Source organism: Flavobacterium ardleyense, assembly GCF_042686085.1.
GTDB lineage: Bacteria > Bacteroidota > Bacteroidia > Flavobacteriales > Flavobacteriaceae > Flavobacterium > Flavobacterium ardleyense.
Genome location: NZ_JBHUOL010000022.1, coordinates 1 through 57671, shown reverse-complemented (window position 1 = coordinate 57671; position 57671 = coordinate 1). Strand labels below are relative to the sequence as shown.

Annotated in this window: 54 protein-coding genes (1 of these 54 running past the window's edge); 26 read left to right on the top strand and 28 right to left on the bottom strand. The window is 32.2% G+C overall.

The genetic code is table 11. The features are described 5' to 3' along the window. The 5 genes from ACFSX9_RS14110 to murI all read left to right on the top strand — a co-directional run. Nucleotides 1–661: the 3' portion of an isoprenyl transferase gene (locus ACFSX9_RS14110; RefSeq protein ID WP_379808806.1), read on the top strand. Its footprint begins 83 nt before the window's first position; the window shows 661 of its 744 coding nt (coding positions 84–744); its start codon lies beyond the left edge, outside the window; its stop codon occupies nucleotides 659–661. Next, nucleotides 591–3323 (top strand): outer membrane protein assembly factor BamA, encoded by a 2733-nt coding sequence (gene bamA / locus ACFSX9_RS14105; protein ID WP_379808804.1) that lies wholly within the window; start codon nucleotides 591–593, stop codon nucleotides 3321–3323. The genes ACFSX9_RS14110 and bamA overlap by 71 nt, the downstream gene beginning before the upstream one ends. 115 nt (nucleotides 3324–3438) lie before the next feature. Then, nucleotides 3439–4431 carry an OmpH family outer membrane protein gene (locus ACFSX9_RS14100; protein WP_379808802.1) on the top strand — a complete coding sequence of 331 codons (993 nt, stop codon included), beginning with the start codon at nucleotides 3439–3441 and terminating at the stop codon, nucleotides 4429–4431. 25 nt (nucleotides 4432–4456) lie between these two features. Next, nucleotides 4457–4960 carry an OmpH family outer membrane protein gene (locus ACFSX9_RS14095; protein WP_379808800.1) on the top strand — a complete coding sequence of 168 codons (504 nt, stop codon included), beginning with the start codon at nucleotides 4457–4459 and terminating at the stop codon, nucleotides 4958–4960. Between the two features lie 75 nt (nucleotides 4961–5035). After that, a complete protein-coding gene (murI, locus tag ACFSX9_RS14090; RefSeq protein WP_379808798.1) occupies nucleotides 5036–5815 on the top strand; it encodes a glutamate racemase in 780 nt (259 codons plus the stop codon). Nucleotides 5816–5819: 4 nt separating this feature from the next. Here the strand turns inward: murI and ACFSX9_RS14085 are convergent, their stop codons facing one another. Continuing rightward, the gene (locus tag ACFSX9_RS14085) at nucleotides 5820–6335 is read right to left on the bottom strand and encodes a gamma carbonic anhydrase family protein (protein WP_379808796.1); all 516 of its coding nucleotides are present in this window, start codon (nucleotides 6333–6335) and stop codon (nucleotides 5820–5822) included. Nucleotides 6336–6394: 59 nt separating this feature from the next. Beyond that, a complete protein-coding gene (locus tag ACFSX9_RS14080; protein WP_379808794.1) occupies nucleotides 6395–7384 on the bottom strand; it encodes a PorP/SprF family type IX secretion system membrane protein in 990 nt (329 codons plus the stop codon). Between the two features lie 352 nt (nucleotides 7385–7736). On the opposite strand from ACFSX9_RS14080, the gene ACFSX9_RS14075 reads away from it, so the two are divergent. Next, nucleotides 7737–8636 (top strand): NifU family protein, encoded by a 900-nt coding sequence (locus ACFSX9_RS14075; RefSeq protein WP_379808792.1) that lies wholly within the window; start codon nucleotides 7737–7739, stop codon nucleotides 8634–8636. Between the two features lie 307 nt (nucleotides 8637–8943). Here ACFSX9_RS14075 and ACFSX9_RS14070 read toward each other — a convergent pair whose 3' ends face one another. From ACFSX9_RS14070 to ACFSX9_RS13975, 20 genes are all read right to left on the bottom strand, one after another. Next, nucleotides 8944–9375, bottom strand: a complete 432-nt coding sequence (locus ACFSX9_RS14070) for a hypothetical protein (protein ID WP_379808790.1) — start codon at nucleotides 9373–9375, stop codon at nucleotides 8944–8946. Nucleotides 9376–9901: 526 nt separating this feature from the next. Then, nucleotides 9902–10042, bottom strand: coding sequence for a hypothetical protein (locus ACFSX9_RS14065; RefSeq protein WP_379808788.1), 141 nt, complete (start codon nucleotides 10040–10042; stop codon nucleotides 9902–9904). Between the two features lie 989 nt (nucleotides 10043–11031). Next, nucleotides 11032–11541: a hypothetical protein gene (locus ACFSX9_RS14060; protein ID WP_379808786.1), complete on the bottom strand. Its 510-nt coding sequence runs from the start codon at nucleotides 11539–11541 to the stop codon at nucleotides 11032–11034. Between the two features lie 238 nt (nucleotides 11542–11779). Next, nucleotides 11780–12202, bottom strand: coding sequence for a hypothetical protein (locus tag ACFSX9_RS14055; protein WP_379808784.1), 423 nt, complete (start codon nucleotides 12200–12202; stop codon nucleotides 11780–11782). A 279-nt stretch (nucleotides 12203–12481) separates the two neighbouring features. Further along, nucleotides 12482–13225, bottom strand: a complete 744-nt coding sequence (locus ACFSX9_RS14050; RefSeq protein ID WP_379808782.1) for a hypothetical protein — start codon at nucleotides 13223–13225, stop codon at nucleotides 12482–12484. Further along, the gene (locus tag ACFSX9_RS14045) at nucleotides 13194–14423 is read right to left on the bottom strand and encodes a hypothetical protein (RefSeq protein ID WP_379808780.1); all 1230 of its coding nucleotides are present in this window, start codon (nucleotides 14421–14423) and stop codon (nucleotides 13194–13196) included. Before ACFSX9_RS14045 ends, ACFSX9_RS14050 begins: the two co-directional genes overlap by 32 nt. A 4-nt stretch (nucleotides 14424–14427) precedes the next feature. Beyond that, the gene (locus ACFSX9_RS14040; protein WP_379808778.1) at nucleotides 14428–15102 is read right to left on the bottom strand and encodes a DUF4280 domain-containing protein; all 675 of its coding nucleotides are present in this window, start codon (nucleotides 15100–15102) and stop codon (nucleotides 14428–14430) included. Nucleotides 15103–15119: 17 nt separating this feature from the next. After that, on the bottom strand, nucleotides 15120–15899 hold the full coding sequence (locus tag ACFSX9_RS14035; protein ID WP_379808776.1) for a hypothetical protein: 780 nt from the start codon (nucleotides 15897–15899) through the stop codon (nucleotides 15120–15122). Continuing rightward, the gene (locus ACFSX9_RS14030) at nucleotides 15896–17845 is read right to left on the bottom strand and encodes a phospholipase effector Tle1 domain-containing protein (RefSeq protein WP_379808774.1); all 1950 of its coding nucleotides are present in this window, start codon (nucleotides 17843–17845) and stop codon (nucleotides 15896–15898) included. Before ACFSX9_RS14030 ends, ACFSX9_RS14035 begins: the two co-directional genes overlap by 4 nt. A gap of 15 nt (nucleotides 17846–17860) precedes the next feature. Beyond that, a complete protein-coding gene (locus ACFSX9_RS14025) occupies nucleotides 17861–18982 on the bottom strand; it encodes a DUF2931 family protein (protein ID WP_379808772.1) in 1122 nt (373 codons plus the stop codon). A 188-nt stretch (nucleotides 18983–19170) separates the two neighbouring features. Further along, nucleotides 19171–20994, bottom strand: coding sequence for a type VI secretion system Vgr family protein (locus ACFSX9_RS14020; protein ID WP_379808770.1), 1824 nt, complete (start codon nucleotides 20992–20994; stop codon nucleotides 19171–19173). 894 nt (nucleotides 20995–21888) lie between these two features. After that, complete coding sequence (locus ACFSX9_RS14015) at nucleotides 21889–22602, bottom strand: tetratricopeptide repeat protein (protein ID WP_379808769.1); 714 nt, start codon at nucleotides 22600–22602, stop codon at nucleotides 21889–21891. A gap of 98 nt (nucleotides 22603–22700) precedes the next feature. Then, the gene (locus ACFSX9_RS14010) at nucleotides 22701–22904 is read right to left on the bottom strand and encodes a hypothetical protein (RefSeq protein ID WP_379808767.1); all 204 of its coding nucleotides are present in this window, start codon (nucleotides 22902–22904) and stop codon (nucleotides 22701–22703) included. Between the two features lie 399 nt (nucleotides 22905–23303). Beyond that, nucleotides 23304–23876 (bottom strand): hypothetical protein, encoded by a 573-nt coding sequence (locus tag ACFSX9_RS14005; RefSeq protein ID WP_379808765.1) that lies wholly within the window; start codon nucleotides 23874–23876, stop codon nucleotides 23304–23306. Between the two features lies 1 nt (nucleotide 23877). Then, nucleotides 23878–24816: a polymorphic toxin type 23 domain-containing protein gene (locus ACFSX9_RS14000; protein ID WP_379808763.1), complete on the bottom strand. Its 939-nt coding sequence runs from the start codon at nucleotides 24814–24816 to the stop codon at nucleotides 23878–23880. A gap of 10 nt (nucleotides 24817–24826) precedes the next feature. Then, nucleotides 24827–25222 (bottom strand): type VI secretion system tube protein TssD, encoded by a 396-nt coding sequence (gene tssD, locus ACFSX9_RS13995; protein WP_379808761.1) that lies wholly within the window; start codon nucleotides 25220–25222, stop codon nucleotides 24827–24829. Between the two features lie 84 nt (nucleotides 25223–25306). Next, entirely contained in the window at nucleotides 25307–25693 is a 387-nt protein-coding gene (gene tssD, locus ACFSX9_RS13990; protein ID WP_379808759.1) for a type VI secretion system tube protein TssD, read from the bottom strand. Between the two features lie 66 nt (nucleotides 25694–25759). After that, a complete protein-coding gene (locus ACFSX9_RS13985; RefSeq protein WP_379808757.1) occupies nucleotides 25760–27118 on the bottom strand; it encodes a DUF5458 family protein in 1359 nt (452 codons plus the stop codon). Between the two features lie 9 nt (nucleotides 27119–27127). Then, nucleotides 27128–27592 carry a type VI secretion system contractile sheath small subunit gene (locus tag ACFSX9_RS13980; protein WP_379808755.1) on the bottom strand — a complete coding sequence of 155 codons (465 nt, stop codon included), beginning with the start codon at nucleotides 27590–27592 and terminating at the stop codon, nucleotides 27128–27130. A 42-nt stretch (nucleotides 27593–27634) separates the two neighbouring features. Continuing rightward, nucleotides 27635–28597 carry a PKD domain-containing protein gene (locus tag ACFSX9_RS13975; RefSeq protein WP_379808753.1) on the bottom strand — a complete coding sequence of 321 codons (963 nt, stop codon included), beginning with the start codon at nucleotides 28595–28597 and terminating at the stop codon, nucleotides 27635–27637. Between the two features lie 155 nt (nucleotides 28598–28752). Here ACFSX9_RS13975 and ACFSX9_RS13970 point away from each other — a divergent pair, with 155 nt between their 5' ends. From ACFSX9_RS13970 to porT, 9 genes are all read left to right on the top strand, one after another. Further along, nucleotides 28753–29499: an electron transfer flavoprotein subunit beta/FixA family protein gene (locus tag ACFSX9_RS13970; protein ID WP_379808751.1), complete on the top strand. Its 747-nt coding sequence runs from the start codon at nucleotides 28753–28755 to the stop codon at nucleotides 29497–29499. An 80-nt stretch (nucleotides 29500–29579) separates the two neighbouring features. Continuing rightward, nucleotides 29580–30548 (top strand): electron transfer flavoprotein subunit alpha/FixB family protein, encoded by a 969-nt coding sequence (locus ACFSX9_RS13965; RefSeq protein ID WP_379808749.1) that lies wholly within the window; start codon nucleotides 29580–29582, stop codon nucleotides 30546–30548. Between the two features lie 244 nt (nucleotides 30549–30792). Next, a complete protein-coding gene (locus ACFSX9_RS13960) occupies nucleotides 30793–31425 on the top strand; it encodes a bifunctional nuclease family protein (RefSeq protein ID WP_379808747.1) in 633 nt (210 codons plus the stop codon). Between the two features lie 19 nt (nucleotides 31426–31444). After that, nucleotides 31445–33100 (top strand): NupC/NupG family nucleoside CNT transporter, encoded by a 1656-nt coding sequence (locus ACFSX9_RS13955; protein WP_379808745.1) that lies wholly within the window; start codon nucleotides 31445–31447, stop codon nucleotides 33098–33100. Between the two features lie 28 nt (nucleotides 33101–33128). Then, the gene (locus tag ACFSX9_RS13950) at nucleotides 33129–33305 is read left to right on the top strand and encodes a hypothetical protein (protein ID WP_379808743.1); all 177 of its coding nucleotides are present in this window, start codon (nucleotides 33129–33131) and stop codon (nucleotides 33303–33305) included. A 47-nt stretch (nucleotides 33306–33352) separates the two neighbouring features. Further along, entirely contained in the window at nucleotides 33353–34177 is an 825-nt protein-coding gene (locus ACFSX9_RS13945) for a thymidylate synthase (protein WP_379808741.1), read from the top strand. Nucleotides 34178–34188: 11 nt separating this feature from the next. Further along, entirely contained in the window at nucleotides 34189–34674 is a 486-nt protein-coding gene (locus ACFSX9_RS13940) for a dihydrofolate reductase (protein ID WP_379808739.1), read from the top strand. A gap of 53 nt (nucleotides 34675–34727) precedes the next feature. Next, nucleotides 34728–35459: a bifunctional demethylmenaquinone methyltransferase/2-methoxy-6-polyprenyl-1,4-benzoquinol methylase UbiE gene (gene ubiE / locus ACFSX9_RS13935; RefSeq protein WP_379808737.1), complete on the top strand. Its 732-nt coding sequence runs from the start codon at nucleotides 34728–34730 to the stop codon at nucleotides 35457–35459. Nucleotide 35460: 1 nt separating this feature from the next. Next, the gene (gene porT / locus ACFSX9_RS13930; RefSeq protein WP_379808735.1) at nucleotides 35461–36153 is read left to right on the top strand and encodes a type IX secretion/gliding motility protein PorT/SprT; all 693 of its coding nucleotides are present in this window, start codon (nucleotides 35461–35463) and stop codon (nucleotides 36151–36153) included. Here porT and ACFSX9_RS13925 read toward each other — a convergent pair. Beyond that, on the bottom strand, nucleotides 36150–36878 hold the full coding sequence (locus ACFSX9_RS13925) for a TrmH family RNA methyltransferase (protein ID WP_379808733.1): 729 nt from the start codon (nucleotides 36876–36878) through the stop codon (nucleotides 36150–36152). The genes porT and ACFSX9_RS13925 overlap by 4 nt on opposite strands. Nucleotides 36879–36915: 37 nt before the next feature. Here ACFSX9_RS13925 and tamL point away from each other — a divergent pair, with 37 nt between their 5' ends. The 3 genes from tamL to accD all read left to right on the top strand — a co-directional run bounded on the left by tamL (nucleotide 36916) and on the right by accD (nucleotide 41550). Further along, a complete protein-coding gene (tamL, locus tag ACFSX9_RS13920) occupies nucleotides 36916–39477 on the top strand; it encodes a translocation and assembly module lipoprotein TamL (protein ID WP_379808731.1) in 2562 nt (853 codons plus the stop codon). A 48-nt stretch (nucleotides 39478–39525) separates the two neighbouring features. Continuing rightward, entirely contained in the window at nucleotides 39526–40593 is a 1068-nt protein-coding gene (fbaA, locus tag ACFSX9_RS13915) for a class II fructose-bisphosphate aldolase (RefSeq protein ID WP_379808729.1), read from the top strand. 102 nt (nucleotides 40594–40695) lie between these two features. Then, nucleotides 40696–41550 (top strand): acetyl-CoA carboxylase, carboxyltransferase subunit beta, encoded by an 855-nt coding sequence (gene accD, locus ACFSX9_RS13910; protein WP_379808727.1) that lies wholly within the window; start codon nucleotides 40696–40698, stop codon nucleotides 41548–41550. 40 nt (nucleotides 41551–41590) lie between these two features. On the opposite strand, the gene ACFSX9_RS13905 is transcribed toward accD, so the two are convergent. The 4 genes from ACFSX9_RS13905 to ACFSX9_RS13890 form a co-directional block, all read right to left on the bottom strand. Then, on the bottom strand, nucleotides 41591–43789 hold the full coding sequence (locus ACFSX9_RS13905) for a TonB-dependent receptor plug domain-containing protein (RefSeq protein ID WP_379808725.1): 2199 nt from the start codon (nucleotides 43787–43789) through the stop codon (nucleotides 41591–41593). Between the two features lie 57 nt (nucleotides 43790–43846). Beyond that, nucleotides 43847–45097, bottom strand: coding sequence for an ABC transporter permease (locus ACFSX9_RS13900; protein ID WP_379808723.1), 1251 nt, complete (start codon nucleotides 45095–45097; stop codon nucleotides 43847–43849). Between the two features lie 312 nt (nucleotides 45098–45409). Continuing rightward, on the bottom strand, nucleotides 45410–46453 hold the full coding sequence (locus ACFSX9_RS13895; protein ID WP_379808721.1) for a Vgb family protein: 1044 nt from the start codon (nucleotides 46451–46453) through the stop codon (nucleotides 45410–45412). 289 nt (nucleotides 46454–46742) lie between these two features. Continuing rightward, nucleotides 46743–48101 (bottom strand): aldehyde dehydrogenase, encoded by a 1359-nt coding sequence (locus ACFSX9_RS13890; protein ID WP_379808719.1) that lies wholly within the window; start codon nucleotides 48099–48101, stop codon nucleotides 46743–46745. 176 nt (nucleotides 48102–48277) lie between these two features. Between ACFSX9_RS13890 and ACFSX9_RS13885 the strand changes: the two genes are divergently transcribed. The 7 genes from ACFSX9_RS13885 to rodA all read left to right on the top strand — a co-directional run bounded on the left by ACFSX9_RS13885 (nucleotide 48278) and on the right by rodA (nucleotide 56111). Next, nucleotides 48278–48709: a hypothetical protein gene (locus ACFSX9_RS13885; protein ID WP_379808717.1), complete on the top strand. Its 432-nt coding sequence runs from the start codon at nucleotides 48278–48280 to the stop codon at nucleotides 48707–48709. A gap of 168 nt (nucleotides 48710–48877) precedes the next feature. Then, nucleotides 48878–50410 carry a bifunctional phosphoribosylaminoimidazolecarboxamide formyltransferase/IMP cyclohydrolase gene (purH, locus tag ACFSX9_RS13880; protein ID WP_379808715.1) on the top strand — a complete coding sequence of 511 codons (1533 nt, stop codon included), beginning with the start codon at nucleotides 48878–48880 and terminating at the stop codon, nucleotides 50408–50410. 142 nt (nucleotides 50411–50552) lie between these two features. Further along, nucleotides 50553–51581: a rod shape-determining protein gene (locus ACFSX9_RS13875; RefSeq protein ID WP_379808713.1), complete on the top strand. Its 1029-nt coding sequence runs from the start codon at nucleotides 50553–50555 to the stop codon at nucleotides 51579–51581. Between the two features lie 10 nt (nucleotides 51582–51591). Continuing rightward, a complete protein-coding gene (gene mreC / locus ACFSX9_RS13870; RefSeq protein ID WP_379808711.1) occupies nucleotides 51592–52422 on the top strand; it encodes a rod shape-determining protein MreC in 831 nt (276 codons plus the stop codon). Further along, nucleotides 52423–52926, top strand: coding sequence for a rod shape-determining protein MreD (locus ACFSX9_RS13865; protein ID WP_379808709.1), 504 nt, complete (start codon nucleotides 52423–52425; stop codon nucleotides 52924–52926). It begins immediately after the preceding gene. After that, complete coding sequence (locus ACFSX9_RS13860; RefSeq protein WP_379808707.1) at nucleotides 52923–54848, top strand: penicillin-binding transpeptidase domain-containing protein; 1926 nt, start codon at nucleotides 52923–52925, stop codon at nucleotides 54846–54848. Before ACFSX9_RS13865 ends, ACFSX9_RS13860 begins: the two co-directional genes overlap by 4 nt. Before the next feature lie 6 nt (nucleotides 54849–54854). Beyond that, nucleotides 54855–56111, top strand: coding sequence for a rod shape-determining protein RodA (gene rodA, locus ACFSX9_RS13855; RefSeq protein WP_379808705.1), 1257 nt, complete (start codon nucleotides 54855–54857; stop codon nucleotides 56109–56111). A gap of 1 nt (nucleotide 56112) precedes the next feature. Here rodA and ACFSX9_RS13850 read toward each other — a convergent pair whose 3' ends face one another. Next, nucleotides 56113–56904 carry a DNA/RNA non-specific endonuclease gene (locus ACFSX9_RS13850; protein WP_379808703.1) on the bottom strand — a complete coding sequence of 264 codons (792 nt, stop codon included), beginning with the start codon at nucleotides 56902–56904 and terminating at the stop codon, nucleotides 56113–56115. Nucleotides 56905–56957: 53 nt separating this feature from the next. Between ACFSX9_RS13850 and ACFSX9_RS13845 the strand changes: the two genes are divergently transcribed. After that, nucleotides 56958–57557 carry a hypothetical protein gene (locus tag ACFSX9_RS13845; protein ID WP_379808701.1) on the top strand — a complete coding sequence of 200 codons (600 nt, stop codon included), beginning with the start codon at nucleotides 56958–56960 and terminating at the stop codon, nucleotides 57555–57557. Nucleotides 57558–57671: the final 114 nt, after the last annotated feature.

Here is a 57671-nt window from a genome sequence, read left to right as displayed (position 1 = left end):
ACAAAAAGGATTGCTTCGCGCTTTTGGACACGAGAGCGGGACCAAATCTCTGCGAGCTACTGTGGAAAGTTGCGCTAAATTAGGAATTAAGAATTTAACCTTATATGCTTTTTCTACCGAAAACTGGAACCGCCCAAAAATAGAAGTTGACTTGCTAATGAAGTTGTTAATTTCCTCTTTAAAGAAAGAAATTAAGACATTACAAGAAAACAACATCAAGCTAAACGCGATTGGAAATTTAACAAATTTACCAAGCAGTGTTCAGAAAGAATTAAAGGAAGTTATTCAGAAAACTGCCGAAAACACTAGAATGACACTTACCCTTGCCCTGAGCTATGGCGCTAGAGAGGAGCTTATTCAAGCTGTTAAAAAAATTACCAATAAAGTTAAAAATAATATAATTTCTGAAGAGGCTATTGACGAATCAATTATTAATCAGCATCTTTACACACACAATTTACCCGATGTAGATTTAGTAATACGAACTAGTGGCGAACATAGAATAAGTAATTTCCTTTTATGGCAAATTGCTTATGCCGAGTTTTACTTTACAGATGTGCTTTGGCCGGATTTTTCAGAAGACCATTTATATGAAGCAATTATCAGTTATCAGAAGAGAGAACGCCGATTTGGAAAAACAAGCGAACAAATTATACCTTAACAAAATGTTTAAAAAAGGATTACAAGTACTTACTATTTTTATTGTATTAAATAGCACGGCAATTTTTGCACAAGATGAAACTACATTAGAAAGTGGAAAAGAATACATTCTGGCTGAAATTGATGTTGTAGGTAAAATCAGTTATAATGCGCAAACTGTAACTACGTTTACTGGTCTAGAAAAAGGACAAACCATTATGGTTCCCGGTGAAGATATAAGTATAGCTATTAAAAAACTATGGAAATTAGGCTTGTTTTCTGATGTTAATTTTTACGTTAACAAGATTGTTGGAGACAGCATTTACTTAGAACTAGAATTGAACGAATTACCAAAACTTGGTGATGTGAAGATTCAGGGTGTGAAAAAAGGAAAAGCGGAAGAGCTTATCAAAGAAAATGACCTCAAAAAAGGTAAAATCGTTAATGAAAACTTATTAACGACTACAAAAAACTATATTGAAAATAAGTATAAGAAAGACGGTTACTACAATTCTAAAGTAGCTATTAGCACTACGCAAGACTCTACTTTTGCAGATGTGAAAATGGTGGTTAACATTGATAGAGGCGAAAAAGTAAAAGTAAAAAGTATTGATTTTGAAGGTAACTCTTTGCTTTCTGATGCTAAACTTAGAAAAGCTTTCAAAAACACAAAACAGAAAAACCCAATAAGAATACTAAAAAGATCTAAATATATTAAAGAAAAATATAAAGAAGATTTAACTAGTGTAATTACTAAATACAAGGAGAAAGGATTTAGAGATGCTAGAATTGTTTCTGATTCTGTTTCTTATGATAAAAACAGCAATACAATTGCTATTAAAGTAAACATTGAAGAAGGAAGAAAATACTACTTTGGAGACATTCGTTATTTAGGTAACACAATTTATACAGATCGTCAATTAAATTCTCTATTGTCTATCAAAAAAGGAGATGTTTACAACGGAACACTTTTACAGCAAAGAATTGCGGATGTATCTAAACCTGATGGAGAAGATATTACCAACTTATACCAAAATAATGGTTACTTGTTTTCTACAATTAACCCAGTTGAAGTGCGCACAGTAAATGACACTATCGACTTTGAAATTAGAATTACAGAAGGACCAATCGCTTATTTCAATAAAATTACCGTTGTAGGAAATGATAAGACAAACGATCATGTAATTTATAGAGAATTAAGAACAAAACCAGGTCAAAAATATAGTAAAGAAGATTTAATTCGCTCTATTCGTGAAATTGGTCAATTGGGATTCTTTGATCCAGAAGCTATTAAACCAGATTTTAAAAATGTAGATCCTCAAGCAGGAACTGTAGACATTGAATATAACGTAGTGGAAAAAGGATCTAGTCAAATTGAGTTACAAGGAGGTTATGGTGGTGGAGGTTTCATCGGAACTTTAGGACTATCATTCAACAACTTCTCTGCGAGAAAAATGTTCCAGAAATCTGCATACAAACCACTTCCAATGGGAGATGGTCAAAAAATGTCATTGCGTTTACAAGGAAGTTCATATTTCCAAACTTACAGTTTATCATTTTCTGAGCCATGGTTTGGTGGTAAAAAACCAGTAAGTTTCTCTACTTCATTATCCCACAGTAAGCAATTCTTGTACAACTATGCTACTAGAGATGTTACAAGAAGTCAAAGTTTTAACATTACTTCATTATCTGTAGGTATTGCTAGAAGATTAACTGTGCCAGACGATTTCTTCGTTTTATCACAAGCGGTTTCTTTTCAATATTACGATTTGAACAACTACAATACAGGTTTATTTACTTTTGGAAATGGTGCTTCAAGAAACTTAGCATACACAGTAGGATTGTCTAGAAACAGTAAAGGTATTAACCCAATTTTCCCTACATACGGTTCAGAGTTTAGTGTTACTGGAAAATTCACTTTACCTTATTCATTATTAAACGGTATCGATTATATTGCTTTAAAAAATGACAAAGGATATAAATTAAAATATGATTCTGGTGCAAGATTAAACACACAACCTAATTCAAGTGGACAAATTCCATTAAATGGCGATTATATAAAAGAAACATCTGAAGGTTCAGGTATTTACGAAACAGTTGGAAACAACTGGGAACAAGCATCTTTAGACAGAGCAAAATATGACCAAAAACGATTTAATTGGTTAGAGTATTACAAAATTAAATTTAAGGCAGATTGGTACACTAGACTTTATGAAAAACTAGTTTTACGTACTTCTGGAGAATTTGGATTTATGGGTGCTTATAATTCAGATCGAGGTTTAGTTCCTTTTGAGCGTTTTTATTTAGGTGGAGACGGATTAGCTAACTTCTCTTTAGACGGAAGAGAAACGATACAATTAAGAGGATATCCAAACAACTCTTTATCATCTATTGATGGTGGAACGGTTTATAACAAATTCTCATTAGAATTAAGATATCCAATTACATTGAACCAACAAGCTTCTATCTATGCATTAACTTTTGCAGAAGCTGGAGCAGCGTTTAATGACTTTAAAGATTATAATCCATTCACATTACAACGTTCTGCTGGAGTTGGACTACGTGTATTTATGCCTGCATTTGGATTGTTAGGTATTGATTTCGCTCATGGATTTGATGCAATACCAGGTGAAACAGCTAAAAGTGGATGGCAAACTCACTTTATCATTGGACAACAATTTTAAAAATAGTTAGTCGTTTTTTGTTAAATTCGTGAAAATATTTTGATATTTGTTACGTTTGTAGAGTATCAGTAATAACATATTAGGTCTTTACTCCTAACAACAAAATTAAAAGTACATGAAAAAATTATTTTTACTTATATCGTTCCTTTCAATCGCTGCGCAAGCGCAAACTGCTAGAGGGGTAAAAATTGGTTACATTGACATGGAATATATCTTGGAAAAAGTTCCGGATTATGCAGATGCCATGAATCAATTAGAACAAAAAGCACAAAAATGGAAACAAGAAATTGAAACGAAGCGAGCTGCAATAACGATATTAAAAGATAATTTAAAGTCAGAACGTGTTCTTTTGACAAGAGAGTTGGTTGAAGAACGTGATGAAGAAATTGCTTATTTAGAAAAGGAACTTTTAGAGCATCAGGAAAAAAGGTTTGGTCCCAGAGGAGATTTAATAATTCAAAAAACGGTTTTAGTAAAACCTATCCAAGATCAAATTTTTACAATAGTACAAGATGTCGCAGAACAAAGAAAATACGATTTTATTTTTGATAGATCTTCTGACTTAACCATGCTTTTTGCAGACAGAAAACACGATATCAGTAAATTTGTAGTTGGCAAACTTACTTCCTCTCAAAAAAGGGAAGAGATGAGCAAGAAACAACTAAAAGCATTAGATGCTAAAGAAGCTCTTGAAGAATCATTAGAAGACAATCCGGCAGTAGAAGAACGTCAACGCATTTTAGATGAAAAGAAAGCAGCTAGAGACAAAGCAATTGAAGAACGTCAAAAAGCTATAGAAGATCGAAAAACAGAAGCAGCTGCTAAACGCAAGAAATTACTAGAAGAAAGAGATGCTAAGAAAAATGGCACAGTAATTGAAAAGGATAATAAAGAAGACGACAAAAATAACGTTGCAACACCTAAAGTTAGTACTGACAGTGGTGAGAAAAAAGCTACACCAGAAGAAATTAGACAAAAAGCGATTGATGATAGAAATCAAAAATTAGCCGATCGTAAAAAAGCTATTGACGCCCAAAAGAAAAAAATAGCTGAAGATAGAGAGGCAGCTGCAAAAGCAAAAGAACAAAAAACAGAAAAACAAGATTAAATAACCCAAAATTAAAATTTAGAAAATGAAACAATTAAAATCCTTAGTAATCGCAGTTATCCTTTTAGTTGGAATGCAAGTAACAGCACAGTCTAAAGTTGCTCATATAGACTTACAAGCTTTGATGACGACGATGCCAGAAATGAAAACTGCACAAGATCAGATGAAGAAAATACAAGAGTCATATGATAAAGATTTTAAAGGTATGGCGGCTGAATATCAAACAAAATTGCAAAAGTACGAAGCTGAATCTACAACTGCAGGAGATGTTTTAAACGAAACTCGTTCTAAAGAAATGCAAGATATGGGTGGTCGTATTCAAAAATTCCAACAAGATGCACAAAAAGAATTAGGTCAAAAAGAAATGGATCTTTTAAAACCTATCATGGAAAAAGCACAATCAGCTATCAAAAAAGTAGCTAAAGCAAAAGGAATTACTTACGTTTTAGATGCAACTGTTGGTAGTGGTGTAATTGTAGCTGATGGTGAAGACTTATTAGTAGCAGTTAAAAAAGAATTAGGTTTCTAATTAATTAGAGATAAAAACGTAAAACTGCTCAATCTATAGTAAGATTGAGCAGTTTTTTTTTATTTTTGTTTTTAAATGAAAAACATAAATCCCATAGGCTTATTTGATTCTGGAATTGGCGGTACCTCTATTTGGAAAGAAGTTCACGCTTTATTGCCAAATGAAAACACAATTTATCTTGCCGATAGCAAAAATGCGCCTTACGGCTTTAAATCTAAAGAAGAGATTATTGAACTAAGTTGCAAAAACACAGAATTTTTACTTAATAAAAACTGCAAGGTGATTATTGTAGCATGCAACACGGCTACTACAAATGCCATAAAAGAATTGAGAGCAAAATACGACATTCCTTTTATAGGAATTGAACCTGCTATAAAACCTGCTGCACTTCACAGCAAAACACAAAGCATTGGTATTTTAGCTACAAAAGGGACACTTAGTAGCGAATTATTCCACAAAAGTGTCGCCAAGCATCCCGAAGTGGAAATAATTGAGCAAATAGGCTATGGCTTGGTTCAGTTAATAGAAAATGGCCAAATTGACACACCAGAAATAATGGAACTGTTAGAAAGATATCTAAAGCCAATGGTTGAAAAGAATATAGATTATTTAGTTTTAGGTTGTAGCCACTACCCCTATCTTATTCCAAAAATAAAAAAGATCATTCCCAACCATATTAAAATAATTGATTCAGGGGAAGCGGTTGCTAAACAAACGCGTCGTATTCTTAAGGAAAAAGAAATATTAAATGAGTCAGAAGGAAATAGCACACAACTGTTTTATACCAATAGCGATGCTGGCGTTTTAAAAACGATTCTAGCAAAGCAAGAAACTGTTCTTTACGAAGATTTTTAAAAGATTACTCTTCTTTATACCAACTCGAATACATTACATAGTTGTTCGAAATGCGTCCTATTTCTCCAGCAAAATCACTTTGATCAATGTCTTTCACTTTTTTTGCAGGAATTCCCGCATAAATACATCCCGACTCAACAGTGGTATTTTGGGTAACCACAGAACCTGCAGCTATTATTGAATTACTTTCGATTACGCAATTATCCATTACAATAGCACCCATTCCAATTAAAACATTGTCTTTTATAACACAACCATGCACGATTGCATTGTGCCCAATAGAAACATTATTACCTATCACTGTGGGGTGTTTTAAATACGTACAATGAACGACAGCACCATCTTGGATGTTTACTTTGTTACCGATCGAAATTGAATTCACGTCTCCACGGATTACAGCATTGAACCAGACACTACAATTGGCGCCGAAAGTAACATCTCCAATAATAGTGGCATTTTCAGCAACATAACAATCTTCAGGAATTTGCGGATATTTCCCTTTTACTTCTTTTATTAACATAGTACTTAAAAAAATGTCCCGATGAATCGGGACAGTATATTGATAATTAATTTTTAATATTAGTTTACTGCTGGACAATTACAATCCCACAGTTTGTCTTTACAGAAAATATTAATACCTAATGTAATTTGGTGAAAGCCACCATTATCAAACTTAATATCTCCCATTACATGAGAATAGGTATACGCAAACATGTATTTATCGTAGTTCAAACCAATAATTGGTGAGATCCATTGCAAATTTTGTTTAGCACCAGGATAATCAGCACTGTCAAAACTTCTTCTGTATGATACAGCTCCCCACAATCTACCAAAGTCCATTTTTTTATAAACTTTCATATTTAAATCGATCGCTGACTCTTTAGTTTCTGGTGTATTTTGATACATAATAGACGGCTCAAACAACAATCTTTCTTCATTTCCAAAAACAGCTCCAACACTCCATAAGTATTTTTGTAAGTTATCAGATTCAAAACCTGCAGAATATAGTTCTCTTCTTTGACTTGCCAAAAAGTTTTTAACTGTAACGTGAGTGAAATAATCCATATAGTGATACGAAATTCCTAAATCAATATTAAAATACGAATCTTTTTGAATGACACCTGGAACAATTACTGGATCGAAACCTGTAAAATCAGAACCATCTAATGTGCTTTGCACAAATGCAGTACTTAATCCAAAAGATAATTGATTCAAATCAATAGTTGTTCTTGAAAATCTCAAGTGGTGCGCATACGTTAACTTTGCACCTCTTTGCGAATGATAACCATTTTTATCATTAAAAAGAATCATCCCTACTCCTGATTTTCCGTCTTCATCAATTGATGTGTTGAAACTAACAGTTTGCAAAGCAGGAGCGTCATCTTGACCAAACCATTGTTGACGACCAGTAATTCTAATCTTACCACAATTTGCAGCACCAGCCATGGAAGGATGTATTAAGTAATAATTATCTGATAAATAATCAGAATAAACAGCAACACCTTCTTGAGCGTAAGTAAATTGTGCTACTAAAAATGCTAAAATAAAATAACTCTTTTTAAAATTCATCGTAGGGTATCGTTTTATAAAAATGCGATTTAAAATTCTTTTTGGTCGTTCTTGTTTTATTATAAAATATGTAAAAAGGCGCTAAAATCACTTCCTTAAACATACGTAATCGGTCAAAGATATAAATTTTTCATTCTATTTGCATCTTTATTTAATTTTTCTACTATAGTTTTAACAAAATAAAAATATAATATTAACTATTTACTTTATTTATTTGCTTATATAACAAAAGCTTCAATAATAATCACAGCTATTACTGCTCATTTCTTAACGTATAGTTAAATTTCGTTTAAAAAAACAAATATAAACATTTGAAAATATATTGTTTCTATCTTTGTAAAAAATATACAAAATGAAAGTAATTTCTACAAAAATAACGAATAACCCTTCGATAGTTAAATTTGAGTTAGATGAATTTATTATAAAAACAGCTAATTACGAATTTAAGAATATTGATGAGACAAAGGAATCGCCTTTAGCAAAACAACTATTCTTCCTACCGTTTGTGAAAACAGTTTACATTTCTGGTAATTTCATTGCCATTGAAAAATTTTCAATTGTGGAATGGGAAGACGTTCAAGAAGATGTTGCGACTCAAATTAACGAATTTATAGCAGGTGGTGGTGAAATTTTAAACGTTGACCCTTCTAAAAACAAAAAGCAACCAATTACAATTTATGCTGAGACGACACCAAATCCGTCAGTTTTAAAATTTGTAAGTAATAAGCTACTAACAAAAACGGCGCTTGAGTGTAAAAACATTGACGAAACAGCCGCTGCTCCCATTGCGCGTGCACTTTTCAAATTTCCATTTGTTAAAGAAATTTTTATTGACGAAAACTATATTTCGATTACGAAATTTGCCGTTACAGAGTGGGATGAAATTACTTTAGAATTAAGAACATTCATTAAAGAATATCTTGAAAACGGAAATGTTGCAATTGATGAAACGGTAATTGTTAAAACCGAAAGCCATCAAAAACAACAAGAAGGATATTTTGACAAATTAGATACAACTTCACAACAGATCATCAACATTATCGAAGAATATGTAAAACCAGCGGTACAAAGTGACGGTGGAAACATTGTATTCGAATCGTTTGACGCAACTGAAAAAAGAGTAAAAGTAATTTTACAAGGTGCGTGTAGTGGTTGTCCTTCTTCAACTTTTACATTGAAAAATGGAATTGAAAACATGTTAAAAGATATGTTAAAAGATAACGACATTATAGTGGAAGCCATAAACGGATAATTTCTAATAGTACAAAGTAGTATTATCATTTTACTAGTGGTGAATTTAAAAGCAATGAGATTTAAGAACTCATTGCTTTTTTTTTAAAACAGACCACCGCTAGAAAGTGCACAGAAAAATTCGTTTCTACCGAAGTAAAAATGATCTCTATCCATTCTTAAATAATTAAGAGTTAATATTCGAATAATATCGACATCATCAGTAGATTATTTCTAGGATGCTAATATTACTAATGTTCCAAACCAGCATTAGGTTGTTGTAATTGATTCTCTACGATATAATTTGAATTGGTATCTTTTTTTGAATTTTAATTTATGAGTTTCGTGATATCATCTTCAATATAAGGTGTGTATTGTCCTTTAAAAACACGAATTTCATTCCTAAAAATTGTAATGTTTTTAGTTAAAGTTGACAGTACCATTTCTTGAATAATTTGATTTTTATGATAATAAAAAATTTTAATATTAAAGTAAGAAAGCAATGCTCTTTGCTTTTTATATGATTTCTTCTTTTTGAACTTTATTTTTAAAAATTCCATTTCCTTACTAATAATTTTTTTAGAGCCAATAAGTTTTATACTTTGATCGGTAGTATCATTAATTGCAGATGTTTCTTTGTCATGAAACGAATAGGTTTTTATTACAATACTATCTAAAGTACCACAATAAATCTTTTTGATTTGTCCATTAACTAAACATATATCTGCAAATAACATAAATATAACTATGGATTTTTTCATTGTTTTAACTACTATAAATTAGGGTTAATATTTTAACTGTATCATCATATATTCCGTAATTTGATTCAACTAATTCTATTTCTGAGTGCTTTCTATATAAAGTTACATGTGCCATAGTTGAAGGTGCAATTCTAAAGCTTGGGTTTATTTCAGAATATGTTGCTGGTAAAGAAGCTTGAACTTTAATTCCATAATTAGTTGCTAAAACTCCAGCATAAATATTTAAGTAGTTGTAGATTAATATTTTTTTTTATCTGTAAAAAGTACAATTCTATTATATCTTTTACATTATGACTAGTAAATAATACATTGTTAACTACTGGTGTTAAATCACACGAAGTGTCTCCTTCAGGGTGAAACCAAAAAGTATTTGCTTTAAAATAAACTACATTTTCTCTCTTCATATAAAAAAATTTTCCATTAAAACAATATGGGTCGGGTTTGCAACCATAATCTTTTCAAGTATCTGTTTGAAACCGTTTTTTAGTTTTTAAAACACTTCCACATTGCATAAAATGAAAATTTTTTAGTTTTTGTCCGTATATGTTTTATTAGAGTTATCATTTAAATCAATTACTAACACTACTTCTAATTGTAGTCCTTCATTTTCATCAAAAACATAAGCATAGTTTTTACATCCAATACTTAACAAGCTTATAAAAAACATTAAGGTTATTCTTTTTTCTTTATATTTCAATATTAGTTAACCACATCAAGCTTAAATCATCATCCTCAGATGCAACAATTATATTATAGTCATGTTGTGATTGTGATGGATCATCTTTGAAATAATGCATTAAATTAATTCCTATATTGCTTTTTTGTTTTTTACGGCTCTGATTCCCGTTACGGTTTTGCAGTATAGATGAAGAATCATCATGTGTAAAAGAATACCACTTACCAACATATTTTCTTAAAATTGTATGTCCAAATTTATGTGCGGATGTTTATTTAAAATCTTCATCTACTTTATCAATTATAGCATCAAAATATCTCCATTTTCGACTAAATATATAACCGTTTGAAACATCACAAAAACCAAGATTATAATAAATTTTTTCTTGAAAACACCTGGATTTACTGCTCTTCCCCATGAACAATTGGTATTGAATATTAATTAAAGTTCATTCATTGAATTTTAATTAATGTTTATTTCTTTTATATGTAAATTAAATATTTCGTTATTAATTTTTTACATTATGTGAACTATTTCTACTCCAATGCTTTTCTATTCTTTCAATTGCTGGTTTTTCTAAATCTTGCAAGCTTCTTGCTGGCGTTCTCCTCACTTAGCGTTATCGTATAGTTTTGAGATGCTTCTCTCTTTATTAATTATCCCTTTAGAAGGACAGAATATTGCATCCTTTTTCCTTCTTTTTTAATTTCTAAATAATTTTGCTACAATTGGAAATTTAAAAAACAAAGTTCTCCTTTAGACACATCAAAGCCTTGAGTTATCAGGTTTCTTTCCATAGTAGTTTTTTGCCGAAAATATAATATGATTTTTTGTTCTTATCCCACGTCAACAATACCCTTTAAGTTTGTCATAACATGAAAAATCATTACTATTTCCATCCAGTTTATCATAATAAAGATAGTTAATTTGATCTTTATTTTTGATATTATATTGTCAATAATCAAGATGATGTGTGTTTTTTACTCCTTCTTTAAAGCTTTATGTAACCTAATTCTATTTTTATAATTAACGTCATTAGAATTTGAGAAAAATAATTCATAGTAAACTTGTTCAAACAGGGAATATTCTTCGTCTTTATACTGAAGTTCATTTTTAAACTCTTTAAAAAGAATTTTTCTTATATCAATATTTTTCGAAGAAGCGTAAGGCAAAATTAATAAACTAATATCTGCAACTTTATAATTATAACTATCCGATATTCTTAGATTAGTTGGTGTAGTATCTAATAATTTTTCAACAAGATCTGGGACTATCGAATCTTTATGTTTTATTATTTTTTGAAATACATCGTTGCCCTTTGGTAAATAATTCTCTTCTGGTAATCTTGCAAAAGCTAAACTATCTAAAATAGGGAATTTATTATTGGTTTTATGATGACATTCTTTTTTTGAAGCAATAGGAGATATAAACTCTTTGCTTTGAGATGAAATTTTAAATATAACGATATTGTCTAGCTTTTCTTCTTTCAAAACAATAACGTCATTAAACTGTTGACCCGATGTAGTTTGATTGAGCACAAAAATAAAAAAGATGATTAAGCGGGTCTTCATATTCTTTCAAACTAATATTAATAAGTTGTATCAACTTTCTGTTTTAATTATAATACTTCAATTATCCAGTAGAATCAATTCTATTTCCATGAAGGACCTAATTGTTGCATCTTTAAATTGATTTAATTTTTACAATTTTATAAAATGTAAGCTGAACTTATAAATCATTTCTGAAAAATTTATATTTTAAACTAATTGGTGGTGTTTTTTCGCATTGAAATACAATTTCGATTTTGTATACATTTTTATTTAACGAAATACGATTATTCGCTCTGGTTGCAATTGTTATTGCAATTTCTTCTAAACTATCTTTATATTTTTCACAATCAATATCTTTTAGGAATAAATCATAACTAATCGTGTCTTGAGCTTCTGCTATATTATATCTTGGAGCTCTTTCAATTTCTTTAATATTTAACTCTTGTCTTATTTCATTAAACAGATTAATTTCATTTCTATCTATTTCCTCTTGAGTTGGTGCCGTCAGCGACAGAACAATTAAAAACCCAAATTTGTAAAACAACCAACTGATTAACAATATAATCGAGATAAATAATGTTGCTTGTTTTGTTTTAGACATATGACTATTAATTTGTTAATCCCAAATATAGAGCAACATCTTCATAAATACTTATAAATTTTGTATTACGAATTAATTTTTTTGTGTCTACGAGTTTAGCACAGCATCTAAATATTAATGACATTATCAATAAACTCTTTCCTAGGACTACTTCCCTTTTAAATTATAAAAAAATAAAGCAATATAGCACTATAAATTATGACATAAAATTTTTATAAATATTACGCATCTCATCGTATTTTAAAAGGATTATGGCGTTATGAAAAATTAAATTCAAACTCAATTCAAAAGTATACTTTTAAAGATACTTGAAATATGTGGCTCAATTTCCTCCCATTTAAAATTTGCTTCAAATCGTTCATAGCCGCTGTTTCTGTAATTTTCTTCATCGTAAATAATAAAAGTTATTCCCGAAATTTTATCTTCAGAGTCAACATTTATTACAAAACTTGATAAACTTTTGTCAGATACTATAATGGATTGTCCTTGTGATTTTAATTTTTCTTTAATTAATTTTTTAACTTTTTCCGTATTTAAAAAATATTTTTCATCTATTTTTTTTCCATTGGTTCTATCAAATGCGAGATAATTAACAGATTCGAATGGAGATCCATACGATTGCAATTGAATGGAAAGATTAAGAAATTTATTGTTTTGATATAAAACGGTATAGTGTTCGAAACCATAATTGTAATGAATCAGCTCGTCATTTTTAATTAAATATTGCAATGTGTCTTTTTTAGCTCGTAGTCTTTGTTCTGAAGACTCATAAATTGGTTTATTGAAAATTTCATTTGCATTGTGAATTTGATTTTGAATTGCTATTGATTGACGATTTTTTAATGGAAATTTCACTTCTTCTACTATAAATTTTTCTGATTTATATGCTACAGAATCTTTTATAATAATTACTGTCTGACTACAAGCGGTCAATGAAGTAAATAAAACAAACGTAAATACTAATTTTAAAAAGTCATTGTTTGTCATTATCTTACGTTTTGGGAGTTGGATTCTCTTTTTCATAGTCTTCTAAAATTTTTTTAGCTCTCGCATCTTTTTTCAGCACTTGTTTTTCTAAATAAGCTTTAGCTTCAATCTTTTGCACATCGGTGCCATTTTGAAGCATAAGATCAAAATGTCTAATAATATTAAAAACCTCTTCAGCTTTTGCACGATTATAATTATTTTTCCTGTTTGTCTTTCCTGCTACAGTATCATACTGATTGATACATTTGATGACCATATCAATGTCATCATCTTGGGCATGGTCTTTGGCAAATTTTTTATTTTTTTTCGTTCCGTCGTTCCAAAAATATAGTGCAGACTGTGTTGCATACATTTCATTATCAGAAAGTAATAAATATTTTCCTTTCAATGCTTTACCAGGTAATTCTTCTGTAAAATTAATAGCTCCAGATGTGTCGCCAGTGAATGTAGTTTTATTTCTATAATCAGTAAATGAAACATAATTACCACGACCAGTTAATTGCTTTAAACCTCTACCTTTAAACTTCCAACCGTCCCTTGTTAATTCATCGCCGTTACCAAGGCCTCGTTTATCTCCTGTATATGGAGCATATGCTCTTGAGAGTAGGGGAACACCAAAATAAGTATGTGGTTTTAAATAAATTTCATAATCTTTCGATTTATCTTCTTTTAGAACTGTTTTAATCAATTTAGAGATTTTCTTTTTTTTATCTTTTGGATCTGTTTCACCTGTATATTTGCCGTACAGCTGTTTATCTACAATTGATGGCTTTTCCTCTAACAATATGGTGCTTAATTGATCATTAGTTTTTGTAATTTCAACTCCTTTTGCATCCAAAATTGAAAATATTGAGGTCAAATTATCTTTAAGTGAGTCAACTATTGTCTTATTTATTACAATTGGTGATGAACTAAATACTCCAGGTGGGTTTGAATAATCTTCGTATTCAGCAAAAGTTTTGAAATTAGCACTTTCAACGCCAATTTGAGATATAAAATGAGCTTTTCTTAAGCAGGTATCCAATGCGAAATCTTTTCGATAACTATTTAAATAAGGTAATACTAAATTAATATTTTTTGTTTGTGTACTAGAAAGAACTTTTATACCTATTGTATTTTTAATTAAATCTAAGGTGAATTCTTCTTCACAGTGAGTACATTTATACTGTTCAGTATTAACAGATAATTCTTGTCCCTTAAATCCATTTCTCCCACTTATCTCTAATGTTGCCATAAAATTATAATGTATGAGGTTTTTTCAATTCTGCAGTTCCATCCGCTTTTACTATTCCAGCTACTGTAATTAAAGTTTTACCCTCTTTTACTTCTCCTCCATCTTTTTCTGTTATGTCAAGAAAAACGAAATCTCCCTCTTTATAATTTTTTGTTTGTACTAAAATATTAACATTGTCACCTAAGCTTGCGTCTTGTATTTCTTTTTTAGTATCATTATCGATCCAAGTTGCACTTATTATTTCTTTTGGACTATTTACAATTTCCTCAATAGTACTAGGAATATTAATTTGACCCGGGTCAGTTATTTTTATTTCTGAACCACCATAATTACACATGATAGTGCTTTGTTTCAACAATGGTTTTTGATCTTGAATCAGAACAGTTCCTGTGTCTTTCCACTGGCCTAATTGCATTACCGCTGCACATGGAACGGCAATATTGGGGCTTTTTATACACGTTCCCATGAAAATCAGACTGCTACTATCTTTTTCCATTACTGTGGCAGTTTTTTTTCCTTGTGTAGTAGGCGTGTCAAAATTTACTTTTAGCATCCCAATAGGAACAGTACATAATTTGCATTCTAAAATGGCTCCGTCAATTACGACTAATAATTTATCATCTGCTTTTTCTTCTTCCTGACGTGCTTCGCGCTTATCATTATTGTCTGGTTTTGCCATGCGTTTATCTGTATTAATTACCCTCGTAGAAGGACATTATATTGTATTCTCTTTTCTTCATTTTGAACTTCTAAGTACGCTTCCTCTAGTTGAAAATCCACATAAGAAAGTTCTCCCTTATACACATCAAAACCATTTTCAATAGGTTTTCTTTCAGTATTGGTTTTTCCGAAGATGGTATAATATATTTTGTCTTTTTGTTCCGGATAAATACTTTCTTCTATTTTTGAATTTTTGAAATCTACTATACTTTGAGTTCTAATTACGGGCATTTCCCATAAATTATATTTCCCAAAAAAACCTGTAAAATAAAGTCCGTACATCTTATAATCAGAAAGATACAAAATTAGTTCCTCTTCATTTCTTAACAAATCACTTATTGTCTCGAAAGCATCGGCAACAGCATACCCTTTGTTATGAATAAGGAGTTCGTTTTTCGTTTTTTCCCAACGATCGCTCATTTCTTTCATATTGTAAACATAAAGTATTTGCCCTTTGTAATTTACACCTACTTCAATTTCATCGAACGCGTAACTCATCTGTTTTGTTAAAAACTCGTTAGGCTCAGTGGTTTTGCTTTCAATATACATTTTGGAGAGAAATAATTGAAAATTTGCTATAATTTCAGTTCTCTCATAAAGTGTTACTTCCACATTTCTAATGTAACTTATCTTTTTTACTCTTTTAGAATTGGAGAAATCTTCCACTATCGTTTCAAACCTGTAATGATATGTTTTATCGAGTACTGGTTCTAAGGTGAAATATTTCAGTCCGTTTACTAAATTAATATGTATCAAAATTCTTTTCTTTTTCTATTTGTATTAGGTTGCATTCCAAACCAATCCCTGTTAGACGACCAATGTAAATATTCATTTCTTAATCTTCTTAGCATTTGTTGATCAGCATAAACAACTACTTCATCAAGCGCTACTGTTTCAAAAGTTTCTTCCTCGATTAAAGTTCCAGAAAAATTATTTGCACCATCTTTTTCCGATTTTCTATTTAACTCATTTTCTAAACTTTCTTGCTTTTCTCTTTCATTCTTTCTTTTTTTTAATTCGTGATCGCTGGTAAAATCCCACTCTTCGTTGTGCTCACCTTTAGCATAAGGACTCATATGATTTTTTACGTTTTGCAAGAAACCTTCCACTGAAAACCAAGATTTTATAGAATCAGTAAAATAAGCTTCCATCGCTGTTTCTCGTGCATATTCTTCCATAAAGTGTAGTGAAATATAACTGTACTCTTTTTTCACTTCTTTGCGGGTTCCTGTCAATTTTTTGAAGCTTGTAAAAGGAGGAACCCAGCCTATTTGCCATTTAATCTCTAATTCAAGATCATTGAACCAGGATTCATCGCATAAATCTTGCTTTAAAGCTTTTAAACCTCTTTTTTTGATTAGCAAAGCACCAGGAATTACATAATCCCAAAACTTAGTTTTGTAACCACTATCGCTTAAACTCGTGCCAATTTCATCAACCTTTTCCTCTCCAGTTAAATAAGCACCACCTATATCGCAATGCACTCCGGGGAAATTTCGTTCCACCGTTTTAATCTTGCCTTGCTCATTTACAATATTTGCACCAGGAACACGGGTTAATGAAAAATTTTTTCGGTGCTCATTTTTCGCAGTGAAGTGCACTAATTTCTGATACGCGCCGAGTTTATTTAACTTTAATGGTTCGACGTTGCTGTCGAAATTTGTAGAGATGGCCTCATTTGCTATTTTACCGAAAGCTCCATCATCTTTCAGATTACCATTCACATCATATTGTCCTAAACCTCCTTTTTCATAATAGGAAGAAACAGTATCGTAAATACCTATGAAACGAACCACAATTTGAATATCATTTAAATCCTCGAAAGTTAAATCTGTATTTAAAAGCAAACTATAGCCCAAATGGCCCATTTGTGGTAATTTGTCATCAACTAGAAAACTTTCATCAACTTCTAATTCATCTGCGTCAACCTTCGCTTTACGAGATTTTCTCTGAGGCATGTCGTCATTAGTAGAGGAATCAAAAGTATGATAGCCATCTGGTATTTTAAAATCCTTGGCTTTTTCATAGCCTTGTTTTAATTGAACCTCATGCACAAAATTGCGGGCTGAAGCAGCACCACGACTGAACCCAAATACATCGAAAGTAATTTTTTTTAATGATTTTTCATTATCCTTTTTAATCTCCTTTTTAATTAAGTCAGCAACTTGTTCACATCCATTTCGTACTCTAGCTCTAATACCCGTTAAACCCGCTCCGAAAGCAAAACCATCTTGACTATCTCTACTTTCTTTGTCAGTTCCCATTCCTTCTACATAAACAGCATAATTAGGCTCGCAGTACTTCCACATTCTAGCAACGTTTGTGTAATCGTTACCAAAGCTGTTGTCAGTTCCCATTCTGTCCATAAAAGTTCTATGCGATGCCACAAGATATTTATCTTTTTGAGAGAAACTATCTAATTCCTTTTGTTCTTCAGGTGTTCTATATCTATTTGCTAAGAGTTTTTCTATTCTACCTTTGTTTTTTACTTTTTTATACGAATCCTTTTCTATTTTCGCAATTTCATCATCGCTTAATTCATAATCAATGATACCAGAATCAGAAGTTCGAGCGAATTTATTTCTTAAGTCAGTATTGTCCTTATTATTCAACGTACCGTCAATAAACACACCAAAAACAAGTTCTAAATTTTTGCTTTCCGTTTTGTATTCTCCCGTATTGTAAACAAAAGTTGTACTCATAGTGTTGGTGTTAATTTATTCTACTTTAAATTCTTTTGTTAGCTTACTTGATTCGAAAACCTCGATTGTACTTTTTATAAGTGCTATCTCGTTTTGTTTACCTTTTAAAGAAACGACTATAAAAGAATTTGTCTTGTTTGTCTTTAACAATAATTCCAAATTTCCACCTGATTCTTCCTTTGATAATTTATTAAAAGCGTCAAAAATTTCGCTCTCATTTAATATAACATTACATCCGTAACCTTGACCGTTTTTATCCCAATATCCAAAATTGATTCTTTGCGGAATAGCACGTGCAGCAAACTTATTATCGTAAAACTCCTCGTATAGCAAGGTTTCATTCTCTCCATTATATTTCTCAATTCTAACCCTGTCATTCATTTTACCCTCATCCGGGATACTAAAGATTGGTCGCCAAGAATGTTTTTCGCGATAAATATCCCATAATCCAAAAGGAATGGGTTTATTTTTATTCAATTTTTGAACCTCTGGCGGAACAATTCTTGGATTATCCATTACATGTTTTCGCATGGCGGGATCAAAAAACAATTTCTCATGACTATCTAGCTTCGCAATTTCTTCAGGTGAAACAATCGTTTTTTCACCTTGATATCTTCCTATTTCTACTTTTTTATCTCCACCTGAAGCCCATAAAACAACTACACCCCCAGGCGCAAAACCAACCATGATTTTATTGTAGGTATCCATTTTTCGACCTCTCTTTCGATTGCTATCTATAAAACCTTCATTAAAAAGTTTTAAGGTTTTTTCATAATCTACATCACAATTTATTTCATACATGCAATCTTCTGCATAAGATAACCAAATACAGTTAATTCGTTTAGGTAATGATTTTATACCATTAGACATACCATTTCCTTCAGCTCCCCAACCTCCAAAACCAGACGCAGTAGCTAAGCCTGAAAGACCAACGAATCCAGAAGACAACTCTAATCCTCCTCTATATACCGATACTGGATATCCAAGTGGTGCATTTAGTCCTTCTGACCACTGGAAAGTTGTTTTTATATGTTGTGTTGTTTGCATGTTTTTTGATTCTATTGGTGGTTTTTCTATATGCTTGTTTTGACAAGCACCTAATTGTGTTACTAATATAATAAATAATAAGTATTTCATTTATTGCTTTTTAGGATATAAATAGAGTGTTTTATAATTTGATTTAAAATAATATTTTTAAAATTTTTGAGTAAAATTGCTATTATGATTTTTAAGTACTGAATATAAAACCAATAATTTCATGATTGTTTTTAACTTATTTTTCATTCTAATTCATTAACTTTTCCATCTGTCAAAATACTAAAAACTTATCCCTTATTTACTTTTGCATCAATAGCACCAAGAATTTTGGCCACTCCTGCACTTTTAAATAAAATATCACCTTGTTCCGCTTTATGCGTTGTTGTTGCAGTTGTTTCTGATAAATCCCCAATTATTTTAACCGTTTTATTCTCGTCTATATTTTGATTATAATTTTTTGCAGACAATTTGTGTAAATCTGAAACAGCTAACATATTGTTTGCCCCAACGGAAGTATCATTATTGTTCTGAATTGTAGTTGTCATATTATTACCAACACTTATATCTAAGTTTTCACCAACATTGATGGTCATGTTTTTTGGCGCATTCACACTAATATTACCTTTCCCATCCATCATCCAAGTATTTCCACTTGGGTCTTCAATGAAAACACTCCCTTCGGCATCGTTCATGATGATTTTTGTGCCACTTCTACTTTGGATCACTTTGTTGTCATTTCCTGAAGTTGCATAGCTCGAACTCTCACTTCCATTATACATTGTTCCTAAAACGAATGGTTTCTCTGCATTTCCGGCTTCAAAAGCTACTAATACTTCCTCTCCTATTTCTGGAATAAAATACATTCCTTTTCCAGCGCCTGCATGTGGATTTGTCATACGAATCCATGGCGTATTTTCTTCTTGCCAAGCAAATTTGACTTGAACTCTTCCTAATCCTGCCGGATCATTATTGTCTGTAATCACAGCGGTTTGTGTATCTGCGGTCGGATGACTGTGTACATTTCCGTAAGGAGGCGCTAAAACATCTTGTGGAACCGCCTGAAAACTATTATGATAAGATCCCGATTCGTCACAAACATGCGTAATATCTGTAATTATATAACTTCCGAAGTTTTGCTCTTGTAAACCATCGATTAAATTTCCAGTTAACGAAAAAGCAGGTTCCTGAATGGAAACAACATCTCCAATTCGCAATCCCGTTTCATCACTATCTCCTTTAGCAGTAACTAAATCCGAAGCCCTTGAATGCAATTGCGTCGTAACTCTATCTACTAAATGAGTTCTTGCACTTCCTTCTTCAATGGCGTGCGTATAAAGCATTGTTGCCGTTTCTGGAAACAATTTATTAGAACGTTCAAAGGCTACTTTTGCATAACCTTCGGGCTGGTAATTTATTTCTGAGGTATTGGCTTTCTGCGTTTCAGCACTACTTGATTCATAACCAATATACTCTAATCCAAGTGGTTTAGTTCGCATTTCAATATTAAAACTATGCAAAGAGCGACCATATTCTAAAGTAAAATTCTTTGAAGTGGGTTGGCCAAAAATTAATTCTTCACCATTATAATAGAACCATTGCCCTCTCTTTTGGGCTAACCGTGCTAAAAAGCCAAAATCGCTTTCGCGATATTGCACCGTGTAATGCATTGGACTATCATTAGTTACTTTGACAGTAGGTTGTAATTCCTTTTGGCCGAAATTTGAAGTAATTTTCTTAACAATATCACCTAACGACTGGTCTGAAAAAGATAACGTTTTCGGCATTCCCTCCATAACAATTGTGGGACTGTAACCATTAATTATAATTCCTCCGGCAGCACCCGAAGTACGAATCATTTGCGCTTCCGTAACTATTCCGTTAAATATTAAAGGTGCAGTTGTACTAAGGCTTGAAGCCGAAATCTCAACTTTAATAGGCTCTCCAATATAACTTTGTGCTTTATCGATCGCTTGATTTACAAATTCTTTCGGCAAAGGTTGCAATACAGAAAACGTATGGTGCGTATGCACTTTTTGATTGATAACCAATTTTGAAAAGCGCGTAAGTGTCTCGCCCCCAATAGTAATGCTGATTTTGGTACTTATTGCCATAAAAAAGAAATTTTAATGTTATTCGCAAATAAAAATTTGCAATGGTCTAGTAAATCTAATGAAAATTAACCGTTTTTAAATGATAATTTACTCTATATGTGAAAAAATAAAATAAAATTAAGCTTAATACCTTTTAATAAAATATTCAAAAAGAAAGCAGTACGTAAGAATCCATTTTAAATTTCATACTAAAATTAGCGCAATCAAAGTCTCTTACTTTTTTATTGTAATCTGCTTTAATCATTTTAATAAATATTGTATTAATTTAAAGTATCATTATTTAGTTTACCGCTTAAATCCTAAATTAAATAACAATCTTGGTCTTCATCACATCTACTAGAAATGTGATACCGATAGTCATTCTAATAAAGTAAAATAATATAGAAAAAATATATACAAAAGAGCCTATAAAATATGTAAAGAGAATATGAGCTTGTAAGAAATACTTTTACGCCATAGAATTAAATATTTATATCACTAAAAATTAATCAATTCCATTTGATAATTTTAATGCTAAAACTAACTACTCCGACAATCATTTTTATTTTTTTTTAAACTTACCTTAATATTTGACTTGTGGCTATCAAAGGGTCGTTTAGAATATTAAAAACCGCAGCGACTTTTACACTTAATGTGTTTATTCTATTAAACCCTTTTTAAATCTTTTAAGACCTAATATATTTTTACAACTTGAGTTGAAATTCTTTAAGCAAAAAAAACACAATCTAAATATTGCATTTTCAAAAAGTCCAAAATAATATAAACCTTCATCATATTTGCTTTATATTGAGGCGCACTCTCCCATTATTACTTCATGCTAGTCACGGAAAAAAATGACAAATAAAGAGGAGAAGTTTGCAATGAGAAACATCAAAATAAACCTACTTCATTTAATTACTCTTTTAGCGACTTTAATCTTTCTTTCGTCAAAACGTAATTAGGTTGAATTTTCAGCGATTCATTATAATTTGAAATTGCCTGTTTCTTTTCTCCCAATTTTAAATACAAATCGCCTCTGCGCAGATAAATCATAGCACTTTTAGGCTCATGCTTAATTGCTTTTTCAAATTCATTAATTGATTCAATGTCTCTGTTTTGATTAGCTAAAATTATTGCTTTTAAAAAATAAGAAAAACTCCACTTATTATCTATTTTTATCAGAGTTTCACTCACTACTAGCGCTTCCTCATATCTGCCCATCTCGGACAACAAATTAGCTTTATTCACATAAAACCATTTACTTTTAGGCGACAATTTTATTGCCTCTGTAAACAAACTTAATGCAGCATCATAATCGTTTAATCTCATGTGCATTTTAGCTTTAAATTCTTTTACATCTGCATTGTTGGGTAAAATACTATCTAACTTATTTGCTAAAAGAAGGGCTTCTTTATATTTTTTCTGCCTAACTTCAATTGATATTTTTGAATTTATATCTTTTGCTACCTGTGGGAAGTTACTTATTCGATTTGTTAAAGCACGATTCTCAACAACTAATTCATTTTTAAAAACATCATCAATATCACTAAACTCCATAACCTGTCCAAAAAATTGCTGGCTAAACAAAAGAGATAAGATTACAAATAAGTATAATTTTAAAATTTTCATAATTTTAATTTGGTATATTATTTAAAAACGTAAATAGCGTTCATATAGTATTTTCTAGCTAATGTTTAAAGTTCTGAAATGTAAAACTGAACTTATTTTTAAAGCTTCATAAAAACATAGGGAATTTCATTTCCGATACTTTTAATATTAGTTATAAAAAGTGTGTCTTTTTTAATAATGGCTTTAGTATATTCTAATTTTTTTCGATAAGAATTGTATGCTTCTAAAAGAAGAGTATCATTTGAAATTAAATATAAATCCCGACTTCCATCTTCTACTTTACTTCTAAAATCATCTATCATTTCTTTCTTAGAATAAAAACCTCCTGATTGATTCCAAGTACCTTTATTTGTAAAATGAAGATAAAAAAATCTAGAATAGTGAACAATAGTATCTTTTGTTGGTTTTAAGTTCTTTAAAGCTGGATGATCTTTTTCTGAATAATATTTGTCGTAATTTTCAACATAATAGTTGAATTGCTCGTCAGAAACTTTAAAATAAAATCCATCTGTCCTTAGTTTTGAGCATGAGGATAGTTGGGTTTTCTTAGAATAATATTTATATTTCTCTTGTGGAAATGCGTGAGTAGAAGTGTGATGAATTTCACAACTAATTAAAAAAAAAAGAATAATATGAATCTTTTCATATAACGTTAGTTAAATAATGAAATTCTGAGTTTAATCCTTCAGTATTTTCAGTAACTACCAATTAGGAACTAATTCTGCATCCGCTTTTTCGTACGGAACAAAAACATAGGTAGATTTGAAATAGTCAGTAAAGTACTTATCATTGAATTGCCCTTTACCTTCAGTAGTACTTTTAACCATAATTAATTTATCGTTCTCTATGTAACCATATCTATAAGTAAACTGCCTTATAACCACATTTACTTCCTGAATTATAATCTTACTTTCTTGAACTTTAAAATAGCCTTGAAAAAGTGTATATTCATTTTTATTTTTTCCATACTCCTGAAATTGCTTTTGCATTGCTGCAACATACTCTGCCGAAGTTTTTAAGGAATCGACCAAAAGCAAGTTCGATTGTCCTTCTTTAAAAAATTTATACACCTCAAATTTAGTAGGTTTTTTTATTATATCATCTCTTTTTGACCATGTACTTTCTAGCACATAAAATCCATTAGTTTGCAGAGCCGAATTTTCATTCAACACAAAGCTTCTATCATAAAATGTATAATCTTTTTTACTATAGAATTTAGGTCCGCAGGAAAAAAACATAAAAGAGATGCATATTAATGAAAAAATAATTTTCATGCTAAAATTGTTTATCAAAAGTAGCAGTGTTCTGAATTTCCCAATAATTTGGTCTTTCCGAAGGTATAAGATGAAAATTAATTAATCTGTGAATTCCATCTTGAGAATACATATTACTATTACCTAGACTATTAATTCCAACGTTACCTTGGGGAGTTTTTAATCTAAAAGAGGTTCGTCCTTGATTCAAGTCAAATGAATGTTGCTCTGACGTCCATAAAGTACCATCTCTAAATTCATCTAAAAATGTTTGATCAACTTCAGTAGCCGTAGCTGGCGTATAATCAGTCACCCTGTTTTTTAACCTGTCTAAAAATTTAGGATTATTTGCTTTGAAATCGTTTAGATTACTTTGAGCATTTTGTGCATCAATTTTGTTATTACTGTCAGTATCCGCTGTAAAAACGTCACTTGCAACAACTAATTGATAAGGGCTATTATTGTTTCCAATTGTAAAGTTACCTCCACCTGTCCACCAGCGATCATAACCATCGCTTAAACCAATTTTTTTAGCACCTTGAAAATCATTATACGTCTGAAAACTAAAGTTATCAGCTCTCAATTGTAAAAAAGCCACTTGTTGATTTCTATTGTTATTGTTAACAATAAAATTTGTTCCAATTGTAGCAGAGAATTTTCTATTATCTTCTAATCCTGAACCACTATTTAAATGTAAAGGATTAATCGTCATTGGACCTCCTGTAGAAGAACTTCCAGCAGTTAGTTTAGCAGTAATAACAGTATCAATATTGAATGAATCATTACCAGATAATGATCCTAGACCACCATTATAAAAGTTAACAGCAACATTAGCTCCTGGTGAAAAGTTTTTAAAATTTCTGGTCACACCTACACCTGCCGTTCCCGACATGTATGGCTTACTTGGCCCACCAAAATGAATACTTAAACCTACGAAAAAATTTGCTTCTAATTCGTCCATTATTATTGTTTTAGAATTTTAATGGCCAGTTTCTAGTGAATTTTGATCCATTCATAATTACTTCTTTTGCAGAAACTACAATTTCTACACTCATTGAAGTATTGCTTTGAGCTAAAAACACCTCATCGTATCCGATACAGTAACCTTCATTAAATTGAAGCTCTCTCATTTTTGAAACAGCATCTCTTCTGTAAAATGTTACTTTTCCATTTTTTGTTTGATTATTACTAATCATCCAGTCAAAAAGCATTGTGCTTTTAGTGGATTCTAGAACAAGTCTAAATCTTCCTCCATTTGGGTCTGCAGAAGGTTTTCCGCTTTTGTCGATATCTTGACTAACAGAAAATTGGAATTCCAACACATTCATTACTTCCCCGTCTATTTCGAGTTTTGCTAAAAAGGACATATTTACAAAGTTTAGGTTATTAAAAAATAATTAATGATAAAGGGTAAAAAACCCCTTATCATTATTTTACTAACGTTATTGGGATTACACCCACTCGTTAACATGTTCTCCACCGCCCATTGAGATCTCTTTTGCAGAAATTGTAAAAGTTTCAATTAATGGGTTTGAACCTGTAGCGTCGAATGACTCTTTGTATTTTACTAAATAACCTTCTTTGAACACAAGTTCTTTTAATTTAGCATCAGTATCACGTTTAACGTACTGAATAGAACCATCTTTTCTTTCGAAGTTATTAGTCATCCACTCAAAAAAGAATGAATCACCAGTTGATTCTACTGTTAAAAAAATAGTTCCTCCTCTTGTAACAGAAGATGGTCTTCCACTAGCGTCTACTTCTTGATTAAGATCATAAGAAGCGCTTAACACGTTCAATTCTTTTCCTCCGACTTTCAATTTCGATTTAAATGACATATTTATTTATTTAAAGTTAATACACTATTTGATGCACGAAAACACGTGCGTTTTTTTAAAAAAGATCTATGCATCAGCATATTCAGTATCCCAGTCGTTTCCATCATCTCCTTTTTGACCATCCATTTTAATAAGGAAGTTCTTTGCAGGAAAGTACGGCTTTAATCTCACGTCTAAGAATATTCTATCTTTCTGATTTGGATCTTGTTCAAATCTTTTTATTTCGAAATCTTCGATTAAGTTATCTGGACCAGCAACATTATCTAAGAATTTCACAATTTGATTTAAAATTTCTTTTCTTGTTTTAGCATTAAAGTTTTCGAAGGCTCTTCTGTTTAAGAAATCCATCAAAACTTTTGTAACATAATCAAAAACACGTACAACAGAATAGGTTTGCAAACCTAAATTATCTCCATTGAAAAGTGTTTTTCCAGAAAAAGCCATCACTTTACCATATTCATTAACCATAGGAATTAACCCTAAGTTCTCTAAATTAGCAATTTCACTTTTCTTTAAATCAAATTTTACTCCGTCAACTTCATTAATCCCACCAAACTTCTTACCAGCAGTTACTTGTGACATTAATGTATTATATACTTTACCAGCTAAAGCCATCGAAGGTGGAACATATAAATTCTCCTCTTCGTCAATTTCATCATATTTTCCTCTTCCCACTAACCAGTTACAAGTCATCATTACATTTGAACGATAAGTATCGCCTCCCGTAAGGTTTGCAGATTCAAACATTTCCATAACATCATCCGGTTCGTCTAAATGTTGGAAATCGGTAATTAGCATTACCTTGTTTTCATATGCAATCTTTGACCATTTTTCAACAACTTTATTAGAACCAAGGTAACCTGGTATCACTAAAAGAGAATAATTTTGTCTTAAATCTAATCTGTCAAAACCTTGAACTAATTCTTCTTCAATATTATCAATAAATCTTGAATTATCCAAATCTTTTAACTGATCTAATTCAGCATTCATTAAAGATATGTTTTTTAATTTACTTTCTTCAGTATTTTTATAAAAAAGTGATATCGATCTGTAGTTAGATTCAAGCTCATGTGTCTCGTCAATAGCTATTTTTAAGTTCTTCTTTAATGTCTTACTAGTCTCCTCTGATCTCAAAGTTGATTCATTTACTAAATCAACTAAATCATCTGATGACTTTAAAGATTCAACCCATAAGCTTAGAACTTTCTTAAGTGTATCTCTTTCTGCTTTTTTATTTGATTCAGATAAAAAAATATTTTTCCTAGCTTTTCGCTCTGGATTTAAGTTTTGAACACCATCAATCGATCCTTCTAATAAATCAAACCCACCAAATTGAATAAACTTCTCTAAGCTTTGTTCAATCGACTGTGCCTTATTTACCTGCTCATTATGGGATGATGCTTTACTACTTTCTTGATTTGCCATATTATGTTATTATTTATCAGATTGATCAATTTCAGAAATCAAAGATTCTAAAGTTTCTATAATGGATTTTTTTGCTTCCGGATCTTGCAATGCTAATTTTAAAATCTTATTAGTCTTTAACTGCTTAATCATTTTTTGATACTGCTCGTTTTTTGTTTTTAGATCATTTAAAAAAGCACTTTGCTGTGTAATTCCATTGATAGAAAAATCACCTACAGTTCTAAATTTTAATTCTTCTTTTACATTTTGCCCTACTTCATCTTCAAAAGTTACATTTACTTTCGGATCAAAATGTTCAAAAACTTCATCCATATTTTTTAATCCCTTAACAATTTCCGGTTTAACTGGAGTGTTAACTGTGAATTTCTGTGCAATTAAAGTTTTATTTTGAGGAATTTCAAGAATACCTTCCTGACCTTCAACTCTAACTTCATTACCACCAATTCCATAACTATTAGAAAATGTTTTTGCCATGCTGTTTATTTATTTAAATTATTGCTTTAAAAATGTATCACTTTATACCTTAATATATATAGAGCTGACACACGTATTGGTTTCTCTTTTAATCTTAATACTTTTAATCTTCATTCGTTTCGTGCCAACAAGGTCATAGAAATCCTTAAGGGACATAGCAGACTTACTGTTTATTTGCACTGACGGCAGTTGGTCCTTACAAAAGTTGTTTTTAAAACTTTCATAGGTTAACTTACCTTTTGATATGATATATATTAACTCACCTATCTCACCTTCCGTAATTAATTTTTTATCATCTTTCACAACAGGTTCAACTGCAACTGGCGCAGAAACCGCACTAGGTCTGGCAGGACGAGCAGGTCTTGTTTCTACAGGCGCATTTTGCTCTATAACGTTAACAACTTTTGAAAGTGTATATTTCTTATCACCATTAACAATTAGAGTAACGGTCTTCAACCCTGTCGTCTTATATGTGTACGTAGGATTTTTAACTTTACTTCCTATAGACTCATTTTCATCAAATTTCCATTGCCAAGAAACAGCATTAGCTGTCTTGTCAAAAAACTGAATTTTTTCATCTTTAAAAACCTTTTCCGGATGTGTAAAACTAACAATTATTTTACTTTCTACCACAGGTTTTATTTCAAGTTTATTGCTTTTTTTAATTTTTATTGTCTTTTCAAGACTGCAGCTATTATTAATTAATAATTTCACCTTATAATCTCCGGCTTTCCTGAAAATATGCTTAACTTTTGACTTGTATTCCATGTCAGTTCCATCCCCGAAATACCAACTCCAAGAGTACGACTCTTTTGACGAGTCAGAAAACACCAAAGTCGCTCCTTCCTCAAAAGAATTAACCTCCACATTAAATTCACTCACCAAACATTTCTCCTCCTTACTACTTTTAAAAGCCAGTAAACCGCAGGAAAATATAAAGAAGAATAAAAAGAAAATAATTATATTGTTGTCAAAATGAGTTTTAATCTGATTTCGGCTGTTCATTGTTAATGCTGTTATAAACCAATTATTTTATCAAATATAAAAAAATTGTTTGATAATTTACACTTTAAAAAAAATATTTATTATGCACGCATAGTTTTATTTAATTTTATTTTGTATTTTCGTACCTGTATAATAGAACTTTAAATACTTACAAAATGAAAATATTAGTTTGCATCAGTCACGTACCTGATACTACTTCAAAGATTAATTTCACAAACGGAGACAGTGAATTTGACACTAACGGCGTGCAGTTTGTAATTAATCCAAATGATGAATTTGGCTTAACGAGAGCAGTATGGTTTAAAGAGCAACAAGGCGCAAATGTAACGGTTGTAAATGTAGGCGGCCCAGCTGCAGAAGCTACATTAAGAAAAGCCCTAGCAATTGGAGCTGACGAAGCAATTAGAATCAACGCAGAACCAACAGACGGAATGTTTGTGGCGAAGCAATTAGTTGAAGTAATTAAAAATGGTGGTTATGACTTAATAATTGCTGGGAAAGAATCATTAGATTATAATGGTGGAATGGTTCCAGGAATGGTTGCTGGTTTATTAGGATACAACTTTGTGAACGCTTGCGTTGGTATCGATGTAAACGAAAACGAAGCAAAAGTAACTAGAGAAATCGATGGTGGAAAAGAAATTGTTTCAGCAAGCTTACCTTTAATCATTGGTGGACAAAAAGGATTAGTTGAAGAAAAAGATTTACGTATTCCAAACATGAGAGGAATTATGATGGCTAGATCTAAAGCCTTAACAATAGTGGAACCAACTGGAGACGCCGCAGCTACAAAAGCAGTGAAGTATGAAAAACCAGCATCAAAATCTGCTGTTAAGTTGATCAACGCTGATAATTTAGATGAATTAATCAATTTATTACACAACGAAGCGAAAGTAATCTAGTATTCAGTGTTCATTTTTTAGTGTTGAGTATTTCTACTTAGCACCAACTCTTAAACATTTAAACTCATAAACTTAAAAACATGTCTATATTAATATATGCGGAATCCGCAGAAGGAAAAATAAAAAAAGTAGCATTTGAACTAGCCTCTTATGCAAAAAAAGTGGCTGCTTCAATGGGAACAACTGTTACTGCAGTTACTATTAACAATGCAGAAAACAGCGCTTTAGCAGCTTACGGAGTTGATAAAGTATTAACTGTAACAAACGACAAGTTAAACAATTTCAGCGCAAAAGCTTATGCTGATGTAATTGTTCAAGCAGCTAAAAAAGAAGGAACTCACATTGTTTTAGTTTCATCTTCTACAAACAGTTTATACTTAGCGCCACTTGTAGCTGTAGCTCTAGAAGCAGGTTATGTATCAAACGTTGTTGCTTTACCAGAAAGCACATCGCCTTTCCAAGTAAAAAGAACAGTATTTTCTAATAAAGCATTTAACGTTACCGAAATTGCTACTGCAGTAAAAGTATTGGGAATTGCTAAAAATTCTTTCGGATTGGTAGAATCAGCTTCAACTTTAGCTGAAGAAAGTTTTGCTCCTACATTAAATGATGCTGATTTCGGTATCAAAGTGGAAAGTGTAGAAAAGGTTTCAGGAAAAGTAACTATTGCTGATGCTGAAATCGTTGTTTCTGCAGGTCGTGGAATGAAAGGTCCAGAAAACTGGGGAATGATCGAAGAATTAGCTTCAGTTTTAGGCGCAGCAACTGCTTGTTCAAAACCAGTTTCAGATATTGGATGGAGACCTCACAGCGAACACGTTGGACAAACAGGGAAACCAGTTGCGGCTAATTTATATATTGCTATCGGAATTTCTGGTGCAATTCAACATATTGCCGGAATCAACTCTTCTAAAGTAAAAGTTGTTATCAATTCAGATCCAGAAGCACCTTTCTTTAAAGTAGCAGATTATGGAATTGTAGGTGACGCATTTACCATAGTTCCAGAATTAATTGAAAAATTAAAAGCATTTAAAGCGAGCAACTCGTAATTAATAGCTGTTCAAAAAATAAATTATATTAAAATTAGAGTTATCTTTGTTTAGGTAGCTCTAATTTTTTATTTTTGGAGCAGATGGCTTGCGTATTTTTGCCGTCCCTATTCCTGCTTTACGCTAAATCTTTTTTTTCAAAAAAGGATACCGCTTCAATCAGGGCTAAAAGGTAGTATTTAAGAATTCTTGGACTATCAAAATAAAACACAAAACCAAACACCCATTACTGAACACTAGAAAAATGAGTCTTGTAAAATTAACGATAAAAGGTATTTCATACAGCCAAACGCAAAATGGCGCTTACGCATTGATTTTAAATGAAGTGGATGGCGACAGGAAACTTCCAATTGTAATTGGCGCTTTTGAAGCACAATCAATTGCGATAGCACTTGAAAAAGAAATCAAACCACCTCGCCCATTAACTCACGATTTGTTTAAAAACTTTGCAGACCGATTTGATATCGTAGTCAAACAAGTTATTATTCATAAACTAGTCGATGGCGTATTTTATTCGAGCATCATTTGCGAACGCGATAAAATAGAAGAAATAATTGATGCTAGAACCTCTGATGCCATTGCATTAGCACTTCGCTTTAGCGCACCTATTTTTACCTACAAAAACATATTAGACAAAGCCGGAATTTACTTAAACATCAATCCTTCTGACGCAGAAAAATCAGATGAAGATTCAGACGACATCCTTTCTACTCCAGAAACTTTTGGACTAGAAGATGATGCAGTTGTAATTCCAGCAGATAGTTATTCTGGTTATTCCTTAAAAGAATTATACGAAAAGCTTGAAGGAGCCGTTCAAAACGAAGATTACGAAAAAGCAGCAAAAATTAGAGACGAAATTTCAAAAAAGGAATCCTAAAAAATATAAAGAATAACTTATGCATAAATATATATTATATGTAATCGCTATACTTTTTAGCTTTACTACGGCTGCTCAAGAAATTGAAAAAAAATGGCAACTTTCTTCTTCAGAGAAAGATTACCTAGAATTAAAAGGTGGTAGTTATGAATTACAACTCTCAACAGATAGTTTAAATCAAAAAGGCGATTATTTAGTACAAGACAAATTCATTTTTCTTTTTGAAAATGGTTCAGATTCTCCTACAAAACGTTTCATCATTGAAACAAAAACAGATTCTACTTTAGTTATCAAAAACAAAGGGAAAGCCTATTCTTTTTTTGCATCAAACAAAAAAATTGAAAAAACCACAGATGTTCAATTAATCAAGAGCAACGGAATGTCTTTTACCAGTGTCTGGAAAGGTATTTTAGGAATGATATCGCTTTTAGCAATTGCTTATTTATTCAGTAGCAACAGAAAAGCCATTAATTGGAAAACAGTTGGAATCGGAATTGCTGCTCAATTAATTTTAGCTGTCGGTGTTTTAAAAGTTCCATTTGTAAAAGCAGGGTTTGAGTTTGTTGGAAACTTGTTTGTTTTAGTACTTGATTTTACTAGAGCAGGAAGTGAATTCCTTTTAGGCGGCATGATGAACATTGAAAGTTTTGGATTCATTTTCTTATTCCAAGTATTACCTACAATTATCTTTTTCTCTGCTTTAACTTCGTTATTATTCTACTTAGGAGTAATTCAAGTTGTCGTTAAAGGATTAGCAAAGGTGTTGACAAAATTATTATCGATTTCAGGAGCGGAAAGTTTATCTGTTGCCGGAAATATATTTTTAGGCCAAACTGAAGCACCCTTAATGATTAAAGCTTATTTAGAAAAAATGAATAAGTCTGAAATGTTATTGGTTATGGTGGGTGGAATGGCAACAGTTGCCGGTGGAGTTCTAGCAGCATATATCGGTTTCCTTGGTGGAAATGATCCTGTTCTACGTTTAGAATTTGCCAAACATTTATTAGCAGCGTCAGTAATGGCAGCACCTGGAGCAATTGTAGTTTCTAAAATGTTATATCCACAAACAGAATCAATCGTTACAGATGTAGAAGTTTCAAAAGAAAAAATTGGTTCTAATATTTTAGATGCAATCTCAACCGGAACAACTGAAGGTTTAAAATTAGCAGCAAACGTAGCAGCAATGTTATTAGTATTCATCGCTTTTATCGCCATGATCAATTACACCTTAGGTTGGGTTGGTGGCTGGACAGGCTTAAACGATGTTATTGCAAACAATACACCTTACAAAGCATTCTCATTAGAAACGATTCTAGGAATTGTATTTTCGCCTTTGATGTGGTTAATTGGTGTGGCAAAAGAAGATATGATGTTAATGGGCCAATTATTAGGTGTAAAATTAGCCGCATCAGAGTTTGTAGGTTATATACAATTAGCTGAATTGAAAAACATGGCGAGTAACATCCATTTTACTTATGACAAATCAGTAATTATGGCAACTTATATGTTGTGTGGTTTTGCCAACTTCGCCTCTATTGGAATTCAAATTGGCGGAATTGGATCATTAGCTCCAAACCAAAGAAAAACATTATCAGAATTTGGATTAAAAGCCGTAATTGGTGGAAGTTTAGCCTCATTATTATCCGCAACTATCGCCGGAATGATGATTGGCTAATTTAGCTTGTAAATAAAATAAAATTATTATGAAAACATTGAATACATCTAAAGTATTATTCTTCTTGAGTTTATTTGCTTTTTTAACATCTTTCTATTTGTTAGTATCTTTTCCAGATTCAGGAAGATTTAGTTTGATTGCGGGTGCAGTAGTGTCAATTGCCTTAGGATTGAATATTGGAGCTTATTTTTCAAAGATAAAATAACTCAAGCCCATTTAAACTTTAAAACACATAAACTTTAAAAATGAAAAATGAAACAATATCACGATTTAGTAAAACACGTAGTTGCAAACGGAACCCAAAAAGGCGACCGAACAGGAACGGGAACTATTAGTGTTTTTGGACATCAAATGCGTTTTGATTTAAGTGAAGGTTTTCCAATGGTAACGACCAAAAAATTACACTTAAAATCGATTATTTATGAATTGTTATGGTTTTTAAATGGCGATACCAATATCAAATATTTGCAAGAAAACGGAGTTAAAATTTGGGATGAATGGGCAGATGAAAATGGCGATTTAGGTCCGGTTTATGGCTACCAATGGAGAAATTGGAATGGCGAAGAAATCGATCAAATCACTGAACTAATCGAAACCTTAAAAGCAAACCCAAACAGCCGAAGAATGTTAGTTTCCGCTTGGAATCCAAGTGTTTTACCTGATACTTCTGTATCATTCTCAGAAAATGTAGCCAAAGGAAAAGCAGCTTTACCACCGTGTCACGCCTTTTTTCAATTTTATGTTGCTGATGGGAAATTGAGTTGTCAATTGTACCAACGAAGTGCTGATATTTTCTTAGGCGTTCCTTTTAACATTGCTTCTTATGCTTTATTCACTATGATGGTGGCACAAGTTTGCAATTTAGAAGCTGGCGAATTCATTCATACTTTTGGAGATGCACATATTTACAACAATCACATCGAACAATTAGAATTACAACTTTCGCGTGAATGTCGTCCATTACCAAAAATGATCTTAAATCCAGAAATAAAAAATATTTTCGATTTCAAATTTGAAGATTTTACTTTGGAAGGTTACGATCCGCATCCGCATATTAAAGGAATAGTTGCTATTTAAAACACACTAAAATGCTAACCATAATTGCTGCCACTTCGGAAAACAATGCTTTAGGAAAAGACAACCAATTGGTTTGGCATTTACCCGATGATTTCAAGCGTTTCAAAGCCTTGACTTCAGGTCACTATATTATTATGGGCCGAAGAACATTTGAAAGTTTTCCAAAACCCTTACCGAACAGAACGCATATTATTATTACAAGACAAAAAGATTATGAAGCACCGGAAGGATGTTTTATAGTTAATAACCTAACGAATGCGATTGCACTTTGTCCTAAAAACGAAGAAGTATTTGTAATTGGTGGTGGGGAAATCTATAAACAATCTATCAACATCGTTCAGAAGATTGAAATTACAAAAGTGCACACTTCTGTGGAAGCTGATACTTTTTTCCCTGTCCTTGATTTAAAGCGATGGAAATTGGTTTTTGAAGAGTTTCATCCTAAAGATGAAAAGCACGCTTTTGACTTCACATATTTAACGTATGTTAAACGTTGAATTTTTTAGGTTATTGATTATTAATCGTACTTTTGTGATTCAAATTTAAGAAAATGTCTAAAAATATAAAGCCATACAAAGACTCGGAATTAGGCAAAAAAGAGCAAGTTGCTCAAATGTTTGATAACATCTCAGGCAATTATGATGGATTAAACCGTGTGATTTCTTTTGGAACCGATGCAAAATGGAAGCAAAAGATCTTAAAAATGGTGGCATCAAAAAAACCAACCTCAATTTTAGATATTGCAACTGGAACGGGTGATTTGGCTATTTTATTTGCCAGCACTTCTGCCACTGAAATTATTGGTTTAGATATTTCGCAAGGCATGCTAGATATTGGAAAGAAAAAAATTGAAGCTCAAAAGCTATCGTCAAAAATACAAATGGTTTTAGGTGATGGTGAAAACATCCCTTATGCTGACAATTATTTCGATGTAATTACGGTAGCTTATGGTGTTCGAAATTTTGAAAATCTTGAAAAAGGACTGTCAGAAATCTTAAGAACATTGAAACCTGGTGGCCAATTTATTATTTTAGAAACTTCGGTTCCAACAAAATTTCCATTTAAACAAGGGTATGCTTTTCATTCAAAAGTAATACTTCCACTAGTAGGAAGATTATTCTCAAAAGACCAATCTGCCTATAAATATTTATCAGATTCGGCAAATGAATTTCCTTTTGGTGAAGTCTTGAACAATATTTTAAGAAAAGTTGGGTTTATAGAAGTAGCACACTTACCCCAAACTTTTGGAGTGGCAACCATTTATCACGCATCTAAAAAATAAAATGAAGAAAATATTCGCGTTTTTACTTTTCTCCCAAATCATTTTCGCTCAAGGCGGTATATTTGATAAAAACCCTATTATCAATCAAGAAAACTGGAACAAACAACGTGTTCATTGGGGTTATTACCTAGGTTTTAACCAATTAGACTTCAAGTTTGATTATTTGTCAGTTACTGAAGATGTTCAAGTGGGAACTACAACTGGTTTTAATGTGGGATTGATTGGAAACCTAAGACTTAGTGAATATTTTGATTTTCGCTTTGAGCCTGGATTATATATTACGCAAAGAAATTTAACATATCCAAATATTTTAAGTACGAGTGATCAATTAAGAGAAGTAAAATCTACTTATATCTTCTTCCCTTTACTAATAAAATATTCTGCTTTACGAGCTGGAAACGTCAGACCTTTTTTAATAGGAGGAGTTTCAACGGCTCTAAACTTAGGAAGTAATTCGGACGCTTCAGATGACAATTACAACGAACGCTTTAGAATGACCAAGTGGACAAACTTTTATGAAGCTGGTTTTGGAATTGATATTTATACGGAATATTTTATTTTCTCGCCTTCTATTAGAGGTGTTTTCAGTATGAATGACGAATTAATTAGAGACAACACAGCCGGAAGTCCGTGGACTGGAAACGTTGATGCCATGAAAACAAGAGGCTTTTTCGTAAACTTTGCCTTCCATTAATTTCCTCTTTTAAACTCGCTCAAAATTATTGCGGTCGCCGTAGCAACATTTAAACTTTCTGTTGCTTGTAAATCTCCAAATCTTGGAATAGCAATGCGTTCTGAAACTAATTTTTCAATGGTTTTCGAAATTCCGTTGGCTTCATTTCCCATTACAATTATTCCTTCACTAGGTAAACTTTCTTGGTAGATGTTTTTTCCATCCATAAAAGTTCCGAAAATAGGTAATTTAGTTGCAGTTAATAATTTTTCTAAATCGCCATAAAAAACATTAACTCTGCCAATTGAACCCATTGTTGCTTGCACTACTTTTGGATTATAAATATCAACAGTTGCTTCAGTACAATACAATGTTTTAATACCAAACCAATCGCACAGTCGAATTATTGTTCCTAAATTACCTGGATCGCGCACATCGTCTAATGCAACTAACAAACCTTTTTCCTCAAATTTGATTGCTGCGGGAATTTTAAAAATAGCCAAACAAGTGTTAGGCGTCGTTAAAGCACTAATTTTTTTTAATTCAGCATCTGATATTGAATAGACTTTGTTTTTATCAATTGACTGAAAATCCGCTTTTGTAGTGAATAATTCATGCAATTCAAAATTAGAATCAAGCAGTTCTTGAACACCTTTTACGCCTTCAACGAAAAAAAGTTGTTCCTGTTTTCTATATTTTTTTTGCTGTAAACTCGTTATTAGCTTAATTTGGTTTTTACTAACCATAAAAATTGTATTTTTGACTAACTTTTTAAAAAGGACTTTGAAAAATATTTTAACAAAAATAACACTATTATTTGTAATCGGAACATTATTTTATTCGTGCTCCCTAGTGAAGCGCGTTCCCGATAACAAACAATTGCTCGTAAGAAACGAAATATTCGCTAATGACAAGCGAGTAAAGGAAGAGCGCGTAAATAATTTATTAACGCAACAACCAAATAATAAATTCATTGCCTATCCGCTGCGCTTGAGTTTATATAATTTGGCTAGGAAAAATCCCGATTCTTCCTATCGCGCTTGGCTAGATAAAACGCCAAACCGAAGAGACAATTTAAACGCAATTTTATCTAAAAAACAAGTGGAACGCCTAGCTCAGTCATTTGTGGTATCAGGATTTAATAATTTTCTTAAAAATACAGGTGAACCACCGGTAATTATCGATAAGAAAAGAATTGCAAAATCTGAAACCCGTTTGTCTAGTTTCTATTATGAAAATGGTTTCTTAAAAAATACAGTAACTTCAAAAATTGATTCAATAGGAACTAAGAAAGGAAAAGTTACCTATACAATTAATACGGGAGTAGTTTACACAATTGACTCTTTGTCGCGTGAAATTCAAACACCAGATCTAGATAGTTTATATGTTGTAGAAGAAAGAAAGTCTTTCATAAAACCAACTAATTCTTATTTAAGCTCAGATTTTGATAACGAGAGAAGACGTATTACTAAACAATTTAGAAATAGCGGCGTTTATCATTTTCAAGAAAATAATGTGAATTTTATCGCCATTCAAAACGACAAAGATCATAAATTAGGTATTATTCTTAAAATTGACGACAGAAGTATAAAGGTTGAAGATGAACTAGTAAAAAGACCTTTTAAAATTTATAAGATCAGTGAGGTCAACATTTTTACCAATAGCAATTCACGAAAAATCAGAAATCAGTTAAATGACAGTATTGCTTACAATGGCTATAATTTTTATAGTACCGGAAAAATGCAATATAAACCGAAGGCATTGTTAAATTCAATCTTCGTAGAAAAAGGAAAGGTATTTAGCGATACCGATAGAGCGCTAACGTCAAAATCTTTAAACAATTTAAGCGTTTTCAATTACCCAAATATTGAATACATTGAAGACCCTAGCGATTCTACGAAAACCTCTTTGATTACCAATATTTATTTGGTAAACAAAAAGAAATTTGCTTGGCGGCCATCAATAGACGTTACCACCTCAGACATTCAACAATTTGGAATTAGTGGTCGTATGTCGTTTACTTGGCGAAATGTTTTTAAACGTGCTGAAAATTTAGAAATTTCAACCCGTGGAAATATCGGCTCTTCAAAAGATTTTGCAAATCCAAAAAACGTTTTCTTCAATATCTTTGAATTTGGAGGGGATATAAAATTAAATATTCCAAGAATTTTCTTCCCGCTGAATACCAAAAGTATAATTCGAAAAGATATGTTTCCTTCTACCCAAATTAGTACGGGTTTAACCAATCAAAAAAACATTGGATTAGACAAGGAAAGTCTTTCTGGAGGTATTAATTATAATTGGTCTACTACAGATGGAAGAAACAAATTTAGGTTTGACTTATTAAACATCAACTACGTTCGGAACCTTAATGCTGGTAATTATTTTAATGTTTACAAAACTTCTTATAATCGTTTGAATCAATTGGCAGTAATTTATTCAGATCCTGCTAACATCGATCCAATTACAAATAATTTAACTGACGAGGGAACATTAAATTTCATTTCAGACGTGCTTTCTGGCGCTGCGGGGTTAACGATTGACGATCAAGATTATAAAACTATATTAAGCATATCAGAACGTTATGTTCGTTTAGTTGAAGACAATCTAATTGTTTCATCTAGCTTCTCATTCAACAGAAGTACAAAATTAAATATGCACGATAGAAGTTTTTACAATTTTAAAGCAAAAATAGAATCTGCTGGTAATTTATTATCTCTCGTAGGAAGTGGATTAAAACTTACAAAAGAAGAAAGTGCTGCGGGAAATACAAAGCTATTCGGAATAGAGTATGCACAATATATAAAAACCGAAGTCGATTATGTGAAGCAATGGGATTTTGGCAAGAAAAACACCTTAGCAATGCACACTTTTGCAGGAATCGCTATTCCTTATGGGAATGCCAAATCAATTCCGTTTTCACGAAGTTATTTCGCTGGTGGTTCTAATGACAATAGAGGTTGGCAAGCGTATAGTTTAGGACCCGGAAGAAGTGGTGGAATCAACGATTTCAATGAGGCAAACTTTAAATTAGCCTTCAGTTCAGAATACCGATTCAGAGTGAGTGGCAATTTCCACAGCGCATTATTTGTAGATGTTGGAAACATTTGGAATTTCTTAGACAACGTAGAAGATGAACGTTATATGTTTACAGGAATCAAATCGCTACAAGATTTAGCAGTTGGTTCAGGAATTGGATTTCGATATGATTTTGACTTCTTCGTCTTCCGAATTGATTTAGGTTATAAAACTTACGATCCAGGACGCGAAACCAGTGATAGATGGTTCAAAGGCATCAACTTTAGCAAAACGGTGCTAAATTTTGGAATTAATTATCCATTCTAATTTTATAAATTCTTATTTTTGCTTTCTTATATATTAAAACATACAACTATGAGTCACAATATTAAGCCAGGTGTTGCTACCGGAGATCAAGTACAAGAAATCTTTAAGTATGCCAAACAAAAAGGGTTTGCATTACCAGCTGTAAATGTTACGGGTTCAAGCACTGTAAATGGTGTTTTAGAAACTGCAGCTAAATTAAATGCACCGGTAATCATTCAGTTTTCAAATGGTGGGGCTCAATATAATGCAGGAAAAGGTTTGTCAAACGAAAATCATCAATCAGCTATATTAGGAGCGGTTGCTGGTGCAAAACATATTCACACTTTAGCTGAAGCTTATGGTGCAACTGTAATTCTACACACAGATCATTGCGCAAAAAAACTATTACCTTGGATTGATGGTTTATTAGATGCGTCTGAAAAACATTTTGCAGAAACAGGAAAACCGCTATATAGTTCTCATATGATTGATTTATCTGAAGAGACTATTGAAGAAAATCTTGAGATTTCTAAAAGATATTTAGAAAGAATGAGCAAAATGGGAATGACTTTAGAAATTGAATTAGGAATTACAGGTGGTGAAGAAGATGGTGTAGATAATTCTGACGTAGATAGTTCAAAATTATATACGCAACCAGAAGAAGTGGCGTATGCGTATGAAGAATTAATGAAAATTAGTCCAAGATTTACAATCGCAGCATCCTTTGGAAACGTTCATGGTGTTTACAAACCCGGAAACGTAAAATTGACACCTAAAATCCTTAAAAATTCGCAAGAATTCGTTAAAAATAAATTCAAAACTGGAGACAATCCTGTTGATTTTGTTTTCCACGGTGGTTCAGGTTCTTCTTTAGAGGAAATTAGAGAAGCGATTGGTTATGGTGTAATAAAAATGAATATTGACACTGATTTGCAATTTGCTTTTACAGAAGGTGTTCGTGATTATGTAGTCGCAAATGTAGATTATCTAAAAACACAGATTGGAAACCCTGAAGGTTCTGAATTGCCAAATAAAAAATACTACGATCCTAGAAAATGGATGCGTGAAGGTGAAGCTACGTTTAACACAAGATTAGAGCAAGCGTTTTCCGATTTGAATAACATTAACACTTTATAAAAAGTACGAAGTGTAAAAGGGTTAAAACTAGAAAATTAATATAAATAGAACTTAGAACAGGACATTATTTCCTATTTCTAACTTCAAACTTCTAACTTAATTATGGCTTGGTTTAAAAGAAAAGAAAAAGGTATTACTACCGCAACTGAAGATAAGAAAGACGTACCAAAAGGTTTATGGTATAAATCGCCAACAGGAAAAGTTATTGATCAAGATGAGTTGGCCAGAAATTTATGGGTAAGTCCAGAAGACGATTATCACGTAAGAATTGGTAGTAAAGAATATTTTGAAATTTTGTTTGATGATAACGAATTTGTAGAGCTTGATGCAAAATTAACTTCAAAAGATCCTTTAAAATTTGAAGACACTAAAAAATATAGCGAGCGTTTAAAAGACGTTATGGATAAAACCAAATTGAAAGACGCTATTAGAACTGGTGTTGGTAAATCTAAGGGAAGAGAAATTGTTGTTTCTTGTATGGATTTTGCTTTCATTGGTGGTTCAATGGGTGCAGTTGTAGGAGAAAAAATTGCAAGAGGAATTGACTACTCTATCAAACATAAAATTCCATTTATAATGATTTCTAAGTCAGGTGGAGCACGTATGATGGAAGCAGCGTATTCGTTAATGCAAATGGCAAAAACCGCAGCAAAACTAGCACAATTAGCAGAAGAGCAAGTTCCATACATTTCATTATGCACAGACCCTACAACGGGTGGAACAACAGCTTCATACGCAATGCTGGGAGACATCAATATTGGTGAACCAGGCGCTTTAATTGCTTTTGCTGGGCCAAGAATTGTAAGAGACACAACAGGAAAAGATTTGCCAGAAGGATTTCAAACTTCAGAATTTTTATTAGAGCACGGTTTCTTAGATTTCATTGTGCATCGAAAAGAATTAAAAAGCAAAATCAATTTATACATTGATTTAATTTTAAATCAACAAATTAGATAATACAAAAAATCCCGATAGTATCTATCGGGATTTTTTTTGTTTAGAACTTAGCTCTTAAAGCTAAAATTAGATTTCTTCCTGGCGACACAATTCCAGAACTATAAGGTCTGTAACGCTGATCTGTGATGTTTTCTAATCCAGCTGTTATCGTAAAATTACCAGTCAATTTGTACATTGTTTTGAAGTTTAACGTGTACCAACTTGGCGAATACGGATTTCCATCTTTGTCTTTAGCGTAAATTTCAGTTTTCCCTCTTTCTTCTTCTGCCAACTCGCTAAACTTTACTGCATCACTAAATTGTACGTTTATTTGAAAATCAAAGTCTGCTGTTCCGTAGCCAATTCTAGAAATCCCAAAGAAAGGTGCTGCGTGACGCGATGTGCTTTTCTCACCATTATCTAATTCTTCTTCCCCTTTTTGGAAATTCAAATCGTTTGAAAAATTAAATCCCGATGGCAATTTCACATCGATACTAGCTTGAATTCCGTAAACATTTGCTTTCGCAGCATTTTGAATTGCTTGCACCTGACTTAATTCGCCATCATACATAATTTCTGACGAACCATTAAGAGTAAAATCTCTTCTTACCATAGCATTTTGTAGTAAAGTATAATAGCCTGAAACCTCAACTTTTAAATTTTTTCCAAACATTCTAGCTGCATTTACATCTAAATTACTTGCGTATTCTGCATCTAATTCAGGGTTCGGAACTACAACAGCACCTGGTTCAGAATCAAAAATCTTACCTATATCATCCACATTTGGTGCACGGAACGCCGTTCCCAAATTAGAACTAATCACCCACTTGTCCGTTGGACGATAAACAATTCCAGCACTTCCGGTTAACGATCCCTTGTTAATGTTTGCCTCTGTAAACGCAAAAGGATAAAAAGAGGTGTCGAAATCGGCTTTCAATATAAAATGATTATATCTTAAACCCGCTTGAAACATAGCCTTTTCCGATAGTTTAAATTGATTATTCATGTAAACACCAACAGATTGCCAAGACGCTTGTGGATATCTCGCAGGACCAGCCTCACTAACTCCGGTTGTTATATTTTTATTAATCCCTTCTGAATTAACGTCATTTAGCACATATTCTATACCATAAAAAACAGTATTCTTTTGGCTTATTTTCCTTGTCAAATCAGCATTAATTGAATAAGCATTTACTTTTTCTATTCTGATTTGACGTTTTGATTTGTTGATGTTTCGACTTATTCGACTTTCTTCAAAAAACTGATGCGCTACTCTAACTTCAAGCGCATCATATAATGCAGTTGCTTTTTTATTAGAAAGCATTAAATTATTCATGACCCACTTTTGCGGACCATAATCAAATTCACCATAGCGCGGCAATCCCGCATTATCATATCGAATATGCCTGTCATATCTTGAATAACTTGAAGTTTCAGAAAAATGTAAACCATATTGAATATCCCAATTTTCATTAGGCGCAAATCGGACTTTTTGCATCACATTAATTTGCGAATACGCGGTTGGTTTTTGAACTAAAGGATCTTCATTTGCGACAACCACGTCTACTCCATTCTGTCTTTGTACATAAAATGGACGTAAATATTCATCAGGACCGTGGCTTCCCATTCGTAAATCCCCAAAATCATTGGATGAAATACTGGTTACCAACGCCCATTTTCCCCAACCAACATTCACATCAAAATGTGCTGTTTTCTCATCATTTGCTGAAGAGTATCGAGAAACTGCACTACCAGAAACAAGTGCTTTGTCATCCAAAGAAAATTTAGGAGTTAACGTTTGAAAACTCATAACCCCACCAATTGCGTCACTACCATATAATAAGGAACCTGGACCAAAAACAATTTCTGTTCTATCTATTGCGAAGCCATCTAAAGAAATTACATTCTGAATATTCCCACCACGGAAAATTGCAGTGTTCATACGAACACCGTCAATGGCATAAAGCAATCTGTTAGTTGCAAACCCACGTATCATGGGACTTCCACCACCTTGCTGGCTTTTTTGCATAAAAACTTTACCAGAAATAGCTAATAAATCAGCAGCGGTTTGTGGGTTTTGAAGTGCAACTGCAGCTGAGGTTATAGCAGTTACTTTCTGTGGTACTTCATTAGCTGTTTGTTTCCACCGATTTGGCGTCAAAACTACTTCTTTTAATATAGTGACAGTAGTATCTTTTGGCGTTTGTGCAAAGCCTAGAAAAGGCAAAAACAAACCCACTGAAAAAATGGTTTTTTTCATTTTTAATTAAGCTATTTTATTTTTTTAGATTGAATTATCCAAAGATATAAAAATTACTTACATACCACTTCGAATAGCTTCAACTGGATCTAATTTGGAAGCTGTAATTGCAGGAATAATTCCGGAAATCAAACCAATCACGGCTGCTAATCCAGAGCCTAAAAGCATATTACTAGCACTTAAAATAAATTCAAAATCTAAAGCAACTGATAATCCAAAAGCAATAATCCAAACTAAAAACATTCCGAAAATTCCGCCAATTAAAGATAAAATTACTGCTTCAAACAAGAATTGAAACAATATGAATCTGTTTTTAGCACCAAGTGCTTTTTGGATTCCAATTAAATTCGTCCGTTCTTTTACGGAAACAAACATAATATTAGCGATTCCAAAGCCTCCCACTAAAAGCGAAAATGCACTGATAATCCAACCAATCATATTCATTTGGCCAATAATATTATCGATAAAGTCAGTAAAACCAGATAAGACATTCATGAAGAAATTATCAATTTCCCCTGTTTTCACGCCTCTATAATTTCTTAATTTTTGAGATAATTCAGCTTTAAATTCATCCATATCAATTCCTTTTTCGGGCTTAATTAAAATGGCTGGACGTAACGTTTTATTATTATCTCCGTATAATTTTCTTAAAAAGTTCACAGGAAAGAAGACAGCTACATCACTACTATCACCAAACATTCCTTGTCCTTGTTTCTTGAGAACGCCTATTACTGTAAATTTTTGTCCGTACAAACGTATTTTTTTTCCAATTGGATCACTTCCTTCGAATAAACCTGACGCAACTTCACTACCTATTACAATTACTGGAGTTCCAGAATTTGATTCGGCAGCATTGAACAATCTTCCAGATTCTACTTTTACTGGAGTAATATCAAAAAGTTCGTCTGTTGCTGGTTTTACACGAATAGAATTTACAGTTTTAGATTCGTATTTTATGTTTTCGCTTCGTGCAAATAAATTGAAAGTTGCTTTATCTACACCATTTACACTTTTTTTAATGAATTCATATTCTTCATAAGTTACTGGTGGAAACTGATCGCGTTTCCAACGTGGAATATCAGAAGATCCGAATGATCTATTCATCAAATATATCGTGTTCATATCCATGTCACTTAAATCGGCCTTAATTTTTTTATCCATAGAATCTACCGCCGCCAAAACAGCAATAATTGAAAAAATTCCAATGGTAACGCCTAGTAAAGACAAAAGCGTACGCAATTTATTGTTGCGCAAAGCATTAATAGCAAAACTGAAACTCTCTGAAAGTAATCGTAAATATAAAAGCATAATACTTGTTGTATACTAAATAAGTAGACGAATGAGGGAAAATGTTACAAAGAATTGTAAAAGATATAACTTAAACATTCATAAACTAATTATTTTTAGACATCACTACCATATTCTTTGAAACTTATTTACTATAAATACCTAAATATATTTTATGAAAAAAAGATAAATTTGATTAATCCTTACAATTATAAATCATTTAAATAAGGCTAAAAAACTTAATAAAATAAAAAATGACTAGTTCAAAAATCTTAAAAAGATTAATTGAGCCTAGTCATTTTTGTTTATCGTATACACGATATTAAAAAAAAATTATTTAATTATAATCTTTTTTGAAATAGTATCTATTTTTAAAATATAATTACCAGATTGTAAATTTGTAATTATCAATTTTCCAGCATTTACATCCGAAGCCTTATACGATCTAACCGATTTCCCATTAAGATCAAATAATTCTATTTCATTAGCATCAGCACTTATGTTTTCAACACATACGAATTCTGTTGCCGGATTTGGGTATACCAAAATCTCATTATTCTCATAAGCGACATCATTTAATCCTAAAGTAGGTAAAGTGATTTTACTTATCTTATTCAGTCCAGAACCTTGTCGTGCAACAAATAATTCATTATTTCTGATTGCTAAGCCATTAGTAGTACCTAAACCTGTTGCGTATAAGACTTGGCTACCATTTGTTGCACCACTCAAGAATTGATAAATACCTCCACTTGAATTAGTCGAAATGTATAAATCTCCATTACTATTTAACGCCAAATAATATGGGCTATTTATTGCAGTTACAACATCTGTCACATCTCCTGAAGGTGTTATTTTAATGATTTTATTTGCTGAACCTCCACAAGCAACAATTAAATCGCCATTTGCGTCAAAAACAAGACCTCGAGGTCTAATTAATCCAGTTTTAAATACAGTTATAGTTCCAGTTGCAACATCAAGTTTATTGATATTTCCAGGTCCATTTTCCGAAAAATACACAAATCCAAGTGCGTCAATAGCCACGCCATAAGCATTACCAAGTGCAGGGTATGAAGTTTGAACACCAGCTTGCGTTACTTTAGTTAATTTTGAAGAAATCTCACAAGAAGCCCAAATATTATTATTACTGTCCAAAGTAATTTGATTTGGCGATCCTGCTAAACTACTAGTTATAGTGGTTTTATTACCTAATAAATCAACCTTAATTATTTTATAATTTAGGTAATCTCCGATAAATAGATTTCCCGTTGCATCAAATACAATTCCAGATGGTGAACTTATACCAGTAACATAATCGGTAACAGTTTGTGCATTTCCAATAAACGCACTAAATAAAGCTAAGAGTAGAGTTTTTTTCATTTCGAAATATTAAATTAAGGTGGCAAAACTAAATCTTTTCTCATCCTCCGAAGAAGATATCAGTTGTACGACAGTTAAAGACGATGAAATGCGATTTCAGTGACGATTTTTACCTTGCAATAAAAATCATTAGTCCGTGTAAACTATAATATTGATGAAAATGCACCTTCCCAAAAACTTTTAAATAAAGAGAAAAACACGGAAAAATTAATAAAGCATAGAAGTGATGTCTTTTTTAAAGAAAAACTCAGTAAAAAATTTCGAAAGAAAAAAGAAATAATTATAAACTTTAACCCAATAACATTTTTATTATTTTCTGCTTCCAATCCGTATAAGGGGCATATTTAAAATCAAATTCTAGCCAAGTTGGTTTGTTCAAGATACTTTTAAAATGGGAAAAAGTATCAAAACCAAATTTCCCGTGATAGTTGCCCATTCCACTTGCACCAACTCCACCAAAGGGCATTTTATCATTTGAAATATGCATAACGGCATCGTTTATAGCACCTCCACCAAAAGAAAGTTCGTTTTCAATTTTATTTTGAATCTCACTAGAACTTGTAAAAACATAGCAAGATAAAGGTTTTTCTCTTCCTTTTACTTTCCCAATAGCTTCATCAAGATTTGAATAAGATATAATAGGCAAAATAGGTCCGAAAATTTCTTCTTGCATCACCAAATCATCAAAAGTGCAATTGTGTAAAATTGTAGGATAAATGATCCGCTCGGGTTTATCTGTTTTTCCACCAAAATAAATTTTAGAAGGATCGATTAATTTTTCTAAACGTTCAAAATTTTTATCGTTAATAATCTGTACATAATTTTCATTGGCAATGCAATAGTCCATTTTTTCAATTTCGCGTATTACTTCTTTTAAAAAAGCATCTTTCACTGTTTCTTCAACCAGAACGTAATCGGGTGCAATACAGGTTTGTCCGGCGTTTAAAAATTTTGCCCAAACCATTCGTTTCGCAGCCATTTTTAAATTGGCATCTTTACATATAAATGTTGGACTTTTTCCTCCTAATTCTAAAGTAACTGGTGTAATATTTTTAGCCGCTGCTTGATATACTATTTTTCCAACTTGAGTGCTTCCCGTGAAGAAAATTTTATCAAAAGGTAATTCCAAAAGTGTTGTAGTTTCTTCAACAGCACCTTCTTGCACATAAAAAACAGTTGCATCAAAAGCTTCGTTTATGATTTTCGCCATAATTGCACTAGAATGAGCCGCAATTTCACTTGGCTTTAAAATAACCGTATTTCCAGCGGTTAAAGCGGCAATTGCTGGAGCAATGGCTAATTGATAAGGATAATTCCAAGCACCAATAATTAAAACGGTTCCTAAAGGTTCTGGAATAATATATGATTTTGCAGGAAAATTGGCCAAGTTAGTGCTTACTCTTTTCTTTTTTGACCAAGAATTCAACTTTGAAAGTGCCGTTTCGATTTCACTATACAATAAACTTAATTCTGTAGTATAGGTTTCAAATTTTGCTTTTTTAAAATCGAGATAAATCGCATCGAATAATAATGGCTCATTTTCTTTTAAAATCTTTTTTAATTTTCGAAGCTGCTGTTTTCTAAACTCGACTGACTTAGTTTGGTTCGAATTAAAAAAGGTTTTTTGATTTTGAAAAACAGTATTCATAGTGTAATGGTTTAGAACTCTAAAATTACGTAAAAAAACCGTGAAGATTAACGAACAATATTATAAATTATTAAGTAAAAAACATAACAGTTAAAAAAAATTAACAATTGTTCAGTAATTATTTTTTTTTAAAAGTAAATTTTCTTTTTATTTGCAAAAGTTAAAAACAATTTATTATGAAAAAAAGAATTTCATTATTCGTTTCTGTTCTTATATTAGCTCTAGTTTCAACATCTTGCAGTAAAGATGATGATGGACCTTCAGGAAATATTGTGGGCAAATGGGAATTTTTTAAAGAAGGTGTAGTGGTTAACAATGTAGAAAGTCTTGAATTCTCCTCATATACTGACGGTTGTTCAAAAGACTTTACCGAAATTAGAGAAGACGGCACTCTTTCAACCACATTTTATTATGAAACTAACTGTTTATCTGAAATCATTGATGCAACATACACAAAATCTGGAAATTCTTTAATTATTTCCCAAGGAGGTCAAACAAGAGAGGACATTATTAAAGAATTAACTCAAACCACTTTAAAACTATATTATACTGAAACCAGTGGTGGTGTTGAAATTACGAAAGCAAAAGTATTTAAAAGAATAAATTAATTCAGTTTATTCTTGAAATATAAATCCCGAAATCAATGGTTTCGGGATTTTTTTATTATAAGAAACCTCGTAATTATAAAAACAAAATATTTCTAAAAATCACTTCCTATTATGTTTGAATGTTTTAAGAAGTATAACTACTTTTGCACCACAAAACAACACAACATAATGAACTCAACAAAAAAAATTGCTTCGGCATTAATTTCTGTATTTGACAAAACGGGCTTAGAACCAATTGTTAAAGCACTTCACCAAAACAATGTAACGATTTATTCTACAGGAGGAACTGAAACTTTCATCAAAGATTTAGGGATTCCAGTAATAGCTGTTGAAGACATTACTTCTTTTCCTGAAATTTTAGGCGGAAGAGTAAAAACATTACATCCAATGATTTTTGGTGGTATTTTAAACCGTCAAGACAACGAAGGTGATGTAAAACAAATGCAAGAATTTAAAATTCCGCAAATCGATTTAGTAATTGTTGACTTATATCCTTTTGAAAAAACAGTTGCATCAGGAGCAAGTGAATCTGACATTATCGAGAAAATTGATATTGGTGGAATTTCATTAATTAGAGCTGCAGCTAAAAACTTTAAAGACACGGTAATTGTTCCTTCGGTAGAGCAATATGCTCCTTTCTTAAATTTCTACACTGAAAACAATGGCGCTACAACTTTAGAAAACAGAAAATTATTAGCGGCAAGAGCTTTCAATGTTTCTTCTCATTACGACGGAGCTATTTTTAACTACTTCAATGAAGAACAAGAAGAGCCTGTTTTAAAAATTAGTGAGCAAAATGGACAAGTTTTACGTTATGGAGAAAATCCACATCAAAAAGGATTTTTCTATGGCGATTTCGATAAGATTTTCACGAAATTACACGGAAAAGAATTATCATATAACAACCTGCTAGACGTTGACGCAGCTGTGAATTTAATGAATGAATTTAAAGGAGAAGATCCTACTTTCGCTATTTTAAAACACAATAACGCTTGTGGTTTAGCGACTAGAAGCACAATGGTTGCAGCGTATTTAGATGCTTTAGCGGGAGATCCAACTTCAGCTTTTGGAGGTGTTTTAATTGCAAATGGAAAAATTGATGTAGCAACAGCAAAAGAAATTAATAATTTATTTTGTGAAGTAGTAATTGCTCCTTCTTACGAGCCTGAAGCTATTGCTATTTTAGAAGAAAAGAAAAACAGAATCATTTTAGTTTTAAATGATATTGACTTACCACAAACGACGGTTCGTACTTGTTTAAACGGTGTTTTAGTTCAAGATAAAGACAATGTTACTGATTCAAAAGCACATTTAACTACAGTTACTAAAACAACTCCTACTGCAGAAGAAATTGAAGATTTATTATTTGCTTCAAAAATTTGTAAACATACAAAGTCGAATACGATTGTTTTTGCTAAAAACAGACAGCTTTTTGCTTCAGGAACAGGACAAACATCAAGAGTAGATGCTTTAAGACATGCTATTGAAAAAGCTACCTCTTTTGAATTTGATTTAAAAGGAGCAGTGATGGCAAGTGATGCATTTTTTCCTTTCCCAGACTGTGTAGAAATTGCTGATAAAGCAGGAATTACCGCGGTGATTCAGCCAGGTGGTTCTATTAAAGATGAATTGAGCATTACATATTGTGACGCTAATAATATCGCAATGGTATTCACAGGAATCCGTCATTTTAAACATTAATTTTTAGTTAAAAAAATAGAATTCCAAAGCGCTTTAAAATAATTTATTTTAAAGCGCTTTTATTTGGAGTTAATCCGGATAATTTTTATAATTTTGTGAATTGAAAACTTTTTTCACAAAACGCTAAACCCTTATCATACTTATGGGATTTTTTGATTTCATGACTGAGGACATCGCAATTGACCTTGGTACAGCAAACACATTGATTATTCACAACGATAAAGTTGTGATTGACGCTCCTTCTATTGTCGCAAGAGACCGAATAACCGGAAAAATTATTGCAGTTGGGCAAGAAGCCAATTTGATGCAAGGTAAAACGCATGAAAACATAAAAACCATTCGTCCTTTGAAAGATGGTGTAATTGCTGACTTCGATGCTTCGGAGCAGATGATTAAAATGTTTATTAAAAGTATTCCCGCTTTAAAGAAAAAATTATTTACACCTGCACTTCGTATGATCATCTGTATTCCTTCTGGAATTACAGAAGTGGAAATGCGTGCTGTAAAAGAATCTGCTGAGCGTGTAAATGGTAAAGAAGTATATTTAATTCACGAACCAATGGCTGCAGCTATCGGTATTGGTGTAGATATTATGCAACCTAGAGGAAACATGATTGTTGACATAGGTGGAGGAACAACAGAAATTGCAGTAATTGCTCTTGGCGGTATTGTTTGTGATAAATCGGTAAAAATTGCCGGAGACGTTTTTACAAACGACATTATTTACTACATGAGAACCCAACACAATTTATTTGTTGGAGAAACAACTGCAGAAAAAATTAAAATTCAAATTGGAGCCGCGACAGAAGATTTAGATAACGCTCCAGAAGATATGTCAGTTCAAGGTAGAGATTTACTTACAGGAAAACCAAAGCAAGTAGATGTTTCTTATCGTGAAATTGCAAAAGCTTTAGACAAATCAATTCAACGTATTGAAGATGCTGTAATGGAAACCTTATCGCAAACTCCTCCAGAATTAGCCGCCGACATTTACAACACCGGTATTTACTTAGCTGGTGGTGGTTCGATGTTAAGAGGTTTAGACAAACGAATTTCACTGAAAACGGACTTACCAGTATATATTGCTGAAGATCCGCTAAGAGCCGTAGTACGAGGAACCGGAATGGCACTGAAGAACATAAACAAATACAAAGGAATTCTGAATAAATAAAAAATAATTCATGCAGCAAATAATTAATTTTATCATAAAAAACAGCAATCGATTGCTGTTTTTGCTGCTTTTAATTATATCGTTAACGCTTACAATTAAGTCACATTCGTATCACAGAAGTGAATATGTGAACTCTGCAAACGCAGTAACTGGAACCGTTTACGAGAAGATTAACGAAGCTGACGAATACCTTAGTTTAAAAGTAAAGAATAAAGAATTAGCTTCAGAGAACGCTTTACTGAAAGAATTACTTTTTAATAAAAAAGATACTTTACTTACTTCCAAAACAGTTTTTAGAAGCGACTTAAACAATTTCAATGTTGTAGTAGCTAAAACGGTCAAGAATTCATTCAACAAAAAAGAAAACTATATCACAATTAATGCCGGAACAAAAGATGGCATAAAAACTGATATGGGTGTTGTGAATGATAAAGGGATTGTAGGTTTAATTGAAAAAACATCATCAAACTTTTCTACTATACAGAGTATTTTGAATACCCGATCTAAGATTAATGCCAAAATCAAACATTCAGATCACTTTGGTTCTTTAGTTTGGGATGGAAAAAATGTTGGATTTGCTCAATTAATTGATGTTCCAAGATTGGCTTCACTAAAAAAAGGCGATTCCATTGTTACTGGAGGAAACTCGGCTATCTTTCCAGAAAATGTACCTATTGGTAAAGTAGACAAAATTTTTATTGACAAGAAAACCAATTATTACACCATAAATGTTCGCTTATTTAATGACATGACTGCTATCGGCTATGTTTATGTTATCGAGAATAAAATGAAGCAAGAAAAAGACGAATTAGAAATTAAAACAGCAGCACCAAAAAAATAAGTGAATAACAATCTTTTAAATAGCATTCGTTTTGTAGTCTTTTTAGCACTGCAAATTTTACTATTCAACAACATCAATATGTTTGGGTATTTAAATCCCTATCCTTACATTCTATTTATTCTTATATACCCCGTAAACAGCAACAAAACAATTTTACTGTTAAGTAGTTTTGCGATGGGAATACTATTGGATATGTTTTTAAATTCTGGTGGAATTCATGCCCTGGCTTCCGTAACATTAGCATATTACAGACCTTCATTATTTAAATTTGCATTTGGTTTGAGTTATGAATACCAAACTGTAAAAATTGCTGATAAAATTTCACCTGAGCGAATTACGCTACTTTTGCTAGCTATATTTATACACCACTTCATCTTGTTCTTTTTTGAGTTCTTAAGATTAGACTTAATTTTCGATATCTTGAAGAGAACTTTAATGAGTACATTGTTTACTTTCATCATTTCGATACTTATCATCTATTTAATTAAGCCAAACAAACGATGAGAAAATTTATTTTACCAACGGTAATTATTGTAAGCGCTATCATTCTGATTGCAAAGATTTTCTATTTACAAGTAATTGATGAAACTTTAAAACTGAAAGCTGAGAATAACGCAATAAAGAAAGTGTTTGATTTTCCAGAGCGAGGTTATATTTATGATAGAAACGGAATGCTCCTTGTCGCTAATCAACCTTCTTATGATATCATGGTGGTTCCAAGAGAAATCAAAGAAATTGATACTACTGAGTTTTGCAGTTTGCTTCGCATTACAAAAGTTGATTTCATTAAAAGATTACAAAAGGCAAAAGGATATAGCCCAAGATTACCTTCTGTTTTCTTGTCTCAATTGAACAAAGCAGAATACGCGGCTTTTCAGGAAAAAGAAAGAAAGTTCGAAGGTTTTTATACGCAAAAACGAGCCCTAAGAGACTATCAAGTTAAAGATGGCGCTAATATTTTTGGATTTATAACGCAAGTAAACGAAGGAATCATTGCCGAAAGTTCGTATTATAATCCAGGTGATTTAATTGGAAAACAAGGTGTTGAACAAGAATACGAAGAAATACTTCGAGGTGTAAAAGGAGTAAAATACCTACTTCGCGACAAGCATAATAAAATTATAGGACCCTATAAAAACGGAGAGTTTGACACAATTTCCCAGCAAGGAAAAGACTTAACATTAACGATTGACCATGAATTACAAAAATATGGCACGGAATTAATGATTAATAAACGAGGTGGAATTGTTGCAATTGAACCAAAAACGGGTGAAATACTAGCTTTAGTTTCAGCACCTACATTTGATCCTGCAATGCTCGTGGGTCGTCAACGTTCAAAAAATTATACTGCGCTTTATAACGACTCTATTGCTAAACCATTATATGACAGGGGACTACAGGCAACTTATCCTCCAGGTTCACCGTTCAAAATCGTAACTGGTTTAATAGGTATGCAAGAGGAAGTAATTGATGAGCGAACTACTTTTTATTGTAATGGTGGAGCTAACTTTGGTCGATTTATGAAATGCCATTGCGGTTTACACTCGCTACAATTGAGCAATGGAACTTACAAATCATGTAATAGTTACTTCGGAAACACCTACAAAAAAACAATTGAAAAATATAAAGATTCTTATTATAGTGTTGATAATTGGGCAAATCATGTCAGAAGTTTTGGTCTCGGACAATATTTAGGAACTGATATGCCAATTGGTGCTAAAGGACTTGTACCCACATCAGAAATGTATAAAAAATGGTATAAAGGCGCACCAATTAGAAGCTCCTATATAATTTCGAACTCTATAGGACAAGGAGAAATATTGACATCGCCTATACAATTAGCAAATATGATGGCAGTAGTTGCGAATCAAGGTTATTATTATACACCTCATATCGTAAAAAAGATTAAAGGTCAAGCCTTAGATAAAAAATTCACAACCAAACATTACAGTACTATTGACAAACAGTATTTCCCACCTATGATTCAGGGATTAGCCGATGTTTACAATATAGGAACCGCATCTAGTTTGAAAGTTAAAGACTTACAAATTTGCGGTAAAACGGGAACAGCTGAAAATAAGATTAGAGTTGGAGGAAAAACATATCAATTAAAAGATCACTCTATTTTTGTGGCCTTTGCACCTAAAGAGAACCCAACTATTGCCATTGCTGTTTTTATAGAAAATGGATATTGGGGAAGTCGATGGGCCGGGCCAATTGCTACTTTAATGGTTGAAAAATATGTAAACGGAGTAATAACTCGTAAAGATTTAGAAGAACGAATGTTAACTGGAAGTTTACTTCCTGAATACGAAAAAATTGAAAATATAATACGTCAACGTGTTCCGGAACGAACAACAGGAGACGAAACAGCAACAGTTATCAAAAAAGAAATAGATGACGCTAAAATTGAAGAACAAGAGTAAATTAAAATGAGAAATCAACGCGTAGGAAATAGAATTGACTGGTTCACAATACTACTTTATGTTATTTTAGTGGGTTTAGGCTGGATGACTATTTATTCTGCGTCTCTTCCGGTTGAAGAAACAGCTATTTTTGATTTATCCCAAACTTACGGTCGTCAAATGCTATTTATTGGACTTACGATTCCATTAATTCTCATTATTCTATTTACGGATGCTAAACTATTCGAACGCTTATCCTTTGTGTTTTATGCGATTGGAATTCTACTTTTACTAGGTTTATTTGTTTTTGGAGTAGCTAAAAAAGGACAAACTAACTGGTATCAATTTGGAGGATTTGGCTTTCAACCTTCCGAATTTGTCAAAATATCAACTGCTTTATTATTGGCGAAGTACATCAGTTACTCCCAAATCAATTTTAAATATTTCAAGCATCAAATTATAGGATTAGCAATTATTGGTTTCCCTATTTTTCTTATCCTCATGCAACCCGATGCTGGAAGTGCAATGATTTTCCTCTCTTTAATTTTCGTATTGAACAGAGAAGGCTTGCCTGGATGGTATTTTATTTCCGGAATTACTGCTATTGGATTATTTTTCGGGTCCTTAGTGACCGAACCCTCCTACATAATTATAGGACTAGCCGTTGTGATGATTATTCATTATATTTTTAATCGCAAAATCACCCGAAATCCTATTATTTATATTTTGATTTACCTGGCAATGACTGCCTTTACCTATTCTGTAAACTATGTGTACGAATCTGTTTTAGAACCGCATCAGAAAGACCGTATTAATGTATTAATTGGTGATGATGTGGATATGAAGCGTGAGGGTTATAACCTAAATCAATCAATGATTGCGATTGGTTCTGGCGGCTTAACTGGAAAAGGATATTTAGAAGGAACCCAAACAAAAGGAGGTTTTGTACCTGAACAACATACGGATTACATCTTTACAACTGTTGGAGAAGAATGGGGCTTTTTTGGAAGTATCACCGTAATTATTTTGTTCGTTGCGCTGTTTCTTAGGATAATCTATCTGGCAGAAAATCAAAAAACAAAATTCAGTAGAGTTTACGGCTATTGCGTGGCGACCTATTTATTTACGCACTTTTTCGTAAATATTGCCATGCTCATTAAATTGTTTCCCACTATTGGAGTACCACTACCCTTCTTTTCATATGGAGGATCAAGTTTGTGGTCATTTACCATTCTGCTTTTTATTTTTATTAAGCTAGATGCTAATAAAGTAAATGAATGGTAATTTAAAAACTCCATTTCTTATAATCCGTACTTTTTTCTAATTCGTTTTCAATTGCATCTTGTAAGTTAGGAAAGAAGTCTATTCCTGTCATTTTTTCGATAGCATCAACAGACGTTACAAATTCGTACAAAGGCTTATTAGAGTTTTTGTGAGGCACTAAAAAACCAATCATTCTACTGCGATCTTGGGTTAAAAGAATCTTGTAGAAGTATTTTGGAACAGCAACACCTTCTCTACCAATTGTTTTTAAATCATCCCTTAAAACGCCACCGGTAATTACATAAATACCATCGTACTTTTCAGCCCAATATCTTGTTTTTTCCTCCAAACGATTCCAAACACCCGAGTTAAAATCATGAAGCTGCGGTGAAATATTAGATGTATAAAAAGTTTCTTTGTATGAATTCAAACTTGCTTTACGATCGCCAGCCGGACACAAATGCCCTTTGTCATATCCTGAATTCTTATAGTTTTTCCAGTCTGCAGAATTAGTTTCAACTAAAGGATCCTGAACAAAATAAGGTCGTTGATAATTTGTGTATTTGCAATCAGAAGCGTCTAAAGAGTAAGCAACCCATTCACTTTGCTCATGTTCTTCCGAGTACGAAAACGTATAACTGTCCCGTTCATAAACAGCGCCAGTAGTTGAAGTAGGCATATAATTAAAGTTCCCTGAAAGGTCACCTGCTTCAGCACTAACTTCATCATTTATCACTTCAATACTCTCAGGAACTTCAACATACTTACAGGAGCAGGTTGTAAAAATGAGCACTAATAAGCTGATTCTTATCATTATTTGGCTTAGTTTTTGTTATCTTTACAAAGGTAATTTATAAAATTGAAATCATGAAAATAAAACTTTTTATTCTAGTCGGCTTGTTTAGTTTACAAGGCGTATTAGCTCAAGAAATTATTGTTGACTCTGTACAAGTGAAACAAGAAAAATTAATTCTTGAACAAAAAGCAGAGAAAGCAGAGAAAGAACGCATTAATACTGAACAGAAGCAAACAAAAGCGAATGAAAAAGCGGAGAAAGAACGTGCTAAAGCTGAAAAAGAACGTATAAAAGCTGAAAAGGAACGCGTTAAAGCAGACCAGAAAGCCGTAAAAGCGAAAGAGAAAGCTGAAAAAGAGCAAAAGAAAGCATTAAAAGATGCGCAAAAAGCGCAGAAAAAAGCTGAGAAGGAATTAATGAAAAAGCAGAAAGCAATTGATCAACGCGCGAAGGCACAGAAAAACATTTATAAAGCAAAGGACAAAGTTGCAAAACATAAAAAATCGCTAGAAAAAGATCAGGAAAAATATGGCAATCTAAAAAGAAAAGGAAAACTTACTGAAAGAGATGAATTAAAATGGAGAGAGAAAATTCTTAAAAAAGAAAGTAAAGCTTTAGAATTACAATTAGATTTAGAAAAAACCGAAAGTAAATTAAGAAAATTAGATTAAAAAAAAGGTCCCGATTGTTAAAAATCGGGAACTTTTTTTTGATCAATGTCTTGTCCTGAAATAGCGATACACAAAAAGTATCCTTATGAAAGCACAAGAAGAACCACGCTATGT

Coding starts and splice junctions, on each gene's coding strand:
- bamA (WP_379808804.1), top strand. CDS start 591: ATGAAGCAATTATCAGTTATCAGAAGAGAGAACGCCGATTTGGAAAAA.
- ACFSX9_RS14100 (WP_379808802.1), top strand. CDS start 3,439: ATGAAAAAATTATTTTTACTTATATCGTTCCTTTCAATCGCTGCGCAA.
- ACFSX9_RS14095 (WP_379808800.1), top strand. CDS start 4,457: ATGAAACAATTAAAATCCTTAGTAATCGCAGTTATCCTTTTAGTTGGA.
- murI (WP_379808798.1), top strand. CDS start 5,036: ATGAAAAACATAAATCCCATAGGCTTATTTGATTCTGGAATTGGCGGT.
- ACFSX9_RS14085 (WP_379808796.1), bottom strand. CDS start 6,335: ATGTTAATAAAAGAAGTAAAAGGGAAATATCCGCAAATTCCTGAAGAT.
- ACFSX9_RS14080 (WP_379808794.1), bottom strand. CDS start 7,384: ATGAATTTTAAAAAGAGTTATTTTATTTTAGCATTTTTAGTAGCACAA.
- ACFSX9_RS14075 (WP_379808792.1), top strand. CDS start 7,737: ATGAAAGTAATTTCTACAAAAATAACGAATAACCCTTCGATAGTTAAA.
- ACFSX9_RS14070 (WP_379808790.1), bottom strand. CDS start 9,375: ATGAAAAAATCCATAGTTATATTTATGTTATTTGCAGATATATGTTTA.
- ACFSX9_RS14065 (WP_379808788.1), bottom strand. CDS start 10,042: ATGTTTTTTATAAGCTTGTTAAGTATTGGATGTAAAAACTATGCTTAT.
- ACFSX9_RS14055 (WP_379808784.1), bottom strand. CDS start 12,202: ATGTCTAAAACAAAACAAGCAACATTATTTATCTCGATTATATTGTTA.
- ACFSX9_RS14050 (WP_379808782.1), bottom strand. CDS start 13,225: ATGAAAAAGAGAATCCAACTCCCAAAACGTAAGATAATGACAAACAAT.
- ACFSX9_RS14045 (WP_379808780.1), bottom strand. CDS start 14,423: ATGGCAACATTAGAGATAAGTGGGAGAAATGGATTTAAGGGACAAGAA.
- ACFSX9_RS14040 (WP_379808778.1), bottom strand. CDS start 15,102: ATGGCAAAACCAGACAATAATGATAAGCGCGAAGCACGTCAGGAAGAA.
- ACFSX9_RS14030 (WP_379808774.1), bottom strand. CDS start 17,845: ATGAGTACAACTTTTGTTTACAATACGGGAGAATACAAAACGGAAAGC.
- ACFSX9_RS14025 (WP_379808772.1), bottom strand. CDS start 18,982: ATGAAATACTTATTATTTATTATATTAGTAACACAATTAGGTGCTTGT.
- ACFSX9_RS14020 (WP_379808770.1), bottom strand. CDS start 20,994: ATGGCAATAAGTACCAAAATCAGCATTACTATTGGGGGCGAGACACTT.
- ACFSX9_RS14015 (WP_379808769.1), bottom strand. CDS start 22,602: ATGAAAATTTTAAAATTATACTTATTTGTAATCTTATCTCTTTTGTTT.
- ACFSX9_RS14010 (WP_379808767.1), bottom strand. CDS start 22,904: ATGATAGATGATTTTAGAAGTAAAGTAGAAGATGGAAGTCGGGATTTA.
- ACFSX9_RS14005 (WP_379808765.1), bottom strand. CDS start 23,876: ATGAAAATTATTTTTTCATTAATATGCATCTCTTTTATGTTTTTTTCC.
- ACFSX9_RS14000 (WP_379808763.1), bottom strand. CDS start 24,816: ATGGACGAATTAGAAGCAAATTTTTTCGTAGGTTTAAGTATTCATTTT.
- tssD (WP_379808761.1), bottom strand. CDS start 25,222: ATGTCCTTTTTAGCAAAACTCGAAATAGACGGGGAAGTAATGAATGTG.
- tssD (WP_379808759.1), bottom strand. CDS start 25,693: ATGTCATTTAAATCGAAATTGAAAGTCGGAGGAAAAGAATTGAACGTG.
- ACFSX9_RS13985 (WP_379808757.1), bottom strand. CDS start 27,118: ATGGCAAATCAAGAAAGTAGTAAAGCATCATCCCATAATGAGCAGGTA.
- ACFSX9_RS13980 (WP_379808755.1), bottom strand. CDS start 27,592: ATGGCAAAAACATTTTCTAATAGTTATGGAATTGGTGGTAATGAAGTT.
- ACFSX9_RS13975 (WP_379808753.1), bottom strand. CDS start 28,597: ATGAACAGCCGAAATCAGATTAAAACTCATTTTGACAACAATATAATT.
- ACFSX9_RS13970 (WP_379808751.1), top strand. CDS start 28,753: ATGAAAATATTAGTTTGCATCAGTCACGTACCTGATACTACTTCAAAG.
- ACFSX9_RS13965 (WP_379808749.1), top strand. CDS start 29,580: ATGTCTATATTAATATATGCGGAATCCGCAGAAGGAAAAATAAAAAAA.
- ACFSX9_RS13960 (WP_379808747.1), top strand. CDS start 30,793: ATGAGTCTTGTAAAATTAACGATAAAAGGTATTTCATACAGCCAAACG.
- ACFSX9_RS13955 (WP_379808745.1), top strand. CDS start 31,445: ATGCATAAATATATATTATATGTAATCGCTATACTTTTTAGCTTTACT.
- ACFSX9_RS13950 (WP_379808743.1), top strand. CDS start 33,129: ATGAAAACATTGAATACATCTAAAGTATTATTCTTCTTGAGTTTATTT.
- ACFSX9_RS13945 (WP_379808741.1), top strand. CDS start 33,353: ATGAAACAATATCACGATTTAGTAAAACACGTAGTTGCAAACGGAACC.
- ACFSX9_RS13940 (WP_379808739.1), top strand. CDS start 34,189: ATGCTAACCATAATTGCTGCCACTTCGGAAAACAATGCTTTAGGAAAA.
- ubiE (WP_379808737.1), top strand. CDS start 34,728: ATGTCTAAAAATATAAAGCCATACAAAGACTCGGAATTAGGCAAAAAA.
- porT (WP_379808735.1), top strand. CDS start 35,461: ATGAAGAAAATATTCGCGTTTTTACTTTTCTCCCAAATCATTTTCGCT.
- ACFSX9_RS13925 (WP_379808733.1), bottom strand. CDS start 36,878: ATGGTTAGTAAAAACCAAATTAAGCTAATAACGAGTTTACAGCAAAAA.
- fbaA (WP_379808729.1), top strand. CDS start 39,526: ATGAGTCACAATATTAAGCCAGGTGTTGCTACCGGAGATCAAGTACAA.
- accD (WP_379808727.1), top strand. CDS start 40,696: ATGGCTTGGTTTAAAAGAAAAGAAAAAGGTATTACTACCGCAACTGAA.
- ACFSX9_RS13905 (WP_379808725.1), bottom strand. CDS start 43,789: ATGAAAAAAACCATTTTTTCAGTGGGTTTGTTTTTGCCTTTTCTAGGC.
- ACFSX9_RS13900 (WP_379808723.1), bottom strand. CDS start 45,097: ATGCTTTTATATTTACGATTACTTTCAGAGAGTTTCAGTTTTGCTATT.
- ACFSX9_RS13895 (WP_379808721.1), bottom strand. CDS start 46,453: ATGAAAAAAACTCTACTCTTAGCTTTATTTAGTGCGTTTATTGGAAAT.
- ACFSX9_RS13890 (WP_379808719.1), bottom strand. CDS start 48,101: ATGAATACTGTTTTTCAAAATCAAAAAACCTTTTTTAATTCGAACCAA.
- ACFSX9_RS13885 (WP_379808717.1), top strand. CDS start 48,278: ATGAAAAAAAGAATTTCATTATTCGTTTCTGTTCTTATATTAGCTCTA.
- purH (WP_379808715.1), top strand. CDS start 48,878: ATGAACTCAACAAAAAAAATTGCTTCGGCATTAATTTCTGTATTTGAC.
- ACFSX9_RS13875 (WP_379808713.1), top strand. CDS start 50,553: ATGGGATTTTTTGATTTCATGACTGAGGACATCGCAATTGACCTTGGT.
- mreC (WP_379808711.1), top strand. CDS start 51,592: ATGCAGCAAATAATTAATTTTATCATAAAAAACAGCAATCGATTGCTG.
- ACFSX9_RS13860 (WP_379808707.1), top strand. CDS start 52,923: ATGAGAAAATTTATTTTACCAACGGTAATTATTGTAAGCGCTATCATT.
- rodA (WP_379808705.1), top strand. CDS start 54,855: ATGAGAAATCAACGCGTAGGAAATAGAATTGACTGGTTCACAATACTA.
- ACFSX9_RS13850 (WP_379808703.1), bottom strand. CDS start 56,904: ATGATAAGAATCAGCTTATTAGTGCTCATTTTTACAACCTGCTCCTGT.
- ACFSX9_RS13845 (WP_379808701.1), top strand. CDS start 56,958: ATGAAAATAAAACTTTTTATTCTAGTCGGCTTGTTTAGTTTACAAGGC.